We start from the raw sequence: 54,544 nt of genomic DNA, 5'->3' as shown, positions 1-54,544 counted from the left end.
CCTTTCAGACTGCTGACAACCCCAAATGCTTCCGGGGGAGGGACCCTTGTGGAAAAGGGTCTCCTCCCCCGGACCCCCTCCCCCCAAAACTTTCATTTGTGTTTCCTGCACATTACGAAAGCACAAAATATGGGGTTCCAAGGGGCGGTAGCCGCTCTGCGATCGCCATCCGTAATGCTCGAAGACTCGCATAACGGCTGCCGTCCTTGGCCGCCGGAGGCGTCCAAAAACGGACTTTGTCAACAACCTGAAAGGGAGGCCCCATGGAGCCTCCCTTTTTTCATTGCCGACGATGTTCCTGCATGATCCGAATGCCGGGAAGGGCGGTTTGCCCTAAATGGGAGGGGCGATGACCACGACCACCCGCATTTCCGTCTTCGCCCGCACGCCGTGGGGCACGCGGATTTCCGAGACCAGCATGTCGCCCTGCTTCGCCGGGATGGCCGCGCCGTCCGCGCCCAGGAATTCGCCCTCGCCCTCGATGACGGTGATGGCCAGTTCGCCGTCGATGTCGTGGCTGTGCACGGGCAGTTCCTGCCCGGCCTTGAAGTTGAAGTTGATGATCTTGAAGTTTTCCGAATCGTGCACCAGGTTCATGGCGAACCCGGCGTCCTTGAAGGTACGCATGTCGTCGAGCCGGATATGGCGCATGATGGCCTCCCTGTCATTATGGTCGTTAGGGTTCGTTGCGGGTTGGCGGGCGGGCCGCCTGTCGTGTTCCGGTTGCGGGGCGGCGGCGCTTCCTTCGCCCTCGCCCGCAATATAAGTCCGCCACGCGGGGCCGGGCGTGACGCGCATCACGGGCGGTGCGTTTTTTTCACAGTTTCCCGCGTCCGGGCGGCCTCCGGCACGGGTTGACACCGCGGTACGGGCAGGCTACCGCTGGCCTTTCCCTGAAACGGCGGCCCGTTGCCGCGCATCATCGACGCCGTCCCCCGGCAGGAGGGGGCCGCGCAAGGATACTGTTTCATGATCGTCGAAATCGGCTGCATCGCCGTGGGCGTGCCCGCGGGCTACCTGTTGCGCGCGCGCCCGGCCGTGGTCGGCGCGGTGGACCGGCTGACCACCTGGTCCATCTACGCGCTGCTGTTCCTGCTGGGGCTGTCCCTGGGCTCGGACGACACGCTGGTGGCCAAGGCCGGGGACATCGGCCTGCGGGCCGTGGTCATCAGCATGGCCTCGCTGGCGGGCAGCGTGGCCGCCGGATGGCTGTTGCAGCACGTGTTGCTGCGCGGCGCGCTGGATGGGCCGAAAGGGCCGGGCGCTCCCGCTACGTCCGCCACCCCGGGGGCGGACCATGAAGGGTAGCCTGATCATCCTCGGCGTCTTCCTGTCCGGCGTGCTGCTGGGCAGGCTGGACATCATTCCCCGTGCCGACCAGGCGGGCGACCTGGCCTCGTGGGCGCTGTACATGCTGCTGTTCGTGGTGGGCATGGGCATCGGGTTCGACACCCGCTCCTTCCGCATCCTGCGCGAACTGCACGTGAAGGTGGCGCTGGTGCCGCTGTTCGTGGGCATCGGCACCCTTGGCGGCTCGCTGGCCGCCTGGGTCCTGCTGGGCGACATGCCCCTGCGCGACGTGCTGGGCGTGGGCGCGGGCTTCGGCTACTACAGCCTGTCCAGCATCATGATCACGAAGATGGGCGACGCGGCCCTGGGCTCCATGGCGCTCATGGCCAACATCTCGCGCGAACTGGCCACCCTGCTGGCCGCCCCGCTGCTGGTGCGCATGTTCGGCGGGCTGGCCCCGGTCATGGCGGGCGGGGCCACCAGCATGGACACCAGCCTGCCCGTCATCACCCGCTACGCCGGAGAGCGCTACGGCATCATCGCCGTGTTCAGCGGCATGGCGCTCACCGTGGCCGTGCCCATCCTGGTGACGGCCATCTTCACCTGGATGTAGGGCCCGCGCCCGCCCCGGCCCTGGCGCGGGGGACGGGAAAACCCGGCCCGGCCGCTCCTTTCCGGCAAGTGATGACAAATGTGTCAATCTCGCCGCCGGGGTCTGGCGTTTCCGCACTCATTCATTGACAATCTGCTCACTTATGGCCCACAAGAAAAATTCGTCCGTCACACCAACCACATGTCCAGAGGAGAATCCGGGATGCTGAAGAAGATCGTCCTCACCCTTGCGGCCCTGCTGGTCACCGCCAACGTGGCCTTTGCCGAGAAGACCATCGTCGTCGCCCAGGACGCCACCTGGCCGCCCATGGAATTCGTTGACGCCAGCAAGAACATCGTCGGGTTCTCCGTCGATTACACCGACGCCATGGCCAAGGAAGCCGGTTTCAAGATCGTGCACAAGAACGTGGCCTGGGACGGCATCTTCGCCGGGCTGGAATCGGGCAGCTACGACGCCATCGTGTCCTCGGTGTCCATCACCGAGGAACGCAAGAAGGCCATGGACTTCACCGAGCCCTACTATGAAGTGCGCCAAGCCCTCGTGGTGCCCAAGACCACCAACGTCACCACGCTGGATGAAATGAAGGGCAAGACCCTTGGCGGTCAGATCAGCACCACCGGCTACTTCACCATCAAGCGCGCCGCCGGCGTCACCGCCAAGTCGTACGACGAAATCGGCCTGGCCATGGAAGACCTGTTCAACGGCCGCATCGACGGCGTGGTGTGCGACGACCCCGTGGCCGCCAGCTACGCCCTGCAGCAGGAACAGTACGCCGCCAAGATGAAGATCGCCTTCGTCATCGAGACCCAGGAAAAGGAATTCTACGGCATCGCCGTGAAGAAGGGGAACAAGGAAGTCCTGGACCTTCTGAACAAGGGCATCGCCGCCGTGAAGGCCAAGGGCATCGACAAGCAGCTCCGCGAAAAGTGGATCGGCCGCTAGCCCCGCGCCTGTAGACGCTTGCGCACTCTGGGGGACTGGCGGTATGACGCCGGTCCCCCGTTTTACAACGCCAAAGCATCCGAGACGCCATGACCACCGAACCCCAGAACGTCCGCATCGTCATCACCGACGGCGCGATCATACCGGACCCGAAGGAGCGGCGGATCATAACCGCGTGGTCCATCTCCTTCGTGGGCGCGCTGGCCGCGCTCGTCTACCTGTGCACGAGCCGGCCCGAGCCCTACTGGCGGTTGCTGCAATTCCTGCCCGACGGCATCGCCGTCACCTTCAAGGTGACCGTGCTGTCCATCCTGTGCTCCATCCCCATCGGCCTCGTCACCGGGCTTGGCCGCCTGTCGCGCAACCGGCTGATCAACCTCGTGGCCTCCACCTACGTCGAGGTCGTCCGGGGCATTCCCCTGCTGGTGCAGCTGTTCTACATCTACTACGCCCTTGGCCGGTTCCTGAAGGTGCCGGACCTGCTGGCCGCCATCATCGCGCTCAGCGTGTGCTACGGCGCCTACATGGGCGAAGTGTTCCGCGCGGGCATCGACTCCATCTCCAAGGGCCAGACCGAAGCCGCGCGCTCGCTGGGCTTCAACCGGGCCGAAACCATGTTCATGGTCATCCTGCCGCAGGCGTGGCGCACCATCCTGCCGCCGGTGGGCAACGAATTCATCGCCATGCTCAAGGACACCTCGCTGGTGTCCATCATCGCCGTGGCCGACATCCTGCGGCGCGGGCGCGAATTCGCCTCGGAGAGCTTCCTGTACTTCGAGACGTACACCATGGTCGCCCTCATCTACCTTCTGATCACCCTGTTCCTGTCCAAGGGCGTCAGCATCATGGAATCGAGGTTGAACTACTATGACCGCCGATAGCGCCGAACCCATCATCCGCATCCGCAACGCGTGGAAGTTCTTCGGCGAGCTGACGGCCCTCAACGACGTCAGCCTCGAGGTGATGCCCGGCGAAAAGGTGGTCATCTGCGGGCCGTCCGGCTCGGGCAAGTCCACCCTGCTGCGCTCCATCAACCGGCTGGAGACCGTGGACAAGGGCACCATCATCGTGGACGGGCAGGACGTGAACTCGCCCGACAACGACATCAACAAGATCCGCCAGGAACTGGGCATGGTCTTCCAGAGCTTCAACCTCTTCCCGCACAAGACCGTGCTGCAGAACCTGACCATGGCCCCCATGCGGCTGCGCAAGACCCCGCGCGCCGAGGCGGAAAGCCGGGCCCTGGAACTGCTGAAGAAGGTGGGCATCAGCGACAAGGCCAACGTCTTCCCGGCCATGCTCTCGGGCGGGCAGCAGCAGCGCGTGGCCATCGCCCGCGCCCTGGCCATGAACCCCAAGATCATGCTGTTCGATGAGCCCACCAGCGCGCTGGACCCGGAAATGATCGGCGAAGTGCTGGACGTCATGGTGACCCTGGCCCGCGAAGGCATGACCATGGTCTGCGTGACCCACGAAATGGGCTTCGCCCGCGAGGTGGCCGACCGCATCATCTTCATGGACCACGGCCAGGTGCTGGAAGAGAACGCGCCCCAGGAGTTCTTCAGCGCGCCCAAGCACCCCCGCCTGCAGAAGTTCCTGAACCAGATCCTGTAGCGCGTCCGCCGCGCTGCGGACCACAGGACGAATGAACGGGCCGCTCCGCAAGGGGCGGCCCGTTTGCCGTTTGCTGCAAGGCATTCCGGGCATGTCCGGCCTGGCGACGGTGATTGGACGACTGAAAAGATCAGGAACCGGCGGCTGCCACTCCGCCTCGATGCCCGGCAAGGCGCATGGCCTCGGCCCGCGCCAGCGCGAAGTCCACTTCCAGCGGCAGCAGGCAAAACCGCTCGCGCAGGGCGTGGGCGTCGTGCAGAAAGCGCCGGTAGCCGGACAGCGTGCGCGGACCGGCCCTCTCACGCACCGTCTGCCCTTTCAGGAAGGCCAGCCCCCGCCACAGGGCCGGGGTGCAGGGCAGGAAAAAGGCTGCGTCGTCGGCATCCCCGCCCGCAGCACCAGTGGCCCCGGACTTCAGGTACAGCAACAGCGTCAGCGCGAAGATGCCTACGCCCGTCACCCTGCGCGCCTCGTGCAGGCGAAAGGCTTCGGCCAGCACTTCGTCCGGGTTCCCGGCAACCGGCAGCGCCCACAACCCCGCCAGCCACGGCGCAAGCTCCGCCATGCAGGGCGCAAGCCGCAACAGGCTGGCAAGCCCCGCCCCGAACCGGGTGCAGGTGATGCGCTTGGGCACGCTGCCCTCGATGCATTCGCGGTTCACGGCCATGCACATGGCCCGGAAGTCTTCGGCAGGCATGACCCCGCCGCCGCCCGGCCCGAAGGCCGCGTCCAGCAGGGCGCGCGCCTCGGCCTCGCCCTGCCTGCGGCTGTTGATGAAATCCACCCCGGAATGAATGTCGCGCCAGGCGTCCACCTGCGCGGCATACCGCTCGAACATGCTGCCTCCGTGTGCCGTGAAAATCCGTCTGACCGGCCCTGCTCCGCCCGTGTGACCGACGCGCAAGCCAGTTCGCGGGGCATTGCCCTTCGCCCTGCCCCGCATTGTCACGCCGCTCAAGGTGGATAACAAAAAAAACGTGCGTTCCCAAGGGATGCACCGGCATCCGGAACGCACGGGTGGATAACTTCGACATTTCCATACGAAGCGTCATCCTTCTTTGCCTTTCCTGTCTGTAATGACGTGCCTTTCTTCCTTACACTCCGCGCCGGGCTTCCGGCGCGGATGGCTGGTGCGGGCGCGATGCAAGGAATTACGAGTTTTTGCGCCGGACAAGGCGAATCGGCGTTTTTGAGCGCAGCGTACTCTTGTACGTGAGCATCAAAAACGCCGATTCAACGCCGTCCGGCGTAAAAAGACGGATTCTGCGGCAGGGCGCACGCGCTACCGCGGCCCCACCCTCAACAGCCCCCCTACTACGACACCACGTGCAGCAGGGCCGCGCGCACCTCGTCCATCTGCTGCTCGTCGGTGATCTTCTGGCCGTACACCGTGCGCACCGAAAAACTGTCCGACGTGCGGTTGCCCAGGGTGGCGATCTTGGCGAACAGGATGTCCAGTTGCAACGCCTGCAACACCCGCGCGACGTCGTACAACAGCGCGGGCCGGTCCGGCGCGAACACCTCGACCACGGTGTGAAAGTCCGACAACTCGTTGTCGATGCGCACCTCGGGCGGGCGGCGCACCGCATCCAGCAGCACGCTGGGCACCTCGTGCTTCAGGGCGTTGGACGCGCGGGCCTGCTCCAGCCGGTAGTCCAGCGACAGCTTGCCCGTCAGCGCGAAATGGATGGCCCCCCGCACCTTGCCCCAGAAATCCCTGGCATACAGCGGGTCCGGCGGCGCGGTGACGTGAAAGACATCCAGCACGGTGCCGTCGCTCCACACGTAGGCATCGGCCCCGAGCACGTTCAGCCCGTGCAGCGAAAGCACCCCCGCGATGGTGGCGAACAGCCCGGACTGGTCGCGCGCGGCCACCAGCACCTCCCACAGTTCGCTGTCGCGCCCGCCGTGCAGTGGCCTGCCCTCCAGCACGATGACGCCCCGCTCCGCCCGGTCCTCGGGCAGGCGGCGGCGCGACTCGGCCACGTCGCGGTTCAACTGGTAGACCAGCGACATGTGCCGCACGATGTCCTCGGGCGGCATGGCCAGCAGGTAGCGCGACGGCATGGCGTCCAGATACAGCCCCGCCGTTTCCGGCGTGTAGTGCAGCGACGGCTGCCGCTCGCGCACCAGCGCCCGCGCCATGTCGCGCGTGCGCACGATGGCCTGGGCGGTCTGCGTGCCTGCAAGCTGCCCGTCGCGCAGCATGTTGGCCACCTTGCCGTGCAGTTCGTACAGCAGGCTGGCGGTCCAGCGGTTCCACGCCTTGTGGCCGGTGGCCATGGAGTCGGCATGGGTGAGCAGGTAGAGCATGTTCAGGCGGCGCAAGCTGCCCACGGTGCCCGCGCACTGGGCCACCACCGACTCGTCGTTGAGGTCGCGGCGCTGGGCGGTGCGGATGAGCAGCAGGTGGTGCAGCACCAGAAAGACCACGTCGTCGACGACTTCGGACGGCGCGCCCCACTCGGTGAGCAGTTCCATGGCCATTTCGGCCCCCGCCTCGGAATGGTGCGAGGCGTCGGCCCCGCCCTTGCCAAGGTCGTGCAGCAGCGCGGCCAGCAGCAGGCACAGCCGGTCGCGCGCGGCGTCCGCGTCTTGCTCAGGAACTGGCGCGGGCACCGGCGCGTTGACGGCGCCGCATTCCCCCGCATCCGCCACATCCAGGCAGCCGCCGCGCCAGAAGCCGGAGAACGGCTCGACGTCCTCGCCGGCCAGCGATTCCAACTGGCGGATCACGAACAGGGTGTGCATGCCCACGGGATAGGTGTGGAACCCGTCGAACTGCACCCGGTCGCGCGCGGCCGCGTAGGCGGGCAGGATGGCGGGCAGCAGGCCCGTCTCGTCCATGTGTCCCAGCACCGGGAACGCCTTGCCGGACGCCAGGATGCGCATCAGCGCCGCGCCCACCTCGGCCCCGGAAAGCGCCCCGGCCTCGCCGGACAGGGCCTGTTGCAGGGCCTGCTCCATGGCCTTGCGGGTGTTCCAGTCGGGCGCGGGGGCCTCGGGGCCAGGCCATTCGGCGGCGCGCACGAAGGCGGACAGGGCCAGGCCGGGGGTGACGGCGGCCGGGTCGGGCAGGCAGATGTGCAGCGTGCCGCCCGCCATGACCACGGGGCCTTCCACCTCGGGACAGGGCCGGTCGGGGTGCACCGGGCCGCCGGGGATGCCCCGCAGGGCGGCGGACAGCGCCTTGATGTGCGACATGCACCGGTGCAGGCGGCCCAGGAAGCATTCCACGGCCAGCAGGTTGCCGCACTCGCGAAAACCCAGGCGCGCGGCGATTTCCGGTTGCAGGTCCAGGAACAACTGGTCGTTCTTGCGGTGCGAAAGATGGTGCAGCAGGTTGCGCACGTCGTGCAGAAAGCCCACGCTCTCGCGCAGCAGGGCCGCGTCGGATGCGGAAAACCCGGACTGGGCCAGGATTTCCTCCACGGTGCCCGCCTCGTTGCGGATGCGGCCTATCCACAGGATGCGGTGGTAGTCGCGCAGGCCGCCCAGCCCTTCCTTCAGGTTGGGCTCCAGCAGCACGGCGCCGTCGCCGTGGGCGGCGCGCCTGCGTTCGTGCTCCTCGTCGTTCCAGGCCAGGAACGAGGCGCCCCGGCGCGGCAGCACCTTGTCGTTCAGGCGGTCCACCAGTTCGCGGAACAGGGCCTCGTTGCCGGTGATCAGCCGGGCGTCCAGCAGGCTGGCCAGCACCTTGTGGTCCTTGGCGGCCAGCTTCACGCAGTCGCCGATGGTGCGGAATCCGTGCCCCAGGGTGTACCCCGCGTCCCACAGCGGCAGGAACAGCGGCTGGGCAAGGTCGATGGCCTGCGGCGGGATGGAGCGGCCGCACAGGATCAGGATGTCGATGTCCGACCCCAGGCACAATTCCTCGCGGCCGTAGCCGCCCACGGCCACCAGGGCCACCTTGTCGTGGCCGCCGCGCAGTTCGGCGAAGCGGAGGCGGAAATAGTCGTCCAGCAGGCGGCTGTAGGCCCGCTCGAAACGCGAGGCGCCCGTGGGCGCGGGCGCGGTGTCGCGGCAGCGGGCGTCGGGCCGGAGCCCGCAGGCATCCCCTTCCGGGCTGGATGCGGCAGCGGTGGCAGCGGCGCCCGCATCGGCGCCCGCGTTGGTGCCCACATTGGTAGAAGACGGGGCGGCGTCCAGACGCCCGAGCAGCGCGGCGCGCCCCTCGCGCAGGACCGTGGCGGCATCGCGCGGCGTGCCGGGCGCGCCGGCGGGAGCGGAGGAAGAGGGCCCGTGTGCCTGCATCATGTGGGTGGGGTGGGGGTGGGTGGTGGGGTGGGGGTGGGTATGGACGGGCGGCGTCCCGTTCGTTGCCGGGGCGCCGCCCAAGGGTTGCGGTATGTTGCGGCTAGATGGCTTCCACGCCGGTTTCACCGGTACGGATGCGCAGCACGTCTTCCACCGGGGAGATGAAGATCTTGCCGTCGCCCACCTTGCCCGTGCGGGCGGCCTTGACCACGGCGTCGACGATGGTCTTCACCTGCGCGTCGTCCACGACGACCTCGATCTTGACCTTGGGCATGAAGTCCACCTGGTATTCGGCGCCCCGGTACACTTCCTTGTGGCCGCGCTGGCGGCCGAAGCCCTTGACTTCCGTGACGGTCATGCCCTTCACGTCGAGGCTGGCCAGCGTTTCCTTGACCTCGTCCAGCTTGAAGGGGCGGATGATGATCTCAAGTTTCTTCATGATGTCCATCCTGAAGCTCGGTTCGTGTTCAGGGAAGGGATGACCCCTTCCGCCTTGTAGGCGACAACGGCGGCAGCGGCAACCCTAGAGCTGGTAGCCCGCTTCGTTGTGCTCGCTGACGTCGAGGCCGGCGACCTCCGCTTCCGCGTCCGTGCGCAGGCCGACGAGGGCGTCAACCACATGGAACAGGATGCGGCTGGCCACGTAGCAGAACAGCCAGGTGGCGACCACGGAGATGAACTGGATCCAGAGCTGCGAGGGGTTGCCGTAGAGCAGGCCGTTGACGCCGTTCACGGCTTCGACGGCGAAGATGCCGGTGGCCAGGGCGCCGAAGGTGCCGCCCACGCCGTGCACGCCCACCACGTCCAGGGCGTCGTCGTACTTGAACACATGCTTCATCAGCACGCCGCCGTAGCACAGGGCGCCGCCCACGAGGCCCATGATGATGGCGGGCATGGGCAGCACGAAGCCGGCGGCGGGGGTGATGACCACAAGACCAGCCACGGCGCCGGAGGCCGCGCCAAGGGTGGTGGGCTTGCCGGTGTGCAGCCATTCGGCGGCCATCCAGCTGACGGCGGCGGCCCCGGCGCACAGGTGTGTGGTGACGAAGGCGTTGGCGGCCAGGCCGTTGGCGGCCAGGGCGCTGCCCGCGTTGAAGCCGAACCAGCCGAACCACAGGATGCCCGCGCCAAGCACGGTCATGGGCAGGTTGTGGGGCACGAAGGGCTCGCGGCCGTAGCCGTGGCGGCGGCCCAGCACGTGGGCGGCGGCCAGGGCGGCGGCGGCCGAGCTCATGTGCACCACGGCGCCCCCGGCGAAGTCAAGCGCGCCAAGGCCGAACAGCCAGCCGCCACCCCACACCCAGTGGGCCATGGGGGCGTACACCACCACCAGCCACAGCACCGAGAACAGCAGCATGGCGCGGAAGCGGATGCGTTCGGCGTAGGCGCCGGAGATGAGCGCCGGGGTGATCACGGCGAACATGCACTGGAACACCATGAACAGCAGGTGCGGGATGTTGGTGACCGATTCGCCGGGCTCCATGCCCACGCCGTTCAGGAAGGCGAAGTCCAGCCCCCCGATGACCCCGCCGATGTCGGGGCCGAACGCCAGCGTGTAGCCGATGACCGCCCAGACGATGCTGGCCACGCCCAGAAGAATGAAGCTGTGCATGGTGGTGGACAGCACGTTGCGCGCACGCACGAGCCCCCCGTAGAACAGGGCGAGCCCCGGGGTCATGAACATGACCAGTGCGGAGCAGACCAGGATGAAGGCGGTATCCGCCGCGTTCATGTGAACCTCCTCGAAATGTTGACGTACACCCCCCGCCGGACCGAACGGACAGGGGCAAACCCGAACGATGCCTGGGTAAAGGCAAGGAGCGTGCCAGCGCCTACAAAAAGGTCTGGTTCAATGAATTCACCGTGTTGCGCAAATCAAGGTTTTCATTGTTTTGCCATTTTGGTAATAATAAAAACAGAAATAATGCTTATTTTGTAAAAATGAGCACTTTTGCAGCAAGCATCGGAAAAATCGCCTCGCCCAGGTTTGCATGCCCCCGCAGTTGTGGTATGCCTTGACGAACCGCCGTGCCCCTCCGCCTGCCACGGGCGGCGGGACGCGAAGCCGCCGCTGCCGCCACGGGCGCAGCGGCACGCCGCCAGGACTCCTCGCTCCGGCGGGGCGGACCCGTTGAACCTCATTCCGCAGGAGGCGGATACCCATGGACCGTACCGGCATCATCACCTTCAGAGGCACTCCCCTCACCCTCGGCGGCACCCCGGTGGCCGAGGGCGACAAGGCCCCCGGCTTCTCCGCCCTGGCCAACGACCTTTCCCCGCGCGGCCTGGCCGATTACGCGGGCAAGGTGCTGCTCATATCGGCCGTGCCCTCGCTGGACACCGGCGTGTGCGACATGGAAACCCGGCGCTTCAACCAGGAAGCCACCCGCCTTGGCGCGGACGTGCGCATCCTGACCATCAGCTGCGACCTGCCCTTCGCCCAGGCCCGCTGGTGCGGCGCCGCCGGGGTGGACGCGCTGGAAACCCTGTCCGACCACCGCGACCTGTCCTTCGGCACCGCCTACGGCGTGGTGATCAAGGAACTGCGCCTGCTGACCCGCGCCATCTTCGTGGTGGACCGGTCCGGCACGGTCACCTACACCGAGATCGTGCCCGAAGTGAGCCACGAGCCCAACTACGAGGCCGCCCTGGCCGCCGTGCGCGCCGCCCTGTAACGGGGACGTCCCCGGTCGCGGGCCGCTTTTCCCGCCGCGCGCGGGCCAGCCGCCGGCAATGCGCGGCGGGCGTGCAAAAACGGCCTGTTTTACGAAAATGACAATGCGGTTTCGCCCAGGCGGAACCGCATTGCCGTTTCCTGTCCGGATTGTCATTTTCTGTCCGGTCCGTCGCCGGGTGCGGGATGCAGGCCGCAACGGTCCGCCAGCCTTGCACGGCGGCCCCGCCTGGGCTAGGCTGCGCCACCTCGTCACCATCCGGGCCATCCCCGCGCCGCGCGCCGGGACGGCCCTCCGCAGCACGCAGCCTTCAGGAGAACCCCGCCCCCCATGTCCGTACCATCCGCACCGTCCGCATCGCCCCTCACCCCCGACCAGGCCCGCGCCCACGTCGTCGCCACGGTGCTGCGCCACCTGTCGCGCGGCATGGGACGCCGCACCGAAGCCCTGGAGGACTTCCTGGCCGTGACCATGCCCGACATGGACGAACGGGGGGCGCGGGTGCTGTCCTCCCTGGTGCCCCGGCTGCCCGAATCGCTGTACGGCAAGTGGGCCTCCATGTTCGTGGACCGGTTGCAGGAAACCGTGCCCCACGAGCACGTGGCGGCCCTGTGCGACGGCAGCGATGAAAGCGGCGCCACCCTCGCGCTGGTCTACGTGATGTTCATGGAATCGGAAAAGATGGAGCGCCAGGTGGCCGAAGACCTGCACGCCCTGGGCATTTCGCAGCAGGGGCAGGACGACGCGGGCGCCCTGCTGGGGGCATACCTGCGCGCCCGGCTCACCTCGCGCGGGCAGGGTCCGGCCAACTGAGCGCGACGGTGCCGGGCCTGCACCAGACGCCGCGAACGGCGGGCACGCGGCCGCGAAAGAGCAAAAAACAGGGGCCGCGCACATGCGCGGCCCCGCGATTTCACCGGCCCCCGCCGGGCGTTCCGTCTGCTACTGCTTCTCGACCTTCAGCCCGTCGTCGGTGGCGGTCAGCAGGTAGGTGCAGCTCCCGGTGTCGAGACAGTAATCCGACCCCGGAAACAACGTGGCGCGGGCGGTCCATTCGTCGTTGACGAAGACGTCGCGCGCGCCGCCGCTTTCCTCGTAGCGCACCTGGGTTCCATCGGCCAGGATGACGAACTCCGCCTCGCGGATCACGGCGGGCAGGTCGGCTTCGGTATGGCTCATGGCAGGCCTCCTTCACGGTTGCGGACGGTGGGATTGTGGCAGGTTACCAATCCACTGACGTAATCACATGCTTACATCGTCCGTCACCGGACAACAACAGGAATATACCGTGACGCCAGAACTTCCGGACACCGTTTCCGCTTCCGCCCCGTCCGCCGCCCGGCCCGCTTCCCCTGCCGCACCGGAGGCCGCCGCTCCGGCAGCCCTGGCCGCCGCGCTGGCCCTGCCGGTGTCCGGCGTGGCCGCCGTGGTGGCCCTGCTGGACGAGGGGGCCACCATTCCGTTCATCGCCCGCTACCGCAAGGAGGCCACCGGCAGCCTGGACGAGGTGCAGGTGGCGGCGGTGCGCGACGCGCTGGAAAAGGCGCGCGAACTGGACAAGCGGCGCGCCGCCGTGCTGGCCTCGCTGGAGGAGCGCGGGCTGCTCACCCCGCAACTGGCCAGGGCCGTTGCCGGGGCCGCCACCCTCACGGCGCTGGAGGACGTGTACCTGCCCTACCGGCCCAAGCGCGTCACCCGCGCGGAAAAGGCCCGGCGGCGCGGCCTGGCCCCGCTGGCAGAAGCCCTGCGCACGGCACGGCCTTCGGCGGACGCCCGCACCCTGGCCGCCGCCCATGTCACGCCGCACGGCGCGGACCCGGAACTGGCCGTCCCCGACGCGGAAGCCGCCCTGGCGGGCGCCCGCGACATCCTGGCCGAAAATTTCGCGGAATCCGCCCCCCTGCGCGGCGCGCTGCGCGACCTGTTCGCGCGCCGCGCCGTGCTGCGCGCCAGGGCCGTGCCCGGCAAGGAAGCGGAAGGCGCCACCTACGCCGACTGGTTCGGCCACGAGGAACGCGCCGCCGCCATGCCTTCGCACCGGTTGCTGGCCATGCTGCGCGGTGAGCGCGAGGGCTTCCTGTCCGTGTCCGTACGCCCGGAAGACGCCGACGCGCTGGACACCCTGCGCCGCCGCGCCGACCTGCCGGGCGGCCCCACTGCCCGGCAGGAATCGGCGGCCGGGCAGGTGGACGCGGCGCTTGCGGACGCCTGGAAGCGGTTGCTGGCCCCCTCGCTGGAGAACGAGTTGCGCACCGCCCTGCGCGAACGGGCCGAGGCGCAGGCCATCGGCGTGTTCGCCGCCAACCTGCGCGAACTGATCATGGCCCCGCCCCTGGGCGGCCGCCGCGTGCTGGCGCTGGACCCCGGCTGGCGCACCGGGGCCAAGCTGGTCTGCCTGGACGCGCAGGGCGCCCTGCTGCATCACGAGGTCATCCACCCCCTCACCGGCGACGCCGGGGCCGAGCGGGCCGCGCGCACCCTGCGCGACTGCTGCGCGAAATACGCCGTCGAGGTGGTGGCCGTGGGCAACGGCACCGCCGGGCGCGAGACCGAGGCCTTCGCGCGCGGCGCGGGCCTGCCCGCCGGGGTGGACGTGGTGCTGGTGAACGAGACCGGGGCCTCGGTGTATTCCGCGTCCGAGGCGGCGCGGCGCGAATTTCCGGACCACGACCTGACCGTGCGCGGGGCTGTTTCCATCGGGCGGCGGCTCATGGACCCGCTGGCGGAACTGGTGAAAATCGACCCGCGCTCGCTGGGCGTGGGCCAGTACCAGCACGACGTGGACCAGGCCGCCCTGCGCCGCGCCCTGGACGAGGTGGTGGCCTCGTGCGTCAACGCCGTGGGCGTGGACGCCAACACGGCCAGCCCGGAACTGCTGGCCCACGTTTCCGGCATCGGCCCGGTGCTGGCCCGCAACATCGTGGCCCACCGGGCGGAAAACGGCCCCTACCGCACCCGGAAAGACCTGCTGAAGGTACCCCGCCTTGGCCCCAAGGCTTTCGAGCAGGCGGCGGGCTTTCTGCGGGTGCGCGGCGACAACCCGCTGGACGCCAGCGCGGTGCACCCGGAGCGTTACGCCCTGGTGGCCGACATGGCCACGGACCTGGGCTGCGCGGTGGCCGACCTGCTGCGCCGCGACGACCTGCGCGGGCGCATCCGGCCGGAGCGGTACGTTTCCGGCGAGGTGGGCCTGCCCACCCTCACCGACATCCTGGCCGAACTGGCCCGCCCGGGACGCGACCCCCGCCCGGCCTTCGCCCCGTTCCGCTTCGCCGAGGGCGTGCATTCGCCCGACGACCTCGAACCGGGCATGGTGCTGCCGGGCATCGTCACCAACGTCACTGCCTTCGGGGCGTTCGTGGACATCGGCGTGCACCGCGACGGGCTGGTGCACGTCAGCCAGTTGTCCGACCGCTTCGTGCGCGATCCGGCCGAGGTGGTGGCCCCTGGCCGCACGGTGCGGGTGCGCGTGCTGGACGTGGACCGGTCGCGGGGCCGGGTGAGCCTGGCCATGAAGGGCGTGGAACAGTAGGGGCGGCGGCAAACGGACAGAAGAACCGGAAGGGGCCAGATTGTTGACAAAGTCCGTTTTTGGACGCCTCCGGCGGCCAAGGACGGCAGCCGTTATGCGAGTCTTCGAGCATTACGGATGCCGATCGCAGAGCGGCTACCGCCCCTTGGAACCCCATATTTTGTGTTTCCGTAATGAGCAGGAAACACAAATGAAAGTTTTGGGGGGAGGGGGTCCGGGGGAGGAGACCCTTTTTCAAAAGGGTCCCTCCCCCGGAAGAACTTGGGGTTGTCAACAGCTTGGGGCGCGCCCAGGCGGCGCGCCTACTTCTTTTTCTTCCTGCCCTTCTCGCGGGCCTCGCTGAACAGCTTTTCCTTCTTCTTCTCGAAGACCAGGGCCGTGCGCAGGGCGGCCAGCCCCAGCGCCACGATGGACAGGATGAGGATGAACCCCTTCTGCAACTGCCACTTCTGGGTGCTGATGAGCCCCGTGGCCCAGGTGGCCCCGGCGCGTTCGCCGTAGTACAGGCTGAGCGGCAGCACCACCAGGATCAGCAGCAGGCCGGCGATCTCCATCCACAGAAAGCTGCGCCCCAGCAGCAGCAGGAACAGCGTGGAATCGCGCACCACCCGCAGGAACTTCAGGCGCGATTCCAGCTTCTGCAAGCGCTCGTCCTCGGTTTCGGCCACGGTGTGGGCCCGCTTGAAGGTCTCCGCCACTTGCAGGTTGTTCTTCAGCGCCCAGTTCAGGTTGGCGGCGCACAGATTGTAGTTCTTGTTGAATTCCACAAGGATGCGAGGGAATGGGAACCATGCCGCCTCGTCGCGCACGTACATCAGCCGGGCCATGTAGCCCTGGAACCGGGTCTTCAGGTCCTTGACCTCGCGGTTGATGCGCAGTTGCAGGTCCTTTTCCAACTGCGAGCGGCCGTGGATCACGGTCTGGTACGGCACGAAGTTGCGGATTTCGGACATGCGGATCAGGTTGGCCACGCGCACGTCGGTCTGCGTGGCGAAGGGGTGTTCGTCGCTGAACCAGGTGGACACCTCGCCGCGCAGGCGCGACAGCCCTTCCTTTTCCTCCTCCACGCGGTTCTCGGCCTCGGCCCACGGCACGTGCAGCGCCGTGAGCAGGTGCAGGTGCCCGCGCTCCAGTTCCGGGTCCAGCAGCACGCGGTTGAACACGTTGGGGTCCTGGCCGATCAGGGTCAGCAACTGCGCCGTGGCCTGCTCCACGAAGCCCATCTTCACGTGGCACACGGCCTGCCGGTACTCCGCGTCGGACCACTGCGGGCACAGCCGCACCACCTGCCGGTACAGTTGGGTGGCGGGCTGGTACTTGCCCTGCACCTCCTGCAGGCGGGCCTGCAAAAAGATGTGCCAGGCCTGCTGCAACGGCGAAGAAGCCAGGGTTTCCGCCTCCTTCCACAGCGAGGCGGCGCGCAGCAGGTCGCCACGTTCCAGCGCCACGTAGCCCAGCATGGTCCGGTTGCGGTAGTCGCGCGGGTTCTTGATCTGGATCTGGCCCAGTTCGCGCTCCAGCGCCACGGGCTCACCGTGGCGGATGGATTCCAGCACGCCCCACACGGGGTTGTCGTCCCTGGGGGCCAGTTCGTCGAGCCCCTTGGGATAGTCCTTGCCGCGCGCCAGCCACATGCGGCGCACCATGCGGTGCTGCGCGGCGCTGCCGATGTCGAACATGGCGCGGGTCACGATGCCTTCCGCGCCCTCGGACGCAAGCAGCGCGGCGAACCCTTCGCCGATGTCGCCCGCCAATTGCCCGTCGATGATCTGGAAACCCCGGTTCAGGGTTTCGAAGTCCAGCAGGGCCACGTCGCGCCACACGCTGGGGGTCAGCGTGTCCAGCTTGCGGGTGGGGCAGGCGGTGACCTCGTGGTTGCGCATGCCGCAGTAGAAGCAGCACGGATGGCTGCCCGCCACCGCGCGGGTGGAGACCACCACCGGCAGCGAGCCCGCCTCCTGGCCGTCGTCGGCAAGGCCCACGTTGCACCAGTCGTCCATGCTGCTGTGCTCGACCGAAAAGCGCACCTCGTGGATGGTGAAGCCCTCGCCCAGCAGGTAGGCGTTGCGGAAGCTGGTGTGCGGGTAGTCGGGCACCAGTTGGTCCCAGTCCAGGGCGACCTTGCGGGGCAACTCGTTGTTGAAGTTCAGCCCCTTGCGGTCCACGATGGCGCTGACGCACGGCCAGTAGGCGTCGGGGCGCTGTTCCTTCACCTCGCGCACGCGTTGCAGGAGGTCGCGGCACCACTGGCGGTACAGGCGCAGGTTTTCCAGCGGAAAGATGAGGAAGGATTCGTGCAGGATGTACTTGAACTTGTGACGCTTGAGGATTTCCTCGATCTCGCCGAACATGGCCCGCCAGCCCGCCTGGAATCCCTTGTCCAGGGGGTTGCCCAGGGGGCGCAGCACCGAGTACCATCCGGTGGTGGACTGGTACGGCAGGCGCGAGTCGGCCCGCAGCAGGCTCCACTCGGCGGGCACCATGCCGCGCAGGGCCGCCGCCTTCTCGAAGGACAGGCCCGGCACGCCGGTGCCCATCTCGCGGGCGCGGGGGTGCACCCACACCTGGAATTCCTGCGGGTGGATGAGTTCCTGCGTGGTCAGCACGTTTTCCAGCGACAGGGATATCTCGCGCTTCATGCCCAGCAGCAGGCGCGCGGGCAGCACCTGCACCGCCACGGGCAGCGGGTTGAACTTGCCCCATATCTCCAGCCGCGCCAGCGCCAGGAACACGTCCGCCGAGAAGAAGAACCACAGCGACTGGTCGCGCTCGGCGGCGATGGTCATGCCGCCGTAGTCCTGCAGGGTCTGCGGCACGGCGGGGTTGATGTCGCCCTGCCAGTTCAGCCACAGGGCGAGGCCCGCGGCGCTCATGCGCGATTCGCGGAACTCCGGCAGGCGGCGCAGCAACGATTGCAACTGGGGCATCCGGACCTCTGGATACGGCTAACCAGGGAACTACCCTGATACGGAGTGACGAATGGACGTTACCAAGGCCCTCGCGGACCTGAAGAAGGAACCGGGCTTCGCCGACCACGTCGGCATGGTGCTGGTGCACAACGGCGTGGTGCGCGGCTGGTCGCGCAAGGACAAGCACAACGTGGTCGCCATCAGGGTAACCCCCGATCGCCAACGCATCAATGAAATATGCCGCGAACTGTCGGCGCGTCCCGGCATCTTCCGCATCCTTGCCGACGCCGCGGAGGGCGAACTGGCCCCCGGCGACGACGTGCTGTTCCTCGTCGTGGCGGGCGACATCCGCGAGAACGTCAAGGCCGTGTTCGCGGAACTGCTGGACCGCATCAAGGCCGAGGCGGTGACCAAGGAGGAAATCTTCGGCTGACGCCACGGGGCGCAAGCCCTTCGCCACGCTCCTTTCCGCCCCGGTGGCAATGCCGCCGGGGCATTTTTTTCTCCTGCCGCCGAAAGCACAGCAAGTTCCATTCCTTTTCGTGCCCGACAGGACCTGACAGGCCAGACGGGGGGCCAGACGGGGGACAAATGAGGGCCAGACGGGGACCGAACGGGGGCCGGGTGGAGACCAGACGGGCGGCGGCAGGGTCGCGCGGGCGCCGGATGCCGGGCCCGGCCGTGCATCCTTTCGTTCATGGCACTGCCGCCGCCCGTCCCGAGTTGCACGCCCCCCTTGCATTTTTTCTCAATATAGATTTTTAGATATACATGCGTCGCACATTTCTTGCCCGCATGCTCCGTGCCGGGCTTCTGGCCCTGCCCCTGCTGTGCCCGCCGCTGCTGGCGGACACGGGCGGCTTTGCCTGTCGGGCCGGGGAAATCTTCGGCGACGCGCGGGCCGTGGTGCTGCGCGTACCCGACGGCGACACCCTGGTGGTGGACATCCCCGGCTACCCGCCCGTGGCGGGCCGGGCCATCAGCGTGCGCATCGCCGGGTGCGACACCCCGGAAAAGCGCGACCCGCGCGCGGAACTGCGCGAGCTTTCCCGCCGCGCCCGCGAACTGACCCTGCATATGGCCGCGCCGGGCAGCACGGTGACCCTGCGCAACCTGCGCCGCGACAAGTACTTCCGCCTGCTGGCCGACGTGGAGGCCGACGGCGGCGACATCGCCACCGCGCTCATCCAGCGCGGACTGGCCAAGCCCTACGCGGGCGGCCGCAAGGAGTGGTGAGGCGGCGGACCTGTCCCGAACCGGCACCGCACCAACCCCGAACCGGAGCGGCCCCGCTCCGCCGCCCTTTTCATGGTTTCCCCGCGTGACGTGGGGTTCTCCCCCTGCCCCGCCAACGCGAAAGGCCCCGCCGAAGCGGGGCCTTTGTTTTCATATCTCACAAGGTTCAATCGAGCACTGCCGCATCCTGCAACCGCGCGCGGCAGTATTTCCGTTTTCCGGCAAGGAAGACAAGCCCGCCACGGAGGGCGCATACTCCGGCGTATGTAACCGGAGTGGCGGGCGCGGTCTGACGCAGCCGGAAACGGAAAGACAACGCGCGCTAGAAGACCTTGAGACCCTTGAGAAGAACCAACAGCACCAGCACCGGGCTCACCCAGCGCACCACGGTAAGGAACGCGGCGATGATGGCCCCGTTGGTCAGTTGGCCCCGGTTGGACAGTTCCGTCTTCACATTGGCGGCGCCCCACACCCAGCCCGCGAACAGGCAGATGAAGATGCCGCCCACGGGCAGCAACACGTTGGACGACAGGAAGTCGTACAGGTCGAACACGGTCATGCCGAAGAGCTTCACGTTGGCCATGGTGGACATGGACAGCGTGGCCGGAATGCCGATGATGGCCAGCGTCACCGAGGTGAGGATGGTGGCGCGCGTGCGCGGCATGCCGAAGGATTCGGCCAGCCAGGCCACGGGCACTTCCAGCAGCGAGAGCATGGCCCCGGTGGCGGCTATGGCGGTGAGGCAGAAGAAGATGACCATGAACACCTGGCCGCCCGGCAGCGAGGTGAACACGGCGGGAATGGTCATGAACAGCAGGCTGGGCCCGGCGCTGGGCTCGAAGCCGAAGTTGAACACGGCGGGGAACACCGCCATGCCCGCCAGGATGGAGATGGTCAGGTCGCACAGCATGACGCGGGTGGCCGTCAGCGGAATGTCCTGATCGTTGCGGAAGTAGCTGCCGTAGGTGGTCATGGTGCCCATGCCGATGGACAGCTTGAAGAAGGCGAGGCCCAGCGCCATCAGGATGACGCCGGGGGTGATCTTTCCGAAGTCCGGCGTGAACAGGAAGGCCAGGCCCTCGCCCGCCTTGGGCAGGGTGAGGCTGCGCGCGCACACCGCCACCAGCAGCAGGAGCAGCACGGGCATGAGCACCTTGGTGGTGCGCTCGATGCCCTGGGCCACCCCGGCGATGATGATGACGCTGATCAGCACCAGCACGCCCCACTGCCACAGCAGCGACTGCACCGGGTCGCCCACCAGCCCTTCGAAGGCCTTGGCGGCCACGGCCGGGTCGGTGGTGGCGATTTCGCCGGACAGGGCCTTGAAGATGTAGGCGAACACCCACCCGGCCACGTCGGTGTAGAAGCCCATGATCAGGAACGCCGCGATGACGCCCGAAAGGCCCACCAGGTGCCAGGGCTGGCCCTTGGGGGCAAGCTGGCGGAAGGTGCCCACCGCGTTGGCCCGGGCGCGGCGGCCGAGCATGATTTCGGATATCATCACCGGCAGGCCGACCAGCAGGGTGGCCAGCACGTACAGCAGCAGAAACGACGCGCCGCCGTTCTGCCCGGTGAGGGCCGGGAACTTCCAGATGTTGCCGAGGCCCACGGCCGAGCCGAGGGTGGCTGCGAGCACGCCGAGGCGCGTCGCGAAGCCGTCGCGGGCGGTGGTGATCTGTTTCGCCATGTGCGCTGTTTCCTTGCAATGTGGGCTCCGGACGATCCGGGCATCCCTCATTAGACCCATCCCCCTTCTTTATCAAGATATTTGTGTGGTTCGGGCCGTCCTTGCGCACCCCGAAATCCGGTAGCGGCGCGCAACGGTGCGAAATGGCAGACCATACCAAAAAGAAGCGGCACTCGCATGCGCAAGTGCCGCCTGTGAACGATGCAATCATGGTCGTACTTGCCAGTACCACGCCCGAGGAGTTTCCGGCGGATGAACCGCCCGGCAGACACGCCAACCGCACCCACCGGCAGCCCGCAGACTGCCCGGCGCAGCGCCCATCCGGCAATTTCCCGGACTATTCGGACTGCCCGTCGGGGCCGTCGTCGTTGCCCTCGGGCACGGGCAGCGCGCGGGCGCGGGCGTCGGCGCGGATTTCCTCGCGCACGCCCTGCCAGTTCAGTTCGCCCCAGCCCAGCGGGGTTGTGCGGGCGGGGGTGACGGTCACCTCGCCCATGCCGTCGGGCCCGGCCACGCGCACGGTGACCGGCGTGCCCTCGCGCACCGCTTTCGGCGAGAACGAGGCCACGAAGGCGGCCGCGTCGCGCACCACCTCGGCGTCCCAGGCCCTGCCGTCGAACTGCCGCCCGATGGCCAGCGGGCCGGGAAAACCCGCCACCTTGAAGTGCAGGTCCGACGGAAAGGCGAAGCGCACCAGCGCTTCGTTGTCGGCCTGGTGGCGGCCGATGGACAGCCAGTGCGGCCCGGACCAGTACTGCCGCCCGATGTTGGCCAGCTTGAACTCGGCGGCCGTGGCGTGGGGGGCGTGGACCAGCACCGGCCAGTAGCGGCGGGCGTTTTCGCGCTCGGCCAGCTTGCAGCCCCCGGCCGGGGTGGGAATTTCGGTCAGGCCGTACTTTTCGGCCAGGGCCATCTGTTCCTTGCGGCCGCGCCCGAAGATGCCGTGCAGGCGGCTGCGGTCCACCAGGCCGGATTCCTCGGCCGGGGTGGGGTCCAGCTTCAGGGCGCACAGCGGGCGCAGCAAGAATTCCTTGACCCCGGCGTCGCGCCGGATGACGTTCAGGGTGTCGCGGCGCTGCGACATGGGGCGCTGGCCCAGCACTTCCCCCGTTATGATGAACGAGGCCCCGTAGCGCTCCATCAGTTCGCGGGCGCGGGACACCAGAAGTATCTTGCAGTCCACGCAGGGGTTCAGCACCTTGCCGAATCCGTGCGCCGGGCGTTCGCGTAGCAGCGCGGCGAAGGCCTCGCCCACGTCCACGGCGGCGATGTCCAGGCCGTGCACGGCCTCCCAGTGCTTCACCTTGCCGGGCTTGCCGAAGAACGGAGAGACGAAGTGCAGGCACTTGACCGCAAGCCCCTGCTCCTCGATGACCTTCACCGCCAGAATCGAATCGAGACCGCCGGACAACAGGGCCACGGCGTCATAGCGTTTGCGTTCCATGGGGGGTGACATACGGCGCGGTGGTCCTGTTGGCAAGGGGCGCGGAGCGGGCGCGGGCGCGGACCGGAGCGCGGCCGGAAGCAGCGCGGGGAGGGGGCATGGCGGAAAACGGCGGGCATGCGCTCCCCCTTCCCCGCCGTCCTGCCCCGCCGTCCGGAGCCGCGCACCCGGCGTTGCCCGCCGCCGCGCCTTCTGATATTCCCCGTGAAGCCCATCGACGCCCGTTGACGCCCGCTTCGGCGGTCCAGACCTGTCGACGCCCGCAATCATCCCACCCCGGAGACCATACATGGCGAAGAAACCCGCGCTGACGCCGGAAGAGATGCGCCGCGAGGCCCTCGCGACGGCCCTCAGCACCATCGAGCGCAAGTACGGACAGGGCTCGGTCATGAAACTGTCCGACACCGCCCACGTGAACATTCCGGTGATTCCCACCGGCTCCATCGGGCTCGACCTCGCCCTGGGCGTGGGCGGCATCCCGCGCGGCCGCGTGTCGGAAATCTACGGCCCGGAATCCTCGGGCAAGACCACGCTGGCCCTGCACATCATCGCCGAATGCCAGAAGATGGGCGGCACCGCCGCGTTCATCGACGCCGAACACGCGCTGGACACCAACTACGCCCGGCGCCTTGGCGTGAAGACCGACGAACTGCTCATCTCGCAGCCCGACTTCGGCGAACAGGCGCTGGACATCGCCGACATGCTGGTGCGCTCCAGCGCCGTGGACATCGTGGTCATCGACTCGGTGGCGGCGCTGATCCCCCAGGCGGAACTGGAAGGCGTCATGGGCGAAATGCAGGTGGGCGGCCAGGCCCGCCTGATGTCGCACGCCCTGCGCAAGCTCACCGGCACCATCCACAAGTCGCGCACGGCGGTCATCTTCATCAACCAGATCCGCATGAAGATCGGCACCATGGGCTACGGCAACCCGGAAACCACCACCGGCGGCAACGCGCTGAAGTTCTACAGTTCGATCCGCATGGACATCCGCAAGATCCAGACTCTGAAGGACAAGGAAGAGGTCTACGGGTCGCGCACCCGGGTCAAGGTGGTGAAGAACAAGGTGGCCCCGCCCTTCCGCGAAGCGCTGTTCGACATCCTGTACGGCACGGGCATCTCGCGCACCGGCGAACTCATCGACCTCGGCAGCGACGTGGGCATCATCGAAAAGAGCGGCTCGTGGTTCGCCTTCGGCTCCGAGCGCCTCGGCCAGGGCAAGGAGAACGTCCGCGCCCTGCTGGAGGAGAACGAGGCCTTGCGCCAGAGCGTGGAGGCCAAGCTCATCGAGCACCTCGGCATGATGCCCGCCAAGGTGGTGGACCCGGACGACAACGCCGGGGCCATGGACGACGACGAATTCTAGCCGCGCCCCGCGCCGCGCCGCCCTCCGCCACGCGCGGGCCACGGCGACGGCCGCGACGCCCGCGCCCGCGACGCCATACGTTCCGCACAGGAGACACCCAGTGATAACCGCCAACGAAATCCGGCGCCGGTTCCTTGAATTCTTCCGGTCCCAGGGCCACGAGATCGTGCGCTCCTCTTCCCTCGTGCCCAAGGACGACCCCTCGCTGCTGTTCACCAACGCGGGGATGGTGCAGTTCAAGAAGATATTCCTGGGGCAGGAAAAGCGCGGCTACGTGCGGGCCACCACCTCGCAGAAGTGCCTGCGCGTGGGCGGCAAGCACAACGACCTCGAAAACGTGGGCCGCACCGCGCGCCACCACACCTTCTTCGAAATGCTGGGCAACTTCTCGTTCGGCGACTACTTCAAGGAAGACGCCATCAAGTTCGCCTGGAAGTTCCTGACCGAAGACCTCGGGCTGCCCAAGGAACGCCTGTACGCCACCGTGTTCCGCGACGACGACGAAGCGCGCGACCTGTGGCTTGCGCACACCGACATCCCGGCCGAACGCATCTACCGCATGGGCGAAAAGGACAACTTCTGGTCCATGGGCGATACCGGCCCCTGCGGCCCGTGCTCGGAAATCCTCATCGACCAGGGCGAGCACATGACCTGCGGGCCGGACTGCGGCATCGGCAAGTGCGACTGCGACCGGTACCTGGAAATCTGGAACCTGGTGTTCATGCAGTACGACCAGGCCGCCGACGGCACCCGCACCGCGCTGCCCAAGCCCTCCATCGACACGGGCATGGGGCTGGAGCGCATCGCCGCCGTGTGCCAGGGCGTGTACTCCAACTTCGATACCGACCTGTTCCAGGCCATCATCCAGTACACCTGCGAAATCGCCGGGGTGTCCTACCGCGCCAACGACGAAACCGACACCGCCCTGCGCGTCATCGCCGACCACAGCCGTTCGGTGGCGTTCATGATCACCGACGGCATCCTGCCCTCCAACGAGGGGCGCGGCTACGTGCTGCGCCGCCTGATCCGCCGCGCCTACCGCTTCGGGCGGCTCATCGGGCAGACCGGCACCTTCCTGCACAAGACCGCCCTGAAGGTGGTGGAGGTCATGGGCGACGACTACCCCGAACTGCGCGGCAACGCCGACTTCATGGCCCGCGTGGTGCGCGAGGAGGAAGAGCGCTTCAACCGCACCCTGGACAAGGGCCTGGCCCTGCTGGAAGAAGAACTGGAAGGCCTGCGCGGCGCGGGCAGCACCCGCGTGGCGGGCGACGTGGCCTTCAGGCTGTACGATACCTACGGCTTTCCGCTGGACATCGTGAACGACATCGCGGAAAAGCGCGGCTTCACGGTGGACGAGGACGGCTTCCGCGCGCTGATGGCCGAGCAGAAGGAACGCGCCAAGGCCGCCTGGAAGGGCTCCGGCGAATCGGACATCGCCTCGCGCTTCCACGCCCTGCTCGAAGAAGGCTTGCGTTCCGAATTCATCGGCTACGAGCACCTTGCGGGCGACAGCCGCGTGGTGGCCCTGCTGGACGCCTCGGGCCTGCCCAGCGAGGGCTTGCCCAAGGGCGCCAAGGGCTACGTGGTGACCACCCGCACCCCGTTCTACGGCGCGTCGGGTGGGCAGACCGGCGACCTCGGCTCCATCGCCTCGCCCTCGGGCAAGGCCCGCGTGCTGGACACCCTGAAGCCCTCGCCCGACCTCACGGTGCACCAGATAGAAACCGTGGACGGCGAACTGCTGCCCGACCAGGAAGTGCACCTGCACGTGGAAGAGGACGAGCGCGTGGCCTCGGCCCGCAACCACACCTGTACCCACCTGCTGCACGCCGCCCTGCGCCGCGTGCTGGGCGACCACGTCAAGCAGGCCGGTTCGCTGGTGGCCCCGGACCGCCTGCGCTTCGACTTCACGCACATCGCCGCCATGACGCCGGAAGAAATCGCCGCCGTGGAGCGCGAGGTGAACCGGGTGATCCTGGCCGACCTGCCGCTGGAAACCGACCACATGGCCTACGACGCCGCGCTGACCCGGGGGGCCATGGCCCTGTTCGGCGAAAAGTACGGCGACGAGGTGCGCGTGGTGGCCATCGCCGACGAATCGGTGGAACTGTGCGGCGGCACGCACCTGCGCGCCACCGGCCAGGCCGGGCTGTTCCTGATCCTGTCCGAGGGCGGCGTGGCCGCCGGGGTGCGCCGCATCGAGGCCATCACCGGCTGGAACGCCCTGCGCATGGTCATGGACCAGCGCGCCGAACTGGGCCAGGTGGCCGGGCTGCTGAAGGCCCGCCCCGGCGAGATCGTGCCCCGCGTGGAGGCCCTGCAGAAGGACGTGAAGGGCCTGCGCAAGGACCTGGAAAAGGCCAGCGCCCAGGCCACGTCCGGCCAGGGCCGCAACATCATGGACGAACTGGCCGAAATCAACGGCGTGAAGGTGCTGGCCGCCAGGGTGGACGTGCCCAACGTGAAGGCCCTGCGCGACCTGATGGACGACGTGCGCTCCAAGCTGCCCTCGGGCATCGCCTGCCTGGCCGCCCCCGACGGCGACAAGGTGAGCCTGATCGTGGCCGTTTCCAAGGACCTGCACGACCGCTTCACCGCCCCGGCCCTGATCAAGGCCGTGGCGGCCGCCGTGGGCGGCTCCGGCGGCGGGCGGCCCGACATGGCCCAGGCCGGGGGCACCAACCCGGCGGGCATCGACGAGGCCTTCGACATCCTGCGCAAGACTGTCGCGGCCTAACGCCCGGCATCACTGACGAAACACGACGCCCCCGCGTGCATGCACGCGGGGGCGTTTTCGTTCATCCGCCGGAACCCCCGAAGGCCCAAAGCCCGAAACATCTATCCGCGCCGCCGCGCCAGGCGCGGCAGCAGGTCGGCCACGGCATCGGCGTCGTGTCGCCCGGCCATGTCCACGGACCGCTCCCCGCCGGGCAGCACCCGCACCACCGGCGCGTCCAGCAGTTCCACGCCCAGCGCGCGCAGCCCTTCGTGGTCGATGCCGCCGGGGTAGACACCGTTGCGGGTATCCACCACCACCGTGTCCAACAGACGGGCGGCGGGCACGTCCGCACCCGCGTCGCGCCGCAGCGCAGCCAGCAACGCGGCGGCGCAGTCGGCCACGGACAGGCCGAGTTGTTCGGGATCGGTGCCGCTGTTGGCCACGTACACCTTGGGGCACGGCGCTTCGGCCACGGCGCGCCCTACCCCTTCCGGCAAAAGGTTGGCCAACACGCTGGTGTAGAAGCTGCCCATGGGGAAACAGATCAGGTCCGCGTCCGCGATGTGCCGGGCGGCCACGCCGGATACGGACACGCGGGCCTCGGCAGGGTGGGCGGATGCGTTCGTACCGACACCCTGTCCGCGTTCCTTCCCCGTCGCGTCATCGTCCGCCTCCCCGTCCGTTCCTCCGCCCTCGGGCCGGGTGCGGGTCAGGAACAGGCGGCGCACCGGGGCGGTGATGCCGGGCGCGCCCTTGCCGGTGATGCGGTGCTGCCCCAGCAGCACGGTACCGTCGGCCAGTTCCGCCGCCAGGTGCAGGTCGTCGTCCACGATGGGCACCACCGTGCCCCGTACCCGGAACAGGCGCGAGAACAGGTGCAGCACCGGCCCCAGTCCGCCGCCGTGGCGCAGGTAGCCCCCCGCCAGCAGCAGGTTGCCCAGGCACGCCCCGTGCGGGTCGAAGCCGGACGGCGCGAATTCCAGAAACCAGCGCAGGTGCAGGCGCAGCACGTCGGCCACCAGCGGGTCGATGCCGCGCCAGGCGGGGTCGCGCTCCGAGGCCAAGGCGTACAGCCGCTGCATCAGTGTGTCGTGTTCCCCGGCGTCGGCCAGACGCAGGTCGCACAGGGCCACCAGCGGCGGCGTGGCCACGGCGGAGTCGGCCAGGGCCAGCAGGCGGTTGCGCAGGTCGCCCACGGCGGGCATGCGGATGTAGCGCCGCAGCACGGCCGTGCTGCCCCCGGAATCGAACGGGGTGACCAGGTGCACGGAATTGTGAGTATGCAGCGTCAGGGCGTGGCAGAGCGCCTTCAGCGCCGTGCCGCCCGTGAAGAAGACGATGCGCGGGCCACGGGCGGCATCTCCGGGCGCGGCATCGCCGTTCCCGACGCCACCGGCATGCCCGGTGGCCGTACCGCCACCGCCCGCTGCCGCCGCGTGGCGGCTAGTCGTCATCCCCGTCACTGCCATCGGGGTCACCACCATCGGGGTCGCCCGCTTCGCCGGGCCGCTTGGGGAACTTCACCTTCACGCGGGCGCGCAGCTTGTCGCCGGTGCGTTTCAGCGAAATGCCGATGCTTTCGTAACCGTCGATCTCTATGGAACGGCCTTCCAGGCTGATGACGCCGCTGGCCATCTGCTCGCCGATGCGGCGCACCAGGGCGGGGGCTTCTTCCAGGGTTATGGGGAACTGCACGGTGCGCTTGCCGTATTGGGTCATCGGATCTCCGGGGTAGGCGCCACGGATGCGGCGCGGGGGAAGTGGACAGGGCCGCCGACCGCATTCGGCGGGCGGCGGGCATGCAGCTTACCGCAGCCGCCCACGAATGCAAAGCGGGGCCGCCGTGTGGGTGGCCCCGCCCGGATTGTTGACATGGCGGTGCGGCGTCGTGCGGCGTTGTCCTGCGCGCTAGCAGCACGCACCGCCGGAATTGATCTGGAAGCTGTGCTTGATGTTCAGCCCTTCCACGATGAACATCACCGTCTCGCCCACGTTGGTGGACAGGTCGCCCACCCGTTCCAGGCTGCGCGAAACCAGAATGGTGTGCACCGAGCGCTCCACGGCCGGGCTTTCGCGGCTCATGTAGTCCATGAGTTCGCGCAGCACCTGCACGTCCAACTGGTTGCAACGCTTGTCCAGCAGGCGCAGTTCACGGGCCAGCGCGGCGTCGCTTTCGCGGAAGGACATCACCGCCTTGCGGAACATGTCCACGGCGTGGGTGCCCAGTTCGTTCAGGCTGGGCATTTCCGGCAGCGGCGGCCGGGACGCCAGGAACATGGCCGCCTCGGCGATGTTCACAGCCTCGTCGCCCACCCGTTCCAGGTACATGCTGGCCCGCATGATGGCCACGATGATGCGCAGATCCACGGCCATGGGCTGGTCCAGCGCCAGCAGCCGGAAGCTGAGTTCGTCGATCTCGCACTCTATGGTGTTGATCAGCTTGTCGCCCGCGATGACCGAGCGCGCGGCGTCGGCGTCGCGATGCTGCAAGGCGCGCACGGCGGTTTCGATGGCCGTCTGCGAATGCGCGGCCATTTCCAGCACCTTCAGGCGAAGCTTCTGCAATTGCTGGTGAAAATGCGTTTCCACAGGAAGCCCCCTACCCGAACCGGCCGGTAATGTAGTCTTCGGTCTGCTTGTTGCGCGGCCGGGTGAACATCATTTCCGTCGCGCCCCACTCCACCAGCTTCCCCATGTAGAAGAAGGCCGTCAGGTCCGAGACGCGGGCCGCCTGCTGCATGCTGTGGGTCACGATGATGATGGTGTAGTCCTTCTTCAGGATGTGGATGAGTTCCTCGATCTTCTGGGTGGCGATGGGGTCCAGCGCCGAGGCCGGTTCGTCCATCAGCAGCACCTCCGGCTCCACGGCCAGAGCCCGCGCGATGCACAGCCGCTGCTGCTGGCCGCCGGAAAGGCCCAGCCCCGATTCGTGCAGGCGGTCCTTCACCTCGTCCCACAGGGCGGCGTGGCGCAGGCTCTGTTCCACCTTTTCGGCGAGGTATTCCTTGTCGCGCACTCCGTTGACGCGCAGCCCGTAGGCCACGTTCTCGAAGATGGACTTGGGGAAGGGGTTGGGCTTCTGGAACACCATGCCCACGCGGCGGCGCAGTTCCACCACGTCCAGCCGGGGGTCGTGGATGTTCATCCCGTCGAGGCAGATCTCGCCGTCCACGCGCGAGATGGGGATGAGGTCGTTCATGCGGTTCAGACACCGCAGAAAGGTGCTCTTGCCGCAGCCCGAAGGCCCGATGAGCGCGGTGACCTGGTTGCGTTCGAACTCCAGGTTGATGTCGTGCAGCGCCTGAAAGTCGCCGTAGTAGAAGTTCAGCGACGCCGCGTGCATCTTCACGTTCTTGCTGTCTGGCATGTCTCGTTCCCGGCGGCGCGTGGCGCGCCGCGCGTTGGGGGCATTGGGGCGTTGGGCGAAAGGGGGCGATGCCGCCGCAGGGGCGGTGTGCCGGGCCGTGGCGGCGCATGGCCGCCGCGCGGTTCGCGGCCGTGGCGCGGGCCGACGAAACCGGGGGCTACTGTTCCTTGAAGCGGTACCCGACGCCCCGGATGGTTTCGATCATGGCCGCGTAGTCGCCGATCTTCTGGCGCAGCCGGCGCACGTGGGTGTCCACCGTGCGGGCGTACCCCTCGAACTCGTAGCCCCACACCGTGTTCAGCAACTGGTCGCGGGTGCGCACGCGGCCCCGGTTGCGCACCAGTTCCGCCAGCAGGCGGAATTCGGTGGCGGTAAGGGCGGCTTCCTCGCCGTCCACCTCCACCCGGTGCGCGTCCAGGTCCAGGGCCAGACCGTCGATCTGCCACTGCGAGCGCTGGGGGTTTTCCGCCACGCCCTGCGCGCGCTTGAGCACCGCGCGGATGCGCAGCACCAGTTCGCGCGGGCTGAAGGGCTTGACCACGTAGTCGTCCGCGCCCAGTTCCAGGCCCACGATGCGGTCCACTTCCTCTCCGCGCGCGGTGAGCATGATCACCGGCACGTCTTCCGTCTCCGGCAGGCGCTTCAGTTCGCGGCACACGTCCAGGCCGCTCATGCCGGGCAGCATCAGGTCGAGCAGGACCAGCGCGGGCTTCTGCCGCAGCGCGATGTCCAGTCCTTCGCGCCCCGTGGTGGCCGTGCGCACCTCGAACCCGGCGGATTCGAAGGTGAAGGTCAGCAACTGCAGGATGTCCTCGTCATCTTCCACCACCAGAATGCGCTCTTTCGTCATGTGGTTCTCCTTGGCGCTTTCCTGCCCGAGAAGATGTGCGTCGCCGGTGACGGATGCGTGGTTGCACCGTTACAACGATGTGACATTTTTCCCCGGCACTGCCAAGGCGACAGGAATGGCCGGGATATGCCATGCGGCGCCACCACACGTGACGCGCCTTGGTGACGATGATGTGACGACGAAGGCGGTACGGAGAAAAAACGGGCGGGAAAACGAACCGCGCGCCGCCATGCTGCGGCCAGACGCTGCCAGACACGATCAGACGCGGCCAGATGTGATCAGATGTGATCAGACGTGGCGAGACGCCGTCGGACGTGGTCATGACGTGCCGGAGGGGGCGGAGGGATACGGCGTAAAGACGCGGCGGGAAGGGTGAATGCGGGACGAGGCCGGGCTAGCGGCCGATAAGCCCCAGCCTGCGCATCCGCAGGTGGATCTCGCGGCTCACCCAGGCGTCGGTGGCGGCGTACAGCACCTGCTGGGGGGCCAGTTCGCGGTTGCTCCAGTTGGAACACTGGGCGCCCTTGGAGATGCGCACTTCCAGGAAGTTGGCGGCAAGGTTGCGCAGGCCGTGCGTCTCAAGGCCCAGGTCGCGCGCCACTTCGCCCAGGTCCACCACGCCCGCGTCGTTGAAGGCGAACAGCTTTTGCAGGTCGCGGATGTCGTCGCGCACGGCCACGCCGGTCTTGACGATGTCCGCGTCGGACAGCACCGAGGCCAGGGCCTCGCCGAAGGGCAGCCAGTTGAGCTGGAACAGGTAGACCACGTCGCTGCAGGCAAGCTGCACCAGCGACGGCAGATTGATCTTGCCCTTGCGGAAGGTGGGCCGGGTTTCGGTGTCGAAGCCCAGCACATCTTCGTCGCGCAGACGGTCAATGGCATCCGCGAGCTCTTCCTCGCTGCGGACGATGCGGATTTCACCCGCATACCGCTCGAGAGGCAGCTCGTTGATCTCGTCCTTGCTGATCTTACGCCGATACCGTTCGGGAATCTTCTTCATCAGGTGGCACTCGGGAAGGCGCGGTCCACGAAGCCGGAGATGCGACGAACCGGCGGCGCGGGATGCTGGAAAGGCACGAAGCGCGCGGAGGCTCCGGCGGCGGCATTCATACATGATGGGCCGGATTACGTAAACCCCCGGCGGCCGGCGCGGCCAGGCGCGCCGCTACATGCGGGCCACGTTCAGGAACACCGCATGCAGCACGGCCGCCAGCACGGCGAACGCGCGCCACGCCACCGCCGGGGAGACGCCCGGCAGGGTCAGCCGCATGGCCCCGTGGCGGCACGCGCCGATGCAGTCGCGGCACAGGGTGCAGGACAGGGCGGGCCGCCCGGCGTCCAGTTGCTTCGCGTCCAGCGCGTTGTACCGGCACACGGCCAAGCACGCCCCGCAGCGGGTGCAGCCCGGCCCCACGCGCAGCCGCCACGGCGCAATGCGCCCCAGCAGATTGCCCACGGCCCCCATGGGGCAGAAGGCGGTGCAGTGCACCATCATGCCCCGGCGCGAACTCAGCCCCGCCATCACCGCCACCCCGGCCAGCCCGAACAGCCCGGCCGCCGTGGCGGCCACGCCCACGGGCGCCCCGGCCCGGCCCATGGCCCATGCGGCGGCAAACACCGTGGCGGCCAGGCACCAGCGCAGCACCACGGCCCAGCGCGGCAGCGGCGCGGGCCCCCCGCCCTTCCGCGACTTAAGGCCCTTGCCGTCCTTCTTGGCGGCGGCCCCGCGCAGGCGCGAGCAGGCATCGTCCCACGCGCCGATGTAGCACAGGTGGCTGCACCACGCGGGACCCAGCAGCAGCACGGAGACGCCGAACAGCACCAGCATGAACACGCCCTCGCCCCGGAACAGCGGCCCGGCCAGGATCAGCGCGGGCACCGGCAGGTGCAGCGCCCCGGTCATCAGCAGACGGTGCGCACCCAGCAGCCCCAGGGCCAGTTGCCCGAAGAACACGGCGGAAAACAGCGCCCACAGGCGCGGGCGGGCCTTGCGCGCCCGCACGGGGTCCAGCAGCAGCCCGGCCGCCCACGCGGCGTACACCCCGGCCAGGACGACCTGGAGCGGCCCGAAGCCGGGCAGGAAACGGTCGGACAGCAGCAGTACGATGCTGGCTGTACGCTGGCGGGCCAGCCACAGCAGCCCCACGGCCAGCAGAAAGGCCACGGCCCGGGGCCATGCCGTGTCCGTGCCGAGATGATGGCGCTGGCGTCCCGCCTCGCCCGCCAGCCGCCACCAGGCGGCCATGGTCAGGCCAGCGACCGCCGCCATGATGGCCGCAAGGCGCAGCCAGTCCATGCCGAAGGCCATGCGGAAGCGCACCAGGTCCACGCCCGTGGATGCCCAGAACAGCCCGCCGCCGAACAACGCCGCCATGGCCACCAGCCGTGCCCAGGCCAGGCGGGTGCAGGCCAGTCCCGCCATCACGCCCCAGGCCGCCGCCATGCCCCAGTCGCCGGAGCGCACCGCGTGGGCCGCCAGCAGGGCGAAGGACAGCAGGCAGGGGACGGTCACGGACCAGAACGCCCCGCGGCCCGCATCTCCGTCCGCGCCAGCGGGCGGGAACGGCGGCACGGGCCGCGAAAGATGATCAAGGGATGGTTGCGCGGATGGCTGCATGGCCGGACGCCCTTCGGCAGCTGTCTCCGCCGCCTTCCCGGCGCCCGGAAGGATCGTCCGGGCATCGGCCCCGTCATGCGACGGAGCCGATGCGGCACGCGGGCGGCGGGATTCGGGAAGGTCGCTGGCCATGCGTCGCGGGGATGGATGTTACGGGGTTGCGCCCGGTGCGCCCTCCCCTTCGCCCGTTTCCGGGTCCGGGGTGTCGAAGCGCACGGGGGCCATCTTTTCGGGGGCGCGCACCGGCCCCGGCAGGCTGCCCGCCAGACGCGCCGCCGTGGCGGGGTCGGAGGCCACCAGGTCGCCAAAGCGCAGGTGCAGCCGGTATTCGCGCATGTACCACGCCAGCGCGTTGCGCAGGGCGCGCACCACGCCGTCGTCGTCCAGCAGGTGCGACTGGCCGGGGAAGCCGGAGGCGCCGGGCACCTCGTCCAGCCCTTCCAGTTCGGTGGCCAGACGGGGGCGGCGGCCCAGGCGGCCGCCCACCACCACCCGCCAGCCCTCGCGGGCCACGGGCAGGGCCTTTTCCGGGCAGCGCTTGATGCACAGCCCGCAGGAAAGACAGTTCTCGGGGTGCAGGCGCGGCCCGTCCTCGTCCCCCTCACCCAGTGTCATGGCGTGGTCGGGGCACAGCCGTTCGCACAGCCCGCAGCGGGTGCAGGCGTCGGAGGCGCGCCCCGGCGTCCAGGCCCGGATGATGCCCACGTCCGCGATGTGCGGGCGCGAGCAGCCGTTGGGACACGCGGACACCGCCACGCGGAAGGCGTGATGGTGCAGGATGGGGCCGCGCACCACGTCACGCAGGAATTCCGGCCAGCCGCTTTCGGCCACCACCCGTTCCAGCCGGACCAGAAAGCCCTCCGGCACGGGCAGGGAAAAGCGGCAGGTGCCCCCGCGGGAGGAGGAGACGGTCGTGCCGCGGCAACCGTTGACGATGAAGGGAGAGGGAGCGCGATCGGACATGGTACTCCTGTGGCGTGTCCGCCGTGCGTGCACCATGGCACGGCGGCGGGTTCCGGTCAGTGACGCAGGTCACAACGAAAGGGAAGGCCGAGCCCGCGTGCGCATGGTTTCGCAAGGGGCCGCTTTCACCTACTTCCCGATGCAGAACGAAGAAAAGATATGCTCCAACACCTCGGCGGGGGTGGTCTCGCCGGTGATTTCGGACAGCACGGCGCAGGCGCCGTCCAGCCGCACCGAGCACAGGTCGTACGGCACCCCGGCGCGAACGTCCGCCACCAAGGCGTCCAGTTCATCCAGCGCACGGCGCAGTACCTGAGCCTGGCGCAGGTTGGGGGCAAGATCGCCGGACTCCGGCTCGCCGCCTGCGCCCGTCGTATCCGGCGCGCCCGCAGTGCCAAATCCCGCCAGCACCATGGCCCGCGCGGCGGCGGCCAGTTCGTCCACCCCCTGCCCGCGCAGGGCGGACACGGCCACGCAGGGGCAGCCTTCCACCTCTGACGGCCATTGGACGGCGGCCGTCCCCTCCGTGGTATCCCCCCCCTCCGTGAACTCCGCGAGGTCGGTCTTGTTCAGCACCACCAGCACCCGGCCCCCCTCGCCGGGGGACTGGCCGGACTGGCCGGACTGGCTGGAACGGCCGGGAGGAACGGAAGAGGTGGAATGCGCCGCGCCCGCATGCTGGTCGCGCACCTGGCGCAACAGTTCGCGCTCGGCGTGGCCCAGTCCGGCGGCGGCGTCCACCACCAGCAGGACCAGGTCGGCCTGGGCCACCAGGTCGCGGCTGATGCGCACGCCCTCCCGCTCCACGATGTCGCCGGTGTCGCGCAGGCCCGCCGTGTCCACCAGGCGCACCGGCAGCCCGGCCAGTTGCACCGGCTCCTCGATGAAGTCACGGGTGGTGCCGGGCATGTCGGTGACGATGGCCCGGCGGCGGCCCAGCAGGGCGTTCATCAGGCTGGACTTGCCCGCGTTGACGTGCCCGGCCAGCACCACCAGCGCCCCTTCCTGCCAGCAGCGGCCCCGCTCGTGGGCCGCCAGCAGGCCGCGCACCCCGGCGGCCACGGCGCCACATTCGGCCACGAAGGCATCCGGGGCAAGGCAGTCCACCTCGTCCTCCGGAAAATCCACGGCCACGCACACCTGCGCCCGCAGGTCCAGCAGCCGCACCCGCAGTTCGGCAACCCGCGTCCCCAGCAGCCCCTGCAACCGGGCCTGGGCCAGGCGCAACCCGCCCCGCGCTGGCGCGGCGATCATCTCGGCCACGGCCTCGGCCTGGGTCAGGTCCATGCGCCCGTTCAAAAAAGCCCGCCGGGTGAATTCGCCCCGCCCCGCCAGGTGCGCGCCACAGGCGCAGGCCGCCTCCAGCACCGCCGCCAGCACGGCCGGGCCGCCGTGGCAGTGGATTTCGGCCACGTCTTCGCCGGTGAAGGTGCGCGGGCCGGGCATGGCCACGGCCAGCACGTCGTCCAGCGGCGCGCCGGATGCGTCGCACGCGCGGCCCCGGTGCAGCGTCCACGGCCGGAACCCGGAAAAACGCGGCGAAGCGGGCAGGAACAGCCGCCCCAGAATGGCATGGCTGTCCGGCCCGCTGATGCGGATGATGCCCACCCCCCCGTGTCCGGGCGGGGTGGCGATGGCGGCGATGGTGCCTTCCTGCCGCATGACCTGCTCCCCGGCGCGGCGCCCCGCCCGAACTCGTGCCCCGGCGGGCGCGCGCCCTTGCGGACGCGAACGGGGGAAACCCTGTGGGCCTCCCCCGCGACGCGCTTCGACCATGTATGTTCCCGCCGCCCGCCGCAAACGGGATGTTCCGCCCGCGGCCCCCGGCGGCACTGCCGCCGGAGTCGGCCGGCTCAGCTTTTCTTCTTGCGCATGATGATCACCCGCTTCAGCGGGCCGTCGCCCTTGCTGCGGGTGACCACCTCTTCGTCGTCCTGCAACGTCACGTGCACCACCCGGCGGTGGTACGAACTGAGCGGACGGGTGGACTGCGGCTTGCCGGTGGCGCGCACCTTTTCGGCCAGGTGCAGGGCGATGTCGCGCAGCTTGTCGTCCTGCCGCTCGCGGTAGTCGCCGGAATCCAGCTGCACCCGCACCGACGCGCCGAGCTTGCGCGAGACGATGCGCGAGGCCAGGTACTGCAACGCCGACAGGGTCTGCCCCTCGCGGCCGATGAGCAGCCCGGAATTCTCGCCGCAATCCACGGAAACGTTCACGCGGCCCTCGGCCAGTTCGACGGAAAAACCGGCTTCGCCGATGACCGGCGTGACCAGGCGTTCCATGACCTCCACGGCCACCTGCTTCACCTGCTCCTGGTCCAGCTGTTCCAGCGGAATTTCCGGCAGTCCGTCGCCGCCGTGCTCGTCGGCGTCGTCCAGCATGTCGGCGTCGGCGCTGGCCCGTTCAGGCCGTTCCGGCCTGTCCGATCTGTCCGGCCGTTCGCCGTTACGGCGGGGGCCGCCCCGGCGGCCAGGCTGGTCCGGCTGCCCGTTGCCCTCGTCCTCCTGCGTCTGGCGCGCGGGACGCGGCCCGCGTTGCGGCGACTGGGGACGCGGCGGCTGGGGGCGCGGCGAACGGGCGGGCCTGCCGCCCGGACGGGATTCGTCCGGCGGACGGGATTCCTGGGGCGCACCGCCTTCGGCGGCCTGGCCATCGCCTTCGCGCGCCTGGCCGGGCCGGTCGGCCTGTTCGCCACGGGCCTCGCCGTCGCGGTCGCGGCGGCCACGGCCACCACGGCGGCGGCGACGGCCGCTGCGCTCGCCCTCCGGCCTGCGTTCGTCGTCCTCGTCGCCGGAATCCGCGTCGTCGCGGGAATCGTCAAGGGCGTCGGCCATGACCGGGGCCGCTTCGCCTCGGTCACGGCGGGGACGGTCCTCACGCGAACGGTCTTCGCGCGGACGGTCCTCACGTGGACGGGAGGCACGGGCGGGCCGGACCTCGGGCGCATCCGCGCCGTCGGCGGCTTCCGCACCGGCGGTTCCGGCCGTGGCGGCGGCACGTTCGTCGCGGGGCTGCCCGGCGGGGGACGCGTCCATGGCGTCGGCGCCGGGCGCAACCGCCTCCTGCCGCGACCCGCCAGCCGGGGAGGCAGACGGGGCCAACCGGCCGATCTGGGCGCGGCGGGCGCGGATCTTGGCCTTGCGCGCCCCCACGATGCCGAAGATGCCGGACTTGGCGTCCTGGACAATGTCTATCTCGAGTTTCTCGCGGGGGGCGTCGAAATAGGAGCAAGCCTCGCGAATGGCATCGTCGAGGCTTTTCCCCTGGAACTCCTTGTATCCATCCATGCTGTCACCTCGAAGTGGGAGGGAGGGGAGGCGGAGCGGGAGGTGTCCTGCGGGCGGCTGGCCCGCCGCCGGGCCATGCGCCCGTCATGCGGACGCGCGCCCGGCGCGTGGCCGCCCTCCGCCCGCGCCTGGCGGACGGAGGGACGGCGAAAGCCACTTCCTATGCCTTGCGGAGCATCCACCACTGCTGCGCTATGGACAGCACGTTGTTGCACAGCCAGTACACCACGAGGCCCGACGGGAAGCTCAGGAACATGAAGGTGAACACCACGGGCATGAACATCATGATCTTGGCCTGGGTCGGGTCGCCGGGGGCGGGTGTCAGCTTCTGCTGCAACAGCATGGTGGCGCCCATGACGATGGGGGTGATGTAGTACGGGTCCTTGGCCGAAAGGTCGGCCAGCCAGACCATGTCGGTGAACGGCAGATGCGTGATGAACGAGGCGTGGCGCAGTTCGATGGCGTTCAGCAGCGCCTGGTACAGGCCGAAGAAGACGGGAATCTGCACCAGCATGGGCAGGCAGCCGCCCGCCGGATTGACCTTGTAGGTCTTGTACAGGCGCATCATCTCTTCGTTCATCTTCTCGCGGTCGTCGCCGTGCTTTTCGCGCAGCTTCTGGAGCATGGGCTGGAGCTTCTTCATCTGCTCCATGGACTTGTAGCTCTTGTGCGAAAGCGGCCAGAACACCAGCTTGATGACCACGGTAAGCAGGATGATGGCCACGCCGTAGTTGCCCACGTACTTGTGGAAGAACACCAGCATGTCCACCAGCGGACGGGCGATGACGCTGAACCAGCCGAGGTTGATGGCCTCCGACAGGTGGTTGGGCGCGTCCTTCAGCAGTTCGCGTTCCTTGGGGCCGAACCAGTAGTTGCACGCGGCGGAGGTTTCGCCGCCGGCGGGGATGGACACGTCGCCGCGTTCCATGGCCACGCGGTACACGCCTTCCTGCAGCTTGCCCTTCATGGTCACGCCGGTGGTGTCGACCGGGGCCGCCGCCACCAGGAAGTAGTTGCTCATCACCGCGCCCCAGCTCAGGGCGCCGGTCTGCTGCACGCCCTTCTCGAGGTCGGAGGCGCTGGTCTTCTCGTCGAAGGACCCGTCGTGCAGCCAGGCCACGCGGGTGTGGTCGTACTGGCCGCCGTTGGGCGACAGGTTGCCCGCGCCCACGGTGAAGCCCACGCGCACGGTGCGCGCCTCGGCCAGCGGGGCCAGGCGCACCGTTTCGGAAATCAGGTAGGTGTCGGCGTTGAAGGTCAGCTCGCGCACCACGCGCACGCCGTCCACCTCGCCGGTGAAGGTCAGCACGCCCGACTGCCCGGCGGCCAGCGACATGTCGCCGCCCTCGAAGGACCACTGGCCGGTGCTCCACGAGGGCTGGCCGTTGATCAGCAGGCCCAGGGGCGACATGACCGTGGAGGCGGTGTCCACCAGGTCCACGGCCGGGGCGCCGGTGGTGATGGCCGCCCGGTAGCGGGTGAGGCTGAAATGCTTCAGCACGCCGCCGCCGGAATGCAGCACGGCCTTGTACAGCGGCGTGGTCACCGTCACCTCGCGTCCCGGGGACGGCAGGAAGACGGGGGCGTCGGCGCGGGGAGCGGGCGCGGGGGCCGGCTCGGCCGACTGCGGAGTCGACTGGGGGGCGGCCTGTTCCTGCTGGGTCTGGGGAACGGGCTGGCCGTTCCAGCCCATGTGCTCGGCAAGGTAGCTCCAGCCGAGCATGACGGCCAGGCTCAAGGTGACGGCAATGATGACGCGCTTACTTTCCATGGGAGATCGACAGCTCCTGTGCTGTTGCATGTCTGGCTGTTGCGGTGGCGGAAGCGCCGGGGGCAACGCGTCCGGAATGCCGGGACGGGGGCACGGGATCGTACCCGCCTGCGCACCACGGGTGGCAGCGCAGCAGCCGCCGGCAGGCCAGCAGCAGGCCGCGCAGGACGCCGTGCGTCAGCACGGCCTCGGCGGCATAGGCGGAGCAGGTCGGCACGTACCGGCAGGCGGGCGGAAGGCAGGGCGAGATGAAGCGCTGGTAGCAGCGGATGGGCCACACGACCAGTTCGCGCGGTAAGGTGCTCATTGCGCTCCGGTTTCCGCCTCGCGGGCCGTGACCGGCCGGGCCTCGTCGGTGGGGGTGGCGCCTGCGGGAGCCGTGCATGGCACGGCTGTTCCGAGCCTGGAAGGCTCCGGTCCCGAAGGCTCCGGTCCGGAACCATCCGCCATGGCCGCCTTTGGCCCGTGGGGGCCGGTGCGGTCTTCCGCGCCGTGGTGGGCGCGGAGTTCCGCCAGCAGGGGCAGGAGTTCCCGGGTGACGAGGGCGAGTGTGACCCGCTCGGGCTTGAGGTGGCGCTTGGGCACCGCGATGACGTCCACGCCATCGGGCATCAAGGCGCGGTGGAGCCGGAAGAACTCGCGCAGCACCCGCTTCACGCGGTTGCGCCGCACGGCCGACCCCGTCTTCCTGGTAACGGCCAGCCCCAGGCGCCACCCTTCCGGGCTGGCCGTGCGATCCAGGTCGAACAGGACGAACAGAACGAAATGCTTGGAAAAGAGACGGCGTCCCTTGTCGTAGCAGGCCACGTAATCGGGCCTCCGGACAAGCCGGTTGCGCCGGGGGAAGACTAGAGAGCTAATCTTTTGCGCCCCTTGGCGCGGCGGCGGCGAATGATGGCGCGGCCGTTGGGGGTGCTCATGCGGACGCGGAAGCCGCAGGTACGCTTGCGGCGGATCTTGCTGGGCTGGTAGGTTCTCTTCGACATGGAATTTCTCCTTCAAAAAATATGAACGGACCTGTTTACCCGGTATGCAGGTCCGCGTCAAGCGGAGCCTGAGGCCGTCAGGAACGGCGCCGGGCGCGGTGCGGCCCGCGTCCGGCACCGCAGACATAGGCCCTTCGGGCTTGGAATTCAAGTGAAATCGACGCGCCGGACGGCCCTACGGCCTTGTCGCGCCTGGCCTTCCCCCCCGCCGCGCCGGGGGACGCGCCATGCGCAAGGCCCGGCGGTGCGCGCAGTGGGGCGCGCCGCCGGGCCCTGGCAGTTATTTCGGGGCCTGGGGTCAGGAAGCCCGCCACACCGGATCAGACTGTCCCGCCGGGGCCTGCCCCGACTGGAGCGAACTTTGGGACGTACCTTGGGGCGTGACTTGCGGGGCCGCCTGCGGCGCGGGGGCCGGAGCGGCCTTGGCCGCCGGTCTGGAAGCCGGTTTCGCGGGCGCCTTGGCGGCGGGCTTTTTGACCGCCTGCTTCTGGACCGGTTGTTTCTGGGCCGATTGCTTCTGGGCCGGGGCCGCCTTCCTGGCCACCGGCTTGCCCGCCGTGGCGGAAGACCTGGACCCGATGGGCGGAAAATCCTTGAGCAACGGCATGGCCGCCGGGTCCGTGGGCATCCCCGAGGCCGAAGGCGGCACGGCCACCGGCGCCGGGGCCACCGGGCGTCCGCCCGGCTGCCCGGGCGCGGCGGGCACCGCCATGGCCGCCGCCGCGCCGGAAAACGCCTGCCGCCGCCCGGAGTACTGGCTCCACGGGTCGCCCTGCCCGGCCATCATCCTGCGCGTGTCGCCGCGCACCGGCAGGTGGTACTCGTAGGCGGCCATGACGGCGGCATCGTCCAGCCGCACCACGCGCAGCGAGACGTAGGCCGTGCCGCCCGCCAGCGAATAGGTGCCCACCAGGGCCGCCTGGGCGTCGTATTCCGACTGCATCAGCCGGGTGGCGTCGCGCGAGAGCAGGAATTCGCCCTGCGGCGAAAAGGTCATGGCCCGGCCCATGCGCGCCTCGAGCACGCGGTAGCCGTGCTGCCCCAGGCGCGAGGCCACCTGCTGCATGGTCACCCGGCCGAAGGGGGTGCTGCGCTCCAGGTTGTCCACGTCGGCCAGGGTGGCCACCAGGATGGGACTGCCCGTGCCCACGCGCGAGGCCATCACCGCGTGCAGCGCGTCGGCCGCGTAGGTGTTGGCGTTGAGCAGTTCCGACCCTTCCGGCGGGTTGACCAGCACGGCGTCCGGCACGGCGGGCTGGCGCGCGGCCGCGCCCACGGGACCGGCATCGGCCCGGGCCGGGGCGGCATGCAGCGCCAAGGCCAGCAGGATGGCGGGCAGCGCGGCGGACAGCACGGCCCGGTGACGTTTCGGATATATGGCGGATGCGGACATGCGTCGCCTCCCGGTTTTCTTCTGTGATCGCGGGCCATCGGGCCCCGGCGTTCCCGCGGCCCGTGGTTTCGACGGCCCGTGGTCCCGGCGGCTTTCCCCGGCCTACCTGTTGACCATGGGCACGCTGCGCGGCCGGAAGGGCCGCACCGTGTGGCCGGGCGCGTCGGGGTCCACGTACTTGCCCAGTTCGTCGCCGCGCACCACGAAGCCGTCGGCCGTGTGGATGACGTAGCGGTTGCCGTGCCACATGGTGGTGGTCAGCACCACTTCCCACGTGTCGTCGGGGCGGGTGTGCGCGGCGGCCACCGTCTGCTGCGCCCCCACGGGCACGGCGTGCACCGCGAAGTCCAGTTCCACGGAATCGGCCTCTGGCGCCAGGGAAACCTGCATCCCGCGCGAGACCAGTTCCGTGGCCAGCAGGTTCTGGTAGGCCAGCGCGAAGGGCCGCGCGTTGGGCGGGGTGATGCGGATGGGCAGGGCCACCAGGTCATTGCGGTCGTCCAGGGCCTTGTACACCCGCAGGGCCGTGGCCGTGGCCATGCGGCTCCAGTCCTCGGGTTCGTCGATGGAGCGCCCGGAGCGGGTGTCGGCAAAGGGCTGGTCGGGCACGTTGCGCGGCGGCGGGGTGGCCACCGGGCCGCACAGGCCGTCGGCGGCGGGGCCGGACATGGCAAGAGCCACGGCCAGCAGCAGGGCGCGGGCGGCGGCGTGGAACGCACGGGAACGGCGAAGCATGGGGGTACCTTCCGCAAAGGGTCGCGGCGGGGTGGGCGCACCCCGTCGGAAACTTCATCGGCCGGATGGCGTTTTGCTTTAGAGCGCCGGTTGCGGAGCAGGAAAACGGGCAGGTGCGGAGGGACCGGGCGCGGGCCGACGAGAACAGGAAACCAGGCAAACCGGCGGGTTCACTGGCTGGGGGGGGGCTCCGGCCACGCGGCCCCCGTCGCCGGACGGGTGCGCAGATGCCCCGAGCCGCCTCGCCCGGAGCCACAGACCGGGCCACTGCCCGAGCACGGCGGCCAGGCGCTATTGCCCGAGCACGGCGGCCAGGCGCGCCAGGGCCGTGCGCAGATGGCTGACCGCCGCGGAGGCATCGCCGGGGCGGACCTGCCCGTCCTCCTCGCCGTCCGCCTCTTCTTCCCGGCGCAGCAGCCACTCCAGCCGACTGGCGGCAAAGCGCACCTCTTCGGCGCCCACGTTGGCGGCCTCGCTCTTCAGCCGGTGGGCGTGCAGGCGCACGGCCACCGTGTCGCCGCTGCGCCAGGCTTCGGTCAGGGCGTCCAGCGCCCCGGCCACTTCCACGGTCATCAGCGCCAGCAACTCGTCGTAGCTTTCGGGGTCCAGTTCCAGACGGCGCATGGCGCCGGACCGGTCAAGTACGGGATGGTCCGGTACCGAGTGGTCCGGCACGGAATGGCCGCCATCCTCGCGGGCGGTATCCGCCGGGCCGGAGCGGCCATTGTTCCTGGTGTTCGGATTTTCGTCCTTCATCCGTCTGCCCTTCTTCCTGAAGGTGATATCTCTAGGCAGATAGCCCCAACGGCGTGCGCAGGCAAGCAAAAGGCGACCATGGCGTATTCCCGGCGCCGAATCTGGTGGCACGATTTTACTAATCACGCACTTGACGTTTGAATTTTGTGAAAAAAAGATGCATGGCAAGGGGGCAACACGCAGGAGGCGCCATGCATTCCGAACAGACCAGGGTTCAGGCCCGCGCACCGCGACACGGCGCGCACACCATCCGCATGCGCACGCACACCATCCACATGTGCACGCAGCCGGGCGCCACGGCGGGCGCATGTCCCGCGCCCCCGGCCGTGCTCCGGCGGGCCGCGCCGCTGCTCGCGGCCCTGCTCGCGGGCGTGGCCCTGCTGCTGGGGCAGACGCACCCGGCCCTGGCCCACCGGGTGAACATCTTCGCCTGGGTGGAAGGCGGGGCCATCCGCTGCGAAAGCTCGTTCAGCAGCGGCAACCCCGCCCGCGACGCCAAGGTCACCGCCACGCTGGCGGGCAGCGGCACGGTGATGGGCACCGCCGTCACAGACGCCAAGGGCCGCTGCGCCCTGCCCGTCACCCCGGAACTGCGCGCCGCCAGGGCCGACCTGATCATCGAGGTGCAGGCTGGCGAAGGCCACCGCAATACCTGGACCATGCCCGCCGAGGAATACCTGGCCGCGCCCGTCGGCATGCCCACCGCCCCGGCTCAGGATGACTCCAAGGCCGTTGCGCCCGCCCCTGCCGCCGCAAGCCCCGCCGGTACCGCGCAGCCCGGAGGCGCGGTGCTCGACGAGGCCGCCCTGCGGCGCATCGTGGCCGAGGCCGTGGCCGAACAGGTGGCCCCGCTGCGCCATTCGCTGGCGGCCATGCAGTCCGGCGGGCCGCGCATGGCCGACGTGGCGGGCGGCATCGGGTACATCGTGGGGCTGGCGGGCATCGCCCTGTGGGCCCGTTCGCGCCGCCGCTGAAAACGCCCCCGGCGCTGCCGATGCGCCCTGTCCCGAATCCCGGCCAAGCCCGTGCCACCGGGTTGCGCTTGCCCGCGAAACCGCCTATGCACCTGCCGTTCGCGCCCAGCCGCGCGCCACGCACCCTACCGCAGCGAGGCACCATGGCCGCCACCGACGCCAGGAAGCTGAAGAAACGCATCGCCGAGATCCGCCGCCGCAAGGCCGAGCGGAAGATGGACCCCTTTTCGCAACTCATCCACGACTTCTGCCGCCCGCTGCTGGCCGTGGCCGAGGAGTTGAGCGGCCCGGAGAACGCCGTGAGCCTTGGCGTGTTCGCGTGGAACGCGGCCTTCCTGCCCGACGAGCGCTGGCGCGCCAACCTGCGCCTGTCGCTGGTGCGCTTCGACCTGACCGACGACGCGCAGGAAGCGCTGGAAGGCATCGTGGAGGAGATGATCCGCCAGAAACGGCTGATGTTCCCGGACGACCGCCGGGTGGTGACGCGCTTCGACGTGACGGCGCGGGACGGCAAGGTGTTCGTGGAGGCCGCGCAGCGCACGGCCACCAGGGAACTGATGCCCCACCTGCGCCCGGAATACGCGGTCACCGCGCCCGGTGCAGAGGACACTGGCGCGGGCTGTTCGGGATGCGCCTCGGCCGGGGCGGGCGGATGCCCGTCGGGCGCGACGTGCCCCGGCTCCCTGAAACCGGGCCCGACGCCGGGCCCGATGCCGAGCCTGACGCCGGGCGTGCTGTTGCCCGGTCGGGATGCGCCCCCGGTCCCCCGGCCAGACACGCCGGACGACGCCACGGAGAGCGGCGCCGACGGCGGCAAGAGCTAGGGGCTGTTTCCAAATTAGGATTTTCGTTCGTTGGCAAGGAAAACGAGCCTGCCATGAGGGAGTATACTCTTATCGTATTCGACCGATATGGCAGGCGAAGTTTGACGACGCCAACGGGCGAAAGGACAATTTGGAGACAGCCCCTAGCCCGCCCTTCCCGGCTCAGCCGCCCCCGCCTATCCATGAAGATCGGGGCCGCCGTCCCTATTCCCCCAAGCCGTCCACGTCGCGCGCCGCCTCGGCCGGGTCGTCGCCCGAGGCAAGGCGGCGCAGCACCCGCAGGTTGCGGCGGTCCTCGGCCAGATCCTTGCCCTTGTGCGTTTCCAGCACCATGGGGTGACCGGCAAAGCGCGGGTCGCGCACCAGCCGGGCGAACCCGGCCGCGCCCACGTGGCCCAGGCCGATGTGCGCGTGCCGGTCGCTGCGTGCCCCGCACGGGGTGGCGCTGTCGTTGACGTGGAACAGCCGCACCCGTCCGAGGCCCACCGCGCGGTCCACCTCCCCGACCAGCCGCGCGTAGCCTTCCCGCGTGGCCAGGTCGTACCCGGCGGCGCAGGCGTGGGCCGTGTCGATGCACACCCCCAGCCGTTCGCGGGCCGGGCAGGCGTCCACGATGCGGCCCAGTTCCGCCACGTCGGCCCCCAGGCAGGTGCCCTGCCCGGCGGTGTTCTCCAGCAGCACGCCCACGCCCCCGGCCTGAGGATGCAGGCGATCCGCCGCGTCGAAGGCCGTGGCCAGCCGCGCGGCCACCCGGCGCACGCCGTTCTCCACGAACCGCCCACCGCTGTCGCTCGCCACGGGTCGCCCGCCGCTGCCGCCCTCCAGATGCGCGCCCGGATGCAGCACCACCCACGGGATGCCCAGCAGGGCGCAACGTCCGATCTCGGCGGCCAGCCCGTGCGCCGAACGCAGCCCTGCCTCCTCGTCCGGCGAGGCCAGGTTGAACAGGTACGAGGCGTGCGAGGCCACGAAGCCCCCGCCCCACTCCGCCACGGCGGCGCGGAAGCGCTCGGCGTCACTGTCTGAAAGTCGGGGCGCCTCCCACCGCCGCTGGTTGGCGGTGAACACCTGGAGGGCCTGCGCCCCCACGGCCCGGGCATGTTCCACCGCGCGCCAGAGCCCTCCGGCCACGGACATGTGCGCTCCGAACAACGGCATCGGCCATCATCCCCGTATCGTTGAGTGTTGTCCGCAACTGCGCTGCGCGTGGCGCGGCTCGTACCGCCGCGCTTCCGTATCGTGCAGGTTCCCTTCATGGCGTGCGACTTCGCATACCCGTACCGCCACGGCGCGGAACACCCACGGCATCGCGGGGCGGCATGCCCCCATGCGACACGGCCGCCTCCCTGCATGATGGCATGGACCATGCACCGCGCATGGGGGTCCCCTACCGAGTTCCCTACCGGGGAATTCAGCGTTCCACCCAATATCGTGCAGTGCATGCGCGTGCTAGACAGGCATCATCGAAGGGAGCCGTGAACCGCGTCACTCCCTTCCCGAACATGCCCCCGGAACAGCCCCCGGAGACGGTACCCCCGCTTCTGCCACCGTCTCCGGGGGCACTTCATTGCCAGACGCCATTACCAGACGCCCGCCCGCTTCCCGTCCGTCCTTCGACGCGCGCGGCAGCCCCGCCCCTTCAGCCCCGGTAGCCGAACAGCAGGCGCAGCAGCCTGCGCGCCCCGGCGAAAAACAACACCCGCGACACCACGCTGCCCGCCGCGCGGGCCGAAATCTCGCCCAGCGTGGGATAGGGATGCACGGCCCCGGCCAGCGCGGCAAGCCGCACCCCGCCGCCTAGCACCGCCACCCATTCGTTCAGCACCTCGCCCGCGTGCGGTCCCACGGCCTGCACCCCCAGCACCTTGTTGCCGCCCTTGCGCAGCACCAGCTTCAGGCGGCCTTCCGGCCTGCCCTCGGTGAGGGCGCGGTCGTTGGCGGCAAAGGATTCCACGTGTACGTCCACGGACAGGCCGCGCTCGGCGGCCATGCGTTCGTTGCAGCCCACCGAGGCCAGTTCCGGGTCGGTGAAGGTGCACCACGGCATGCGCGCGTAGTCCGCCCGGCGCGGCAGACGCAGCACGGCGTTGGCCACCACCACCCCGGCCTCGTGCCCAGCGGCGTGGGTGAACTGCCAGTCCCCGGTCACGTCGCCCGCCGCGTAGATGTGCGGCTGGCTGGTTCGCATGCGGCCATCCACCGTGATGCCGCCGTGCGCCCCGCTGGCCACCCCTGCCGCCACAAGGTCCAGCCCGGCGGTTTCCGGCGTGCGGCCCAGGGCCGCCAGCAGCCGGTCGGCCCGCACGGTGAGCGGGCCGCGCCCCTCGCCCTGGGGCAGTTCCAGGTCCGCCTCGACGCCCTCGCCGTGCCCGTCATGTCCGCTAGGTCCGTCAGGTCCATTGGGCACCGCGCGCAACATCTTCACCGTGGCCCCGGCCAGCACGCGCACTCCGTCGGCGGCCAGCGCGGCGTGCACCACGCCCGCCATGTCCGCGTCGTCGCGCGGTAGGATGCGCGGGCCGCGCAGCACCATGGTCACCCGCGACCCCAGCCGGGCGAAAGCCTGGGCCATCTCGCAGGCCATGGGGCCGCCGCCCAGCACCAGCAGCGACGCGGGCAGCGCATCCAGCGAAAAGAGTTCGCGGTTGGTCAGCAAGGGGACGGCGTCCAGCCCCGGCAGGGGCGGCAGTTGCGGCGACGACCCGGTGGCCACGAGGATGCGCGCCGCGCTCACCCGCCGCCCGCCGATGTCCACGGTGTGCGCGTCGCAAAAGCGCGCCGGGCCGAAACGCACGTCCACCCCCAGCGCGGCGAAGCGCTCCGGCGAATCGTGGCGCTGGATGACGGCCTGCACCTCGCGGATGCGCCGGGCCACGGCGGTGAAGTCCACCGGTTCCAACTCCGGTGCGGGCAGGCCGAAAAACGCAGCGTGGCGCATGACGTGGCGCGCCCTGGCCGTGGCCAGCAGGGTCTTGCTGGGCACGCAGCCGTGGTGCAGGCAGTCGCCGCCCAGGGCGGGCTCCCGCTCGGCCAGCACCACCCGCGCGCCCAGGCGCGCCGCGCCCGCCGCCGCCGTCAGTCCCGCCGCTCCGCCGCCGATGACCAGCAGGTCGGCGTCATGCCGTATGGTCCGGGCCATGGTCATCCTCCTTGCGGGCGTCCTGCCGCGCTTCCGCGACCGGGCCGGAACCGGATTCCACGCGGCGGGCGCGCACCCGGTCCAGCACCTTGCGCGCCGCCAGCGGGAACAGCCCCAGCAGGGTCATGGCCGCCAGCAGCCCCGGCGACAGCACGTCGCCCGGCGAAGCCACCGCGCCCAGTTCGCGCCCGGCGTTCACGTACACGGCGGTGCCGGGCAGCATGCCCACCAGCGACACCCAGAAATAGGTGCGCACGGGCATGGCCGTCAGCCCCATGAGCAGGTTCACCAGAAAAAAGGGAAACGCGGGCACCAGACGCAGCCCGAACAGGTAGAATGCGCCGTCGCGGGCCAGCCCTTCGTCGATGCGGGCCATGCGGTGGCCGAAACGGCGGCGCACCGCGTCGCGGAACACGTAGCGCGCCCCCAGGAAGGCCAGGGTGGCCCCCACGGTGCTGGACAGCGAGGTGGCCCACAACGCGGTCCAGAAACCGAACACCGCCGCGCCCGCAAGGGTCAGGGCCGTGGCCCACGGCAGCGACAGCGCGGTCGAGGCCACGTACACCGCCATGTAGGCGCCCACGGACAGTACCGGGCTGCCGTTGTGCCAGGCCACCAGTTCCGCCTGCGCGGCCTTGAGCCGGGCCAGCGACAGCCATTCGCCAAGGCCAGACCACCACGCCGCCGCAAGGCAGGACGCCACCGCCGTCAGCAGCAGGGCGCGTCGCGCCGTGTCAGTCAACCTGAGCCGCATGCGGGTCCTTCCGGGTGTTCCGGGCCGCCGCACGCCCGGCGTGCGGGGTGGTGTCACAGCGCACGGGGCGGACTGGGGACATTGGGCGGACTGGGCGCACAGGGGGCACCGTTCAGGGCTCCGTACAGGGCCGCGCCCAGCAGTCCGGCGTCGGGGCTGCGCACCAGGCGCACCGGCACCCGGCGCAGCAGGTCAGCGTGGGTGTCGCTTTGCCGGAAGGCTTCGGCAAAGGCGGGGTGCGTCACCAGCGCGGGCACGGCGGCGGCCACCCCACCGGCGATGAACAGCCCGCCCAGGGCCAGGGTTTCCAGCACGTAGTTGCGGCAGACGCGGCCATAGAACCGGGCGAACCATGACAGGACCTGTGCCAATATCGGGGGCGGCGCTTGGCCGGGGCCTTCATCGTCCCCGCAGCCCGAGGTCAGGCGGCCCGCCACTTCGGCCGGTTCCAGCCACTGCCCGGTGTGAAAGGCGTGCAGCAGCCGCAGGCCGGGGCCGGACACCACCAGGTCGCCGATGACCTCCCGCCCAGTGTGGGCGCGGATGAACGCGGCAAAGGCCATTTCCCGCTCGTCCGTGAAGGGAAACAGGGCGTGCCCCCCTTCCGAGGGCAGGGCCCGGGGCGGCGCGCAGGCATCGGGCGGGGGCAGCAGCAGGCACTTGCCAAGGCCCGTGCCCGCGCCCACCACGGCCATGGCGGCCTCCGGAGCGGGGGCGCCGTCCAGCACCTCCAGCACGTCCAGCGCGGCCGGGCGCAGGCAGGCGTAGGCCTGGGCCACGAAATCGTTGATCAGCAGCACCGGCGGCAGGGGCGGCACATCCGGCGCGCGCAACGCCGGGTCGTCCAGGTCCACCGCCCAGGGGATGTTGGGCGGCGTGCAGCGGCGTCCGTCCCGCACCGGCCCGGCCACGGCCAGCACCAGCAGCGCCGGGGGCGTGCCGATGCCCGCCGGAACGTCCGCGCAGGCAGCCTCCGGGGGCGCGAACAGCCCCGGCTCCGCAGCGGCGGCCCGGCGCAGCAGGTCCGGGAAGGACGCGGCAGCGGCCGTGGGCAGGCGCACCGCGCACAGGCGATCCTGCGGGCGCGGCACGTCGCCGCGCGCCAGCCCGTCCGTCTCGTACAGGGCGAAGCGGCTGTTGGTGCCGCCTATGTCCGCCGCCAGCACGCGCATGCGCTTTTCTCCTTTCGCGCGGGCATGCCGCACGGCCCCCTAGGTGAGTCCGGTCAGCGTCCGCAGGAAAACCGCGGCATCCGGCGACACCGACGAAAAGCTGAGCCGCACGTCGTTGCCGGTGCCGCGCACCACGCGGGCGGGCAGGCCCATTTCCTCGCCCCTGGGATTCTGCACGAACAGCATGCACACGGTACCCTCGGGAAACTTGCCGCGCACGGCGCACCGCGCGCCGGTCAGGCTGACGTCCCAGGTCATCACCGAAAAGCCGTACCCGGAAATCTCGATGCGCCCCTTGTACCGCCCGGCCACGCGGGCGGCGCGCCTGCGTTCGCCGCCCTGTTTGGCGGCAGGTGCGGCGGCGGGTGCGGCGTCCGGCTGTTTCTCTTCCATCCTGTGTTCCCCTCCTGCATGACATCGCCGCGTGCGGCCCCCTGCGCGCGGCTCGTCGTCTGATGTGCTCTGATGTGCGGTGATCGGCATGGCCGCCCCATATCGGACCATGCCCGCCGTATCCTTGAACTTCGCGCGTCCTGCGTCCTGTGCGGCCTGTCCACGGGTTCGGCCAGTTCGCCCAGTTCTCCCGGTTCGCCCGGCCGGGCGTCAGAGAAGATGGAGCGCGCCCGGAAAAACCGTCACTCCTGGGCACGCTCCACGCGCGCCAGGGCTTCGGCCGCCCGGTCCCGCCGTTCGCGCCACACCCGCCGGGCAAAGGCCCGCAGGGTGCGCGCCGCCGCGTCGGGCGGCGGCAGTTCCGGCAGTTCCGGCAGCCCCGGCAAGCCCTCGTCCAAGCGCGGCAGGGCCAGCGTGGCGTCCAGCGCGCACGCGTAGCCTTCCATGCCGCTGCCCGCCACCCTCAGCTTTTCCTGCCCTTCCACGTCCAGCGACCTGGCCATGCCCAGCACGCACGAGGGCGAGTGGTCGCGGTTGGCCTTGTCCACCAACTGATTGATCTCGGCGGCCCACTGGCGGTACCGCCGGTATCCCAGCCTGCGCACCTTGCCCGGCCGCCCCGGCACCGGGGATGCGGCGCCGTTGACGTAGTCGTCGAAGGCGCGCCAGGTGTCCGCGTACACCTCCTGCAGCAGCTTTTCGTACAGGCCGCCACGGGTCCAGGCAAAGGGCAGGTCACGGTGCGGGCAACCTTCCGTGCCGCCCGGCAGGCGCATGAAGTCCACGGGCACGCCCAGGGCGCGCCACAGTTGTTCGGCCATGTCCGGCCCGGTAAGCAGGTCCGCCAGCCATCCGGCATGGCACAGGGCGCGCTGCCCGGCCCGGCGCAGATCATCCTCGCGCGAGCGGAACAACTCGGTCTCGTCGTCCACGGCCTTGCGGGCGGAAAAGAAGGTCTCGGCCATCTCGCTGAGCACTTCATCCTGCAGGGCCGAAACCATCTCCTCACGCTGGTCGGTCATCACGTCTCCATGGCTGCGGGTCGGCCACCAGAGTAGCAGCGCGGGCAGCCCGTAGCAAGCGTGCCACTTGCCGGACGGGTTTCCTCGGTGGTAGCCGGGCGGAAGGGATGGCGCGTCCCGCGCCGTCCGCCTGCCCGAACCCGCAACGGAGGCCAGATGCCCGCCATACCGCACGACGCGCCGCCTTGCCCGCGGTCTTCCGCAACCGCCCAGGCCCACCGTCTGGACGGACCAGTCGCATCCCCGGCCGCATCCACCGAAGCACGGACGGACGACGCGCATGCGCGCATCCGGCTGCTGGGCCAGCGGCTGACGGCCCTGGGGGTCGCCCTGGCCACGGCGGAATCGTGCACCGGCGGGCTCATCGCCGCGCGCTGCACGGACGTGCCGGGCAGTTCCGCGTGGTTCACCGGGGGCGTGGTGGCCTATGCCAACGACGTGAAGCGCGACGTGCTGGGAGTGGACCCGGCCCTGCTGGCCGCCCACGGCGCGGTGAGCGAGCCGGTGGTGCGCGCCATGGCCGCCGGGGTGCGCCGCCTGACCGGCGCGCGCTTTGCCGTGGCCGTGTCCGGCGTGGCCGGTCCCGACGGCGGCACGCCGGAAAAGCCCGTGGGCACGGTGTGGATGGCCGTGGCCGACGGAGAGAACGTGCAGGCCCTGCGCTTCCTGTTTTGCGGCGACCGGGCCGCCGTGCGGAACGCCGCCGTGGACGCCGCCGTGGAAGCGCTGCTGGCCCTGTGCGACGGGCAGGCCATGCCGGGCGGAGGGAACGCGCCTTGAGCGGGGGCGAACGGACCGCGCCGCCGGGGGCCCCGCGGGCTGCGCCACCCACGCAGGGCGTGCCCGGCATGCTCCGCTGCTTCGTGGGACTGCCCCTGCCCCCGGAATGGCAGGACCGGCTGGCCGCGCTGCGCGACGAACTGGGCGTGTCCGGTCACGCTTCCGGCCACTCTCCCGGCGACGCCCGCGACCCGGCACTGGCGGACCTGCTGCGCCGCCTGCGCTGGACGCCCCCCGGCAACTGGCACCTGACCCTGCGCTTTCTGGGCGACGTGCCCGCCAGCCGCCGCGACGAGGTGGCGGACGCACTGAAGGCCATCGCCTTTGCGCCGGTCCCGCTGGCCGTGGGCAGGGCGGGCGTGTTTCCCGCAAGAGGCGCGCCGCGCGTATTGTGGCTGGGGCTGGCGCGGGGCGCTCGGGAATGCGCGGCCCTGGCCGGGGCGGTCAACGCGGCCTTGGTTCCGCTGGGGTTCGCGCCGGATGCCCGTCCCTTTGCTCCGCACCTGACCCTGGCCCGGCTGCGCGAGGCGCACCGCCCCGACAGGCGCGAAAATGACCGGCCCGGAAATGACCATCAGAGACACGGACGTTGGGGCGGCGAGCGGAACGGTGCCGCACGGTCCGGCGGCGAATCGCCATCCCCGCCCTCCCCCCGGGCGGCAGCGGATGCCCGCGATGCCCTGCTTGCCGCCGTCGATGCCCGCGTCTTCCGCTCCGCATCGCCGTGGCCCGGCTGCACCGTGCGCGACATGGTGCTGTGGCGTAGCGACCTTGGCGGCGCCCACCCGGTATACACCCCGCTGGCCGTACTGCCCGCGCGGACGTGACGCGCACGCCGGGACACCTCATGAAAAACGCCGCGCCCGAAGGCGCGGCGTCGTGCCGCTCTGTCATGCCCTGTCCCCGCCGGAGCGAAGGCGGGCATGCCGCTGACGGCTCACCGGCTTTCCTCGCCGCACGTCCTGTGCCAGCGGGAATACGGTTTGCCCTACGAGGCGTAGTCGCCCCTGTTGAACTTGAATCTCTCCGTGGCGGCCATCACTTCGAGTTCGTTGACCACGGCCGCGAGCCCTTCGTGGTCGGAAAGGTTGGGCATGGTCTGCTTGAGGTCGCGCAGCGAACTGTCGATGCCTTGCAGCATCGAATAGGCGCCGCGCAGCCCGCCGGAAGACGCCCCCTGCCCCAGTTCGCGGGCATAGGCCTCCCAGTTGTTCAGCAGGCCGTCCAGTTGCGCCATGGCCTGGTCGAGGCCGGTCGCGTCCGTGGAGGCGGCGTCCACGCCGTCCACGCCACCTGTGGACGAGGCCATGAGCAGCGGGTCGATGCCCGCCGCCCCCGGCGGCGCCACCGACGCGGCGGACTGCGCGGCCTCGGTGCCGGCCAGCTCCTGCGAGAGCAGCGCGCCGAAGTCGCCGGCAGCACTGGTGCCGCCGGTGGTCTTCCGCTGCGTCTGCTCCTGCCGTTGCAGGGCCTCCAGTTGTTCCGTGCCGATCTTCATGACGTCCCCCATGTCAGGGATGTAGCGCATGTCGTGCATGCAGGGTACGCCCGTGCCCAAGCAAGAACCCTGCCACGGGACTTGTGCGCGCAACATCCCGGAATTACAGCAACGCGCCCGTGCAAGGGGCGGGAAAAAGCTGCCGGGCGGCACGGCTTGCCCACAGGGGGACACTACGCATCAAATCGGCCCTTGTCTATTTCGCCCTCAAAGCATACTGTAACTATACGAAGAGGTTCAGACTGCCACCCGGCCCCGCGAGGGGTACGGAATCCGTAACCAGGGAGGAACACCATGAAGGACTTCAAGAAGATTCTCTGCGCCGTGGACTTTTCCGAGCACAGCAAGGACGTCGCCGAATATGCCGCCTCGCTCGCCAAGCTGACCGGCGGGTCGGTGGTGGTGCTGTACGCCGCCCCCTCGCTGAGCCAGTACGTGGGCTTCCACGTGCCGCCGAACTCCATCGAGAACTTCGTGGGCGAAATCGTTTCCGGCGCGGAAAAGGCCATGGAGTCGTTCGTGGCCGAGAATTTTCCGGGCATCAAGGCCGAGGGCCGCATCGTCACCGGCTACGCGGCCGAGGAAATCCTGGGCATCGCGGACAAGGAAGGCGCGGACGTGATCATCATGGGCACCCACGGCCGCAAGGGCCTGGACCGCATCCTGTTCGGCTCCGTGGCGGAAAAGGTGGTCAAGAGCGCCCGCCAGCCGGTGCTGACCGTCCGTCCTTCCGCATGACTCCGGGCCGCATAGCCTCGGGGGCCGCATAACTCCGGGCCGCGTGGTTCCGGGGCGCATGGCCCACCCCTTCCGAGGTCGGCTGGCGCCCCCGGTGGCGGCGGAAGAAGCACAAATCAAAACCACCCGCATAGCGGGTGGTTTGCTCTGCCCTATAAGGGCATCTTACCGGCCTGCGCCTAAAGGACGCTGCTTTCACTGCGTTCAAGCCAGTACCTTTGTCTCTTTGGCTACCCCTTGA

Annotated in this window: 50 protein-coding genes; 17 read left to right on the top strand and 33 right to left on the bottom strand. The window is 69.6% G+C overall.

Annotation, left to right across the window (positions count from 1 at the left end):
* Window positions 1-333: 333 nt before the first annotated feature.
* Window positions 334-651, bottom strand: coding sequence for a cupin domain-containing protein (locus tag V6B97_RS12680; protein ID WP_007522704.1), 318 nt, complete (start codon window positions 649-651; stop codon window positions 334-336).
* A 318-nt stretch (window positions 652-969) separates the two neighbouring features.
* Here V6B97_RS12680 and V6B97_RS12675 point away from each other — a divergent pair, with 318 nt between their 5' ends.
* The 5 genes from V6B97_RS12675 to V6B97_RS12655 all read left to right on the top strand — a co-directional run bounded on the left by V6B97_RS12675 (window position 970) and on the right by V6B97_RS12655 (window position 4,459).
* On the top strand, window positions 970-1,308 hold the full coding sequence (locus tag V6B97_RS12675) for a LysO family transporter (protein WP_333506888.1): 339 nt from the start codon (window positions 970-972) through the stop codon (window positions 1,306-1,308).
* Window positions 1,298-1,903, top strand: coding sequence for a lysine exporter LysO family protein (locus V6B97_RS12670; protein WP_333506886.1), 606 nt, complete (start codon window positions 1,298-1,300; stop codon window positions 1,901-1,903). Before V6B97_RS12675 ends, V6B97_RS12670 begins: the two co-directional genes overlap by 11 nt.
* A 201-nt stretch (window positions 1,904-2,104) precedes the next feature.
* Window positions 2,105-2,845 (top strand): basic amino acid ABC transporter substrate-binding protein, encoded by a 741-nt coding sequence (locus V6B97_RS12665; RefSeq protein WP_333506885.1) that lies wholly within the window; start codon window positions 2,105-2,107, stop codon window positions 2,843-2,845.
* An 89-nt stretch (window positions 2,846-2,934) separates the two neighbouring features.
* Window positions 2,935-3,726, top strand: coding sequence for an amino acid ABC transporter permease (locus V6B97_RS12660; protein WP_333506884.1), 792 nt, complete (start codon window positions 2,935-2,937; stop codon window positions 3,724-3,726).
* Complete coding sequence (locus V6B97_RS12655; RefSeq protein WP_333506883.1) at window positions 3,713-4,459, top strand: amino acid ABC transporter ATP-binding protein; 747 nt, start codon at window positions 3,713-3,715, stop codon at window positions 4,457-4,459. Before V6B97_RS12660 ends, V6B97_RS12655 begins: the two co-directional genes overlap by 14 nt.
* Before the next feature lie 130 nt (window positions 4,460-4,589).
* Here V6B97_RS12655 and V6B97_RS12650 read toward each other — a convergent pair whose 3' ends face one another.
* The 4 genes from V6B97_RS12650 to V6B97_RS12635 form a co-directional block, all read right to left on the bottom strand.
* Window positions 4,590-5,297 carry a hypothetical protein gene (locus V6B97_RS12650; protein WP_333506882.1) on the bottom strand — a complete coding sequence of 236 codons (708 nt, stop codon included), beginning with the start codon at window positions 5,295-5,297 and terminating at the stop codon, window positions 4,590-4,592.
* Between the two features lie 476 nt (window positions 5,298-5,773).
* The gene (locus V6B97_RS12645; RefSeq protein WP_333506881.1) at window positions 5,774-8,716 is read right to left on the bottom strand and encodes a bifunctional uridylyltransferase/uridylyl-removing protein GlnD; all 2,943 of its coding nucleotides are present in this window, start codon (window positions 8,714-8,716) and stop codon (window positions 5,774-5,776) included.
* Window positions 8,717-8,816: 100 nt separating this feature from the next.
* A complete protein-coding gene (locus tag V6B97_RS12640; protein ID WP_333506880.1) occupies window positions 8,817-9,155 on the bottom strand; it encodes a P-II family nitrogen regulator in 339 nt (112 codons plus the stop codon).
* Window positions 9,156-9,239: 84 nt separating this feature from the next.
* On the bottom strand, window positions 9,240-10,448 hold the full coding sequence (locus V6B97_RS12635; protein ID WP_333506879.1) for an ammonium transporter: 1,209 nt from the start codon (window positions 10,446-10,448) through the stop codon (window positions 9,240-9,242).
* A 430-nt stretch (window positions 10,449-10,878) separates the two neighbouring features.
* Here V6B97_RS12635 and tpx point away from each other — a divergent pair, with 430 nt between their 5' ends.
* Window positions 10,879-11,391 (top strand): thiol peroxidase, encoded by a 513-nt coding sequence (gene tpx / locus V6B97_RS12630; RefSeq protein WP_333506878.1) that lies wholly within the window; start codon window positions 10,879-10,881, stop codon window positions 11,389-11,391.
* A 330-nt stretch (window positions 11,392-11,721) separates the two neighbouring features.
* Window positions 11,722-12,204 (top strand): hypothetical protein, encoded by a 483-nt coding sequence (locus tag V6B97_RS12625; RefSeq protein WP_333506877.1) that lies wholly within the window; start codon window positions 11,722-11,724, stop codon window positions 12,202-12,204.
* A 129-nt stretch (window positions 12,205-12,333) separates the two neighbouring features.
* Here V6B97_RS12625 and V6B97_RS12620 read toward each other — a convergent pair whose 3' ends face one another.
* Window positions 12,334-12,570, bottom strand: a complete 237-nt coding sequence (locus V6B97_RS12620; protein WP_333506876.1) for a hypothetical protein — start codon at window positions 12,568-12,570, stop codon at window positions 12,334-12,336.
* Window positions 12,571-12,679: 109 nt separating this feature from the next.
* On the opposite strand from V6B97_RS12620, the gene V6B97_RS12615 reads away from it, so the two are divergent.
* On the top strand, window positions 12,680-14,923 hold the full coding sequence (locus tag V6B97_RS12615; protein WP_333506875.1) for a Tex family protein: 2,244 nt from the start codon (window positions 12,680-12,682) through the stop codon (window positions 14,921-14,923).
* A 302-nt stretch (window positions 14,924-15,225) separates the two neighbouring features.
* Here the strand turns inward: V6B97_RS12615 and V6B97_RS12610 are convergent, their stop codons facing one another.
* The gene (locus V6B97_RS12610; protein ID WP_333506874.1) at window positions 15,226-17,850 is read right to left on the bottom strand and encodes a tetratricopeptide repeat protein; all 2,625 of its coding nucleotides are present in this window, start codon (window positions 17,848-17,850) and stop codon (window positions 15,226-15,228) included.
* A gap of 52 nt (window positions 17,851-17,902) precedes the next feature.
* On the opposite strand from V6B97_RS12610, the gene V6B97_RS12605 reads away from it, so the two are divergent.
* On the top strand, window positions 17,903-18,265 hold the full coding sequence (locus V6B97_RS12605; protein WP_333506873.1) for a molybdenum cofactor biosynthesis protein MoaE: 363 nt from the start codon (window positions 17,903-17,905) through the stop codon (window positions 18,263-18,265).
* 338 nt (window positions 18,266-18,603) lie between these two features.
* Entirely contained in the window at window positions 18,604-19,068 is a 465-nt protein-coding gene (locus tag V6B97_RS12600) for a thermonuclease family protein (protein ID WP_333506872.1), read from the top strand.
* Window positions 19,069-19,390: 322 nt separating this feature from the next.
* On the opposite strand, the gene V6B97_RS12595 is transcribed toward V6B97_RS12600, so the two are convergent.
* Window positions 19,391-20,755, bottom strand: a complete 1,365-nt coding sequence (locus V6B97_RS12595) for a sodium-dependent transporter (RefSeq protein ID WP_333506871.1) — start codon at window positions 20,753-20,755, stop codon at window positions 19,391-19,393.
* Window positions 20,756-21,092: 337 nt separating this feature from the next.
* The gene (locus tag V6B97_RS12590; protein WP_333506870.1) at window positions 21,093-22,199 is read right to left on the bottom strand and encodes a tRNA(5-methylaminomethyl-2-thiouridylate) methyltransferase; all 1,107 of its coding nucleotides are present in this window, start codon (window positions 22,197-22,199) and stop codon (window positions 21,093-21,095) included.
* Window positions 22,200-22,488: 289 nt separating this feature from the next.
* Between V6B97_RS12590 and recA the strand changes: the two genes are divergently transcribed.
* Window positions 22,489-23,562 (top strand): recombinase RecA, encoded by a 1,074-nt coding sequence (recA, locus tag V6B97_RS12585; RefSeq protein WP_333506869.1) that lies wholly within the window; start codon window positions 22,489-22,491, stop codon window positions 23,560-23,562.
* Window positions 23,563-23,662: 100 nt separating this feature from the next.
* Complete coding sequence (gene alaS / locus V6B97_RS12580) at window positions 23,663-26,302, top strand: alanine--tRNA ligase (RefSeq protein WP_333506868.1); 2,640 nt, start codon at window positions 23,663-23,665, stop codon at window positions 26,300-26,302.
* Between the two features lie 101 nt (window positions 26,303-26,403).
* Here alaS and V6B97_RS12575 read toward each other — a convergent pair whose 3' ends face one another.
* The 17 genes from V6B97_RS12575 to V6B97_RS12495 all read right to left on the bottom strand — a co-directional run bounded on the left by V6B97_RS12575 (window position 26,404) and on the right by V6B97_RS12495 (window position 43,009).
* Complete coding sequence (locus V6B97_RS12575) at window positions 26,404-27,738, bottom strand: GAK system CofD-like protein (protein WP_333506867.1); 1,335 nt, start codon at window positions 27,736-27,738, stop codon at window positions 26,404-26,406.
* Window positions 27,728-28,003 (bottom strand): hypothetical protein, encoded by a 276-nt coding sequence (locus tag V6B97_RS12570; protein WP_333506866.1) that lies wholly within the window; start codon window positions 28,001-28,003, stop codon window positions 27,728-27,730. The genes V6B97_RS12575 and V6B97_RS12570 overlap by 11 nt, the downstream gene beginning before the upstream one ends.
* Window positions 28,004-28,192: 189 nt before the next feature.
* Entirely contained in the window at window positions 28,193-28,873 is a 681-nt protein-coding gene (gene phoU / locus V6B97_RS12565; protein ID WP_333506865.1) for a phosphate signaling complex protein PhoU, read from the bottom strand.
* A gap of 10 nt (window positions 28,874-28,883) precedes the next feature.
* Window positions 28,884-29,651, bottom strand: a complete 768-nt coding sequence (pstB, locus tag V6B97_RS12560; RefSeq protein ID WP_333506864.1) for a phosphate ABC transporter ATP-binding protein PstB — start codon at window positions 29,649-29,651, stop codon at window positions 28,884-28,886.
* Between the two features lie 157 nt (window positions 29,652-29,808).
* On the bottom strand, window positions 29,809-30,501 hold the full coding sequence (locus V6B97_RS12555; RefSeq protein WP_333506863.1) for a response regulator transcription factor: 693 nt from the start codon (window positions 30,499-30,501) through the stop codon (window positions 29,809-29,811).
* Window positions 30,502-30,895: 394 nt separating this feature from the next.
* Window positions 30,896-31,501: a 3'-5' exonuclease gene (locus V6B97_RS12550; RefSeq protein ID WP_333506862.1), complete on the bottom strand. Its 606-nt coding sequence runs from the start codon at window positions 31,499-31,501 to the stop codon at window positions 30,896-30,898.
* Window positions 31,502-31,666: 165 nt separating this feature from the next.
* Window positions 31,667-33,013: a 4Fe-4S binding protein gene (locus V6B97_RS12545; RefSeq protein WP_333506861.1), complete on the bottom strand. Its 1,347-nt coding sequence runs from the start codon at window positions 33,011-33,013 to the stop codon at window positions 31,667-31,669.
* Window positions 33,014-33,268: 255 nt separating this feature from the next.
* Complete coding sequence (locus tag V6B97_RS12540) at window positions 33,269-34,081, bottom strand: 4Fe-4S dicluster domain-containing protein (RefSeq protein WP_333506860.1); 813 nt, start codon at window positions 34,079-34,081, stop codon at window positions 33,269-33,271.
* 129 nt (window positions 34,082-34,210) lie between these two features.
* Window positions 34,211-35,743 carry a tRNA uridine-5-carboxymethylaminomethyl(34) synthesis GTPase MnmE gene (gene mnmE / locus V6B97_RS12535; protein WP_333506859.1) on the bottom strand — a complete coding sequence of 511 codons (1,533 nt, stop codon included), beginning with the start codon at window positions 35,741-35,743 and terminating at the stop codon, window positions 34,211-34,213.
* Window positions 35,744-35,934: 191 nt separating this feature from the next.
* Window positions 35,935-37,368, bottom strand: coding sequence for a Jag N-terminal domain-containing protein (locus V6B97_RS12530; protein WP_333506858.1), 1,434 nt, complete (start codon window positions 37,366-37,368; stop codon window positions 35,935-35,937).
* A gap of 160 nt (window positions 37,369-37,528) precedes the next feature.
* Window positions 37,529-39,139 carry a membrane protein insertase YidC gene (gene yidC, locus V6B97_RS12525; protein WP_333506857.1) on the bottom strand — a complete coding sequence of 537 codons (1,611 nt, stop codon included), beginning with the start codon at window positions 39,137-39,139 and terminating at the stop codon, window positions 37,529-37,531.
* Window positions 39,129-39,446, bottom strand: coding sequence for a membrane protein insertion efficiency factor YidD (gene yidD / locus V6B97_RS12520; protein ID WP_333506856.1), 318 nt, complete (start codon window positions 39,444-39,446; stop codon window positions 39,129-39,131). The genes yidC and yidD overlap by 11 nt, the downstream gene beginning before the upstream one ends.
* Window positions 39,443-40,000, bottom strand: a complete 558-nt coding sequence (gene rnpA / locus V6B97_RS12515) for a ribonuclease P protein component (protein ID WP_333506891.1) — start codon at window positions 39,998-40,000, stop codon at window positions 39,443-39,445. The genes yidD and rnpA overlap by 4 nt, the downstream gene beginning before the upstream one ends.
* On the bottom strand, window positions 39,988-40,125 hold the full coding sequence (rpmH, locus tag V6B97_RS12510; RefSeq protein WP_333506890.1) for a 50S ribosomal protein L34: 138 nt from the start codon (window positions 40,123-40,125) through the stop codon (window positions 39,988-39,990). Before rpmH ends, rnpA begins: the two co-directional genes overlap by 13 nt.
* A 298-nt stretch (window positions 40,126-40,423) precedes the next feature.
* Window positions 40,424-41,518: a FlgO family outer membrane protein gene (locus V6B97_RS12505; RefSeq protein ID WP_333506855.1), complete on the bottom strand. Its 1,095-nt coding sequence runs from the start codon at window positions 41,516-41,518 to the stop codon at window positions 40,424-40,426.
* Between the two features lie 102 nt (window positions 41,519-41,620).
* Complete coding sequence (locus V6B97_RS12500; protein WP_333506853.1) at window positions 41,621-42,253, bottom strand: hypothetical protein; 633 nt, start codon at window positions 42,251-42,253, stop codon at window positions 41,621-41,623.
* A 291-nt stretch (window positions 42,254-42,544) separates the two neighbouring features.
* Complete coding sequence (locus V6B97_RS12495) at window positions 42,545-43,009, bottom strand: Hpt domain-containing protein (RefSeq protein WP_333506852.1); 465 nt, start codon at window positions 43,007-43,009, stop codon at window positions 42,545-42,547.
* A 191-nt stretch (window positions 43,010-43,200) separates the two neighbouring features.
* Here V6B97_RS12495 and V6B97_RS12490 point away from each other — a divergent pair, with 191 nt between their 5' ends.
* On the top strand, window positions 43,201-43,983 hold the full coding sequence (locus tag V6B97_RS12490) for a hypothetical protein (protein ID WP_333506851.1): 783 nt from the start codon (window positions 43,201-43,203) through the stop codon (window positions 43,981-43,983).
* Between the two features lie 143 nt (window positions 43,984-44,126).
* Window positions 44,127-44,807: a hypothetical protein gene (locus V6B97_RS12485; protein ID WP_333506850.1), complete on the top strand. Its 681-nt coding sequence runs from the start codon at window positions 44,127-44,129 to the stop codon at window positions 44,805-44,807.
* A 204-nt stretch (window positions 44,808-45,011) separates the two neighbouring features.
* On the opposite strand, the gene V6B97_RS12480 is transcribed toward V6B97_RS12485, so the two are convergent.
* From V6B97_RS12480 to V6B97_RS12455, 6 genes are all read right to left on the bottom strand, one after another.
* Window positions 45,012-45,965, bottom strand: a complete 954-nt coding sequence (locus V6B97_RS12480; protein WP_333506849.1) for a deoxyribonuclease IV — start codon at window positions 45,963-45,965, stop codon at window positions 45,012-45,014.
* 481 nt (window positions 45,966-46,446) lie between these two features.
* Complete coding sequence (locus V6B97_RS12475; RefSeq protein WP_333506848.1) at window positions 46,447-47,946, bottom strand: dihydrolipoyl dehydrogenase family protein; 1,500 nt, start codon at window positions 47,944-47,946, stop codon at window positions 46,447-46,449.
* Window positions 47,924-48,700, bottom strand: a complete 777-nt coding sequence (locus tag V6B97_RS12470) for a TVP38/TMEM64 family protein (RefSeq protein WP_333506847.1) — start codon at window positions 48,698-48,700, stop codon at window positions 47,924-47,926. The genes V6B97_RS12475 and V6B97_RS12470 overlap by 23 nt, the downstream gene beginning before the upstream one ends.
* Window positions 48,701-48,753: 53 nt before the next feature.
* Window positions 48,754-49,872 carry a glucokinase gene (locus V6B97_RS12465; protein WP_333506846.1) on the bottom strand — a complete coding sequence of 373 codons (1,119 nt, stop codon included), beginning with the start codon at window positions 49,870-49,872 and terminating at the stop codon, window positions 48,754-48,756.
* Between the two features lie 39 nt (window positions 49,873-49,911).
* Window positions 49,912-50,265, bottom strand: a complete 354-nt coding sequence (locus V6B97_RS12460; RefSeq protein WP_333506845.1) for a PilZ domain-containing protein — start codon at window positions 50,263-50,265, stop codon at window positions 49,912-49,914.
* 242 nt (window positions 50,266-50,507) lie between these two features.
* Entirely contained in the window at window positions 50,508-51,287 is a 780-nt protein-coding gene (locus tag V6B97_RS12455; protein WP_333506844.1) for a hypothetical protein, read from the bottom strand.
* 156 nt (window positions 51,288-51,443) lie between these two features.
* Between V6B97_RS12455 and V6B97_RS12450 the strand changes: the two genes are divergently transcribed.
* Together V6B97_RS12450 and thpR are read left to right on the top strand one after the other, a co-directional pair.
* Window positions 51,444-52,067, top strand: coding sequence for a CinA family protein (locus tag V6B97_RS12450; RefSeq protein ID WP_333506843.1), 624 nt, complete (start codon window positions 51,444-51,446; stop codon window positions 52,065-52,067).
* Window positions 52,068-52,135: 68 nt separating this feature from the next.
* Window positions 52,136-52,894, top strand: coding sequence for an RNA 2',3'-cyclic phosphodiesterase (gene thpR, locus V6B97_RS12445; protein ID WP_333506842.1), 759 nt, complete (start codon window positions 52,136-52,138; stop codon window positions 52,892-52,894).
* Window positions 52,895-53,055: 161 nt separating this feature from the next.
* Here thpR and V6B97_RS12440 read toward each other — a convergent pair whose 3' ends face one another.
* On the bottom strand, window positions 53,056-53,595 hold the full coding sequence (locus V6B97_RS12440; RefSeq protein ID WP_333506841.1) for a hypothetical protein: 540 nt from the start codon (window positions 53,593-53,595) through the stop codon (window positions 53,056-53,058).
* 264 nt (window positions 53,596-53,859) lie between these two features.
* On the opposite strand from V6B97_RS12440, the gene V6B97_RS12435 reads away from it, so the two are divergent.
* Window positions 53,860-54,303: a universal stress protein gene (locus V6B97_RS12435; RefSeq protein WP_333506840.1), complete on the top strand. Its 444-nt coding sequence runs from the start codon at window positions 53,860-53,862 to the stop codon at window positions 54,301-54,303.
* The last annotated feature ends 241 nt before the right edge of the window (window positions 54,304-54,544 follow it).

Source organism: Nitratidesulfovibrio sp. 1201_IL3209 (genome assembly GCF_036763125.1).
In the GTDB taxonomy this organism is placed as follows: domain Bacteria; phylum Desulfobacterota; class Desulfovibrionia; order Desulfovibrionales; family Desulfovibrionaceae; genus Cupidesulfovibrio.
Note: the sequence above shows the minus strand (reverse complement) of the source record. Positions and strands in the feature narration are given on the sequence as shown.

Excerpts from the sequence above, each read along its gene's own strand:
- V6B97_RS12605 (WP_333506873.1), top strand. The coding sequence starts at position 17,903 with ATGGACGTTACCAAGGCCCTCGCGGACCTGAAGAAGGAACCGGGCTTC.
- pstB (WP_333506864.1), bottom strand. The coding sequence starts at position 29,651 with ATGCCAGACAGCAAGAACGTGAAGATGCACGCGGCGTCGCTGAACTTC.
- mnmE (WP_333506859.1), bottom strand. The coding sequence starts at position 35,743 with ATGCGGCAGGAAGGCACCATCGCCGCCATCGCCACCCCGCCCGGACAC.
- V6B97_RS12635 (WP_333506879.1), bottom strand. The coding sequence starts at position 10,448 with ATGAACGCGGCGGATACCGCCTTCATCCTGGTCTGCTCCGCACTGGTC.
- V6B97_RS12555 (WP_333506863.1), bottom strand. The coding sequence starts at position 30,501 with ATGACGAAAGAGCGCATTCTGGTGGTGGAAGATGACGAGGACATCCTG.
- V6B97_RS12680 (WP_007522704.1), bottom strand. The coding sequence starts at position 651 with ATGCGCCATATCCGGCTCGACGACATGCGTACCTTCAAGGACGCCGGG.
- recA (WP_333506869.1), top strand. The coding sequence starts at position 22,489 with ATGGCGAAGAAACCCGCGCTGACGCCGGAAGAGATGCGCCGCGAGGCC.
- V6B97_RS12450 (WP_333506843.1), top strand. The coding sequence starts at position 51,444 with ATGCCCGCCATACCGCACGACGCGCCGCCTTGCCCGCGGTCTTCCGCA.
- V6B97_RS12550 (WP_333506862.1), bottom strand. The coding sequence starts at position 31,501 with ATGAAGAAGATTCCCGAACGGTATCGGCGTAAGATCAGCAAGGACGAG.
- V6B97_RS12640 (WP_333506880.1), bottom strand. The coding sequence starts at position 9,155 with ATGAAGAAACTTGAGATCATCATCCGCCCCTTCAAGCTGGACGAGGTC.
- V6B97_RS12645 (WP_333506881.1), bottom strand. The coding sequence starts at position 8,716 with ATGATGCAGGCACACGGGCCCTCTTCCTCCGCTCCCGCCGGCGCGCCC.
- V6B97_RS12530 (WP_333506858.1), bottom strand. The coding sequence starts at position 37,368 with ATGGATGGATACAAGGAGTTCCAGGGGAAAAGCCTCGACGATGCCATT.
- V6B97_RS12655 (WP_333506883.1), top strand. The coding sequence starts at position 3,713 with ATGACCGCCGATAGCGCCGAACCCATCATCCGCATCCGCAACGCGTGG.
- V6B97_RS12575 (WP_333506867.1), bottom strand. The coding sequence starts at position 27,738 with ATGACGACTAGCCGCCACGCGGCGGCAGCGGGCGGTGGCGGTACGGCC.
- V6B97_RS12665 (WP_333506885.1), top strand. The coding sequence starts at position 2,105 with ATGCTGAAGAAGATCGTCCTCACCCTTGCGGCCCTGCTGGTCACCGCC.
- V6B97_RS12505 (WP_333506855.1), bottom strand. The coding sequence starts at position 41,518 with ATGTCCGCATCCGCCATATATCCGAAACGTCACCGGGCCGTGCTGTCC.
- V6B97_RS12620 (WP_333506876.1), bottom strand. The coding sequence starts at position 12,570 with ATGAGCCATACCGAAGCCGACCTGCCCGCCGTGATCCGCGAGGCGGAG.
- V6B97_RS12435 (WP_333506840.1), top strand. The coding sequence starts at position 53,860 with ATGAAGGACTTCAAGAAGATTCTCTGCGCCGTGGACTTTTCCGAGCAC.
- V6B97_RS12610 (WP_333506874.1), bottom strand. The coding sequence starts at position 17,850 with ATGCCCCAGTTGCAATCGTTGCTGCGCCGCCTGCCGGAGTTCCGCGAA.
- V6B97_RS12625 (WP_333506877.1), top strand. The coding sequence starts at position 11,722 with ATGTCCGTACCATCCGCACCGTCCGCATCGCCCCTCACCCCCGACCAG.
- V6B97_RS12540 (WP_333506860.1), bottom strand. The coding sequence starts at position 34,081 with ATGTCCGATCGCGCTCCCTCTCCCTTCATCGTCAACGGTTGCCGCGGC.
- tpx (WP_333506878.1), top strand. The coding sequence starts at position 10,879 with ATGGACCGTACCGGCATCATCACCTTCAGAGGCACTCCCCTCACCCTC.
- V6B97_RS12465 (WP_333506846.1), bottom strand. The coding sequence starts at position 49,872 with ATGCGCGTGCTGGCGGCGGACATAGGCGGCACCAACAGCCGCTTCGCC.
- V6B97_RS12440 (WP_333506841.1), bottom strand. The coding sequence starts at position 53,595 with ATGCGCTACATCCCTGACATGGGGGACGTCATGAAGATCGGCACGGAA.
- V6B97_RS12670 (WP_333506886.1), top strand. The coding sequence starts at position 1,298 with ATGAAGGGTAGCCTGATCATCCTCGGCGTCTTCCTGTCCGGCGTGCTG.
- V6B97_RS12490 (WP_333506851.1), top strand. The coding sequence starts at position 43,201 with ATGCATTCCGAACAGACCAGGGTTCAGGCCCGCGCACCGCGACACGGC.
- thpR (WP_333506842.1), top strand. The coding sequence starts at position 52,136 with ATGCTCCGCTGCTTCGTGGGACTGCCCCTGCCCCCGGAATGGCAGGAC.
- V6B97_RS12455 (WP_333506844.1), bottom strand. The coding sequence starts at position 51,287 with ATGACCGACCAGCGTGAGGAGATGGTTTCGGCCCTGCAGGATGAAGTG.
- V6B97_RS12600 (WP_333506872.1), top strand. The coding sequence starts at position 18,604 with ATGCGTCGCACATTTCTTGCCCGCATGCTCCGTGCCGGGCTTCTGGCC.
- V6B97_RS12460 (WP_333506845.1), bottom strand. The coding sequence starts at position 50,265 with ATGGAAGAGAAACAGCCGGACGCCGCACCCGCCGCCGCACCTGCCGCC.
- rpmH (WP_333506890.1), bottom strand. The coding sequence starts at position 40,125 with ATGTCGAAGAGAACCTACCAGCCCAGCAAGATCCGCCGCAAGCGTACC.
- yidD (WP_333506856.1), bottom strand. The coding sequence starts at position 39,446 with ATGAGCACCTTACCGCGCGAACTGGTCGTGTGGCCCATCCGCTGCTAC.
- V6B97_RS12480 (WP_333506849.1), bottom strand. The coding sequence starts at position 45,965 with ATGCCGTTGTTCGGAGCGCACATGTCCGTGGCCGGAGGGCTCTGGCGC.
- V6B97_RS12675 (WP_333506888.1), top strand. The coding sequence starts at position 970 with ATGATCGTCGAAATCGGCTGCATCGCCGTGGGCGTGCCCGCGGGCTAC.
- V6B97_RS12495 (WP_333506852.1), bottom strand. The coding sequence starts at position 43,009 with ATGAAGGACGAAAATCCGAACACCAGGAACAATGGCCGCTCCGGCCCG.
- V6B97_RS12470 (WP_333506847.1), bottom strand. The coding sequence starts at position 48,700 with ATGCGGCTCAGGTTGACTGACACGGCGCGACGCGCCCTGCTGCTGACG.
- V6B97_RS12590 (WP_333506870.1), bottom strand. The coding sequence starts at position 22,199 with ATGGAACGCAAACGCTATGACGCCGTGGCCCTGTTGTCCGGCGGTCTC.
- V6B97_RS12650 (WP_333506882.1), bottom strand. The coding sequence starts at position 5,297 with ATGTTCGAGCGGTATGCCGCGCAGGTGGACGCCTGGCGCGACATTCAT.
- V6B97_RS12475 (WP_333506848.1), bottom strand. The coding sequence starts at position 47,946 with ATGGCCCGGACCATACGGCATGACGCCGACCTGCTGGTCATCGGCGGC.
- yidC (WP_333506857.1), bottom strand. The coding sequence starts at position 39,139 with ATGGAAAGTAAGCGCGTCATCATTGCCGTCACCTTGAGCCTGGCCGTC.
- V6B97_RS12500 (WP_333506853.1), bottom strand. The coding sequence starts at position 42,253 with ATGCTTCGCCGTTCCCGTGCGTTCCACGCCGCCGCCCGCGCCCTGCTG.
- V6B97_RS12570 (WP_333506866.1), bottom strand. The coding sequence starts at position 28,003 with ATGACCCAATACGGCAAGCGCACCGTGCAGTTCCCCATAACCCTGGAA.
- V6B97_RS12660 (WP_333506884.1), top strand. The coding sequence starts at position 2,935 with ATGACCACCGAACCCCAGAACGTCCGCATCGTCATCACCGACGGCGCG.
- V6B97_RS12595 (WP_333506871.1), bottom strand. The coding sequence starts at position 20,755 with ATGGCGAAACAGATCACCACCGCCCGCGACGGCTTCGCGACGCGCCTC.
- V6B97_RS12485 (WP_333506850.1), top strand. The coding sequence starts at position 44,127 with ATGGCCGCCACCGACGCCAGGAAGCTGAAGAAACGCATCGCCGAGATC.